General features: G+C 47.4%; 56 protein-coding genes and 11 tRNA genes (1 of these 67 only partly in view). 40 read left to right on the forward strand and 27 right to left on the reverse strand.

Features of this window, described 5'->3' with window-relative positions; all coding sequences use genetic code 11:
- The first annotated feature begins 108 nt into the window (after window positions 1-108).
- The 13 genes from AC5JLB_RS19440 (at window position 109) to AC5JLB_RS19500 (ending at window position 3,222) form a co-directional block, all read left to right on the forward strand.
- Window positions 109-184 (forward strand) — tRNA-Lys (locus AC5JLB_RS19440).
- Window positions 185-216: 32 nt separating this feature from the next.
- A tRNA-Leu gene (locus AC5JLB_RS19445) sits at window positions 217-290 on the forward strand.
- 2 nt (window positions 291-292) lie between these two features.
- Window positions 293-370 (forward strand) — tRNA-Met (locus AC5JLB_RS19450).
- Window positions 371-373: 3 nt separating this feature from the next.
- Window positions 374-448, forward strand: a tRNA-Thr gene (locus tag AC5JLB_RS19455).
- 4 nt (window positions 449-452) lie between these two features.
- Window positions 453-526 (forward strand) — tRNA-Gly (locus tag AC5JLB_RS19460).
- Between the two features lie 3 nt (window positions 527-529).
- Window positions 530-601, forward strand: a tRNA-Gly gene (locus tag AC5JLB_RS19465).
- Between the two features lie 5 nt (window positions 602-606).
- Window positions 607-678, forward strand: a tRNA-Val gene (locus tag AC5JLB_RS19470).
- An 82-nt stretch (window positions 679-760) separates the two neighbouring features.
- Window positions 761-836, forward strand: a tRNA-Arg gene (locus tag AC5JLB_RS19475).
- Between the two features lie 26 nt (window positions 837-862).
- Window positions 863-939 (forward strand) — tRNA-Ala (locus AC5JLB_RS19480).
- A gap of 171 nt (window positions 940-1,110) precedes the next feature.
- A tRNA-His gene (locus AC5JLB_RS19485) sits at window positions 1,111-1,187 on the forward strand.
- Between the two features lie 33 nt (window positions 1,188-1,220).
- A complete protein-coding gene (locus tag AC5JLB_RS19490) occupies window positions 1,221-1,421 on the forward strand; it encodes a hypothetical protein (RefSeq protein WP_495875476.1) in 201 nt (66 codons plus the stop codon).
- A gap of 35 nt (window positions 1,422-1,456) precedes the next feature.
- Window positions 1,457-1,527 (forward strand) — tRNA-Ser (locus AC5JLB_RS19495).
- A 261-nt stretch (window positions 1,528-1,788) separates the two neighbouring features.
- Entirely contained in the window at window positions 1,789-3,222 is a 1,434-nt protein-coding gene (locus tag AC5JLB_RS19500; protein WP_495875477.1) for a vWA domain-containing protein, read from the forward strand.
- Between the two features lie 127 nt (window positions 3,223-3,349).
- Here the strand turns inward: AC5JLB_RS19500 and AC5JLB_RS19505 are convergent, their stop codons facing one another.
- Window positions 3,350-3,826 (reverse strand): DUF3598 family protein, encoded by a 477-nt coding sequence (locus AC5JLB_RS19505; protein WP_495875478.1) that lies wholly within the window; start codon window positions 3,824-3,826, stop codon window positions 3,350-3,352.
- A 192-nt stretch (window positions 3,827-4,018) separates the two neighbouring features.
- On the opposite strand from AC5JLB_RS19505, the gene AC5JLB_RS19510 reads away from it, so the two are divergent.
- From AC5JLB_RS19510 to AC5JLB_RS19525, 4 genes are all read left to right on the forward strand, one after another.
- Complete coding sequence (locus AC5JLB_RS19510) at window positions 4,019-4,261, forward strand: hypothetical protein (protein WP_495875479.1); 243 nt, start codon at window positions 4,019-4,021, stop codon at window positions 4,259-4,261.
- A 79-nt stretch (window positions 4,262-4,340) separates the two neighbouring features.
- Window positions 4,341-5,174 carry a hypothetical protein gene (locus AC5JLB_RS19515; RefSeq protein ID WP_495875480.1) on the forward strand — a complete coding sequence of 278 codons (834 nt, stop codon included), beginning with the start codon at window positions 4,341-4,343 and terminating at the stop codon, window positions 5,172-5,174.
- A gap of 4 nt (window positions 5,175-5,178) precedes the next feature.
- Window positions 5,179-5,817, forward strand: a complete 639-nt coding sequence (locus tag AC5JLB_RS19520) for a ThiF family adenylyltransferase (protein WP_495875481.1) — start codon at window positions 5,179-5,181, stop codon at window positions 5,815-5,817.
- Between the two features lie 101 nt (window positions 5,818-5,918).
- Window positions 5,919-6,599 carry an SDR family oxidoreductase gene (locus tag AC5JLB_RS19525; RefSeq protein ID WP_495875482.1) on the forward strand — a complete coding sequence of 227 codons (681 nt, stop codon included), beginning with the start codon at window positions 5,919-5,921 and terminating at the stop codon, window positions 6,597-6,599.
- Between the two features lie 614 nt (window positions 6,600-7,213).
- Here AC5JLB_RS19525 and AC5JLB_RS19530 read toward each other — a convergent pair.
- Window positions 7,214-7,477 (reverse strand): hypothetical protein, encoded by a 264-nt coding sequence (locus AC5JLB_RS19530; protein ID WP_495875483.1) that lies wholly within the window; start codon window positions 7,475-7,477, stop codon window positions 7,214-7,216.
- 159 nt (window positions 7,478-7,636) lie between these two features.
- On the opposite strand from AC5JLB_RS19530, the gene AC5JLB_RS19535 reads away from it, so the two are divergent.
- From AC5JLB_RS19535 to AC5JLB_RS19550, 4 genes are all read left to right on the forward strand, one after another.
- Window positions 7,637-8,620: a helix-turn-helix transcriptional regulator gene (locus AC5JLB_RS19535; protein WP_495875484.1), complete on the forward strand. Its 984-nt coding sequence runs from the start codon at window positions 7,637-7,639 to the stop codon at window positions 8,618-8,620.
- Between the two features lie 220 nt (window positions 8,621-8,840).
- Window positions 8,841-11,381 carry a TonB-dependent siderophore receptor gene (locus AC5JLB_RS19540; protein WP_495875485.1) on the forward strand — a complete coding sequence of 847 codons (2,541 nt, stop codon included), beginning with the start codon at window positions 8,841-8,843 and terminating at the stop codon, window positions 11,379-11,381.
- Between the two features lie 318 nt (window positions 11,382-11,699).
- Complete coding sequence (locus AC5JLB_RS19545; RefSeq protein WP_495875486.1) at window positions 11,700-12,488, forward strand: iron-siderophore ABC transporter substrate-binding protein; 789 nt, start codon at window positions 11,700-11,702, stop codon at window positions 12,486-12,488.
- 55 nt (window positions 12,489-12,543) lie between these two features.
- On the forward strand, window positions 12,544-12,738 hold the full coding sequence (locus AC5JLB_RS19550; RefSeq protein WP_495875487.1) for a hypothetical protein: 195 nt from the start codon (window positions 12,544-12,546) through the stop codon (window positions 12,736-12,738).
- Here AC5JLB_RS19550 and AC5JLB_RS19555 read toward each other — a convergent pair.
- Window positions 12,725-13,039 (reverse strand): hypothetical protein, encoded by a 315-nt coding sequence (locus AC5JLB_RS19555; protein ID WP_495875488.1) that lies wholly within the window; start codon window positions 13,037-13,039, stop codon window positions 12,725-12,727. The two genes, AC5JLB_RS19550 and AC5JLB_RS19555, sit on opposite strands and share 14 nt — an antisense overlap.
- Window positions 13,040-13,377: 338 nt before the next feature.
- Entirely contained in the window at window positions 13,378-14,730 is a 1,353-nt protein-coding gene (locus AC5JLB_RS19560) for an FAD-dependent oxidoreductase (protein WP_495875489.1), read from the reverse strand.
- A gap of 415 nt (window positions 14,731-15,145) precedes the next feature.
- Here AC5JLB_RS19560 and AC5JLB_RS19565 point away from each other — a divergent pair, with 415 nt between their 5' ends.
- On the forward strand, window positions 15,146-15,904 hold the full coding sequence (locus AC5JLB_RS19565) for a lipase family protein (protein WP_495875490.1): 759 nt from the start codon (window positions 15,146-15,148) through the stop codon (window positions 15,902-15,904).
- Window positions 15,905-16,376: 472 nt separating this feature from the next.
- Here AC5JLB_RS19565 and AC5JLB_RS19570 read toward each other — a convergent pair whose 3' ends face one another.
- On the reverse strand, window positions 16,377-16,655 hold the full coding sequence (locus tag AC5JLB_RS19570; protein ID WP_495875491.1) for a hypothetical protein: 279 nt from the start codon (window positions 16,653-16,655) through the stop codon (window positions 16,377-16,379).
- A gap of 100 nt (window positions 16,656-16,755) precedes the next feature.
- Between AC5JLB_RS19570 and AC5JLB_RS19575 the strand changes: the two genes are divergently transcribed.
- Genes AC5JLB_RS19575 through AC5JLB_RS19595 form a run of 5 tightly spaced genes read left to right on the forward strand, consistent with a single transcriptional unit; the run spans window position 16,756 to window position 22,111 of the window.
- Window positions 16,756-17,868: an aromatic ring-hydroxylating dioxygenase subunit alpha gene (locus AC5JLB_RS19575; protein WP_495875492.1), complete on the forward strand. Its 1,113-nt coding sequence runs from the start codon at window positions 16,756-16,758 to the stop codon at window positions 17,866-17,868.
- A gap of 10 nt (window positions 17,869-17,878) precedes the next feature.
- Entirely contained in the window at window positions 17,879-18,925 is a 1,047-nt protein-coding gene (locus AC5JLB_RS19580; protein WP_495875493.1) for an aromatic ring-hydroxylating dioxygenase subunit alpha, read from the forward strand.
- Between the two features lie 60 nt (window positions 18,926-18,985).
- Complete coding sequence (locus AC5JLB_RS19585; RefSeq protein WP_495875494.1) at window positions 18,986-20,170, forward strand: HlyD family secretion protein; 1,185 nt, start codon at window positions 18,986-18,988, stop codon at window positions 20,168-20,170.
- A gap of 42 nt (window positions 20,171-20,212) precedes the next feature.
- On the forward strand, window positions 20,213-21,397 hold the full coding sequence (devC, locus tag AC5JLB_RS19590) for an ABC transporter permease DevC (RefSeq protein WP_495875495.1): 1,185 nt from the start codon (window positions 20,213-20,215) through the stop codon (window positions 21,395-21,397).
- 24 nt (window positions 21,398-21,421) lie between these two features.
- Window positions 21,422-22,111 carry a DevA family ABC transporter ATP-binding protein gene (locus AC5JLB_RS19595; RefSeq protein WP_495875496.1) on the forward strand — a complete coding sequence of 230 codons (690 nt, stop codon included), beginning with the start codon at window positions 21,422-21,424 and terminating at the stop codon, window positions 22,109-22,111.
- Window positions 22,112-22,323: 212 nt separating this feature from the next.
- On the opposite strand, the gene AC5JLB_RS19600 is transcribed toward AC5JLB_RS19595, so the two are convergent.
- Genes AC5JLB_RS19600 through AC5JLB_RS19610 form a run of 3 tightly spaced genes read right to left on the reverse strand, consistent with a single transcriptional unit; the run spans window position 22,324 to window position 24,884 of the window.
- Window positions 22,324-23,541 carry an MFS transporter gene (locus AC5JLB_RS19600; protein ID WP_495875497.1) on the reverse strand — a complete coding sequence of 406 codons (1,218 nt, stop codon included), beginning with the start codon at window positions 23,539-23,541 and terminating at the stop codon, window positions 22,324-22,326.
- A 32-nt stretch (window positions 23,542-23,573) separates the two neighbouring features.
- The gene (locus AC5JLB_RS19605; RefSeq protein ID WP_495875498.1) at window positions 23,574-24,503 is read right to left on the reverse strand and encodes an alpha/beta fold hydrolase; all 930 of its coding nucleotides are present in this window, start codon (window positions 24,501-24,503) and stop codon (window positions 23,574-23,576) included.
- 36 nt (window positions 24,504-24,539) lie between these two features.
- Entirely contained in the window at window positions 24,540-24,884 is a 345-nt protein-coding gene (locus AC5JLB_RS19610; protein ID WP_495875499.1) for a hypothetical protein, read from the reverse strand.
- A gap of 100 nt (window positions 24,885-24,984) precedes the next feature.
- On the opposite strand from AC5JLB_RS19610, the gene AC5JLB_RS19615 reads away from it, so the two are divergent.
- Complete coding sequence (locus AC5JLB_RS19615) at window positions 24,985-25,497, forward strand: cyclic nucleotide-binding domain-containing protein (RefSeq protein WP_495875500.1); 513 nt, start codon at window positions 24,985-24,987, stop codon at window positions 25,495-25,497.
- Window positions 25,498-25,565: 68 nt separating this feature from the next.
- Here AC5JLB_RS19615 and AC5JLB_RS19620 read toward each other — a convergent pair whose 3' ends face one another.
- From AC5JLB_RS19620 to AC5JLB_RS19630, 3 genes are read right to left on the reverse strand one after another with little or no spacing between them, the layout of a single operon-like run.
- Window positions 25,566-25,943 (reverse strand): response regulator transcription factor, encoded by a 378-nt coding sequence (locus AC5JLB_RS19620; protein ID WP_495875501.1) that lies wholly within the window; start codon window positions 25,941-25,943, stop codon window positions 25,566-25,568.
- A gap of 50 nt (window positions 25,944-25,993) precedes the next feature.
- The gene (locus AC5JLB_RS19625) at window positions 25,994-28,942 is read right to left on the reverse strand and encodes a response regulator (protein ID WP_495875502.1); all 2,949 of its coding nucleotides are present in this window, start codon (window positions 28,940-28,942) and stop codon (window positions 25,994-25,996) included.
- A gap of 8 nt (window positions 28,943-28,950) precedes the next feature.
- Window positions 28,951-30,480, reverse strand: a complete 1,530-nt coding sequence (locus AC5JLB_RS19630) for an AEC family transporter (RefSeq protein WP_495875503.1) — start codon at window positions 30,478-30,480, stop codon at window positions 28,951-28,953.
- Window positions 30,481-30,656: 176 nt separating this feature from the next.
- Between AC5JLB_RS19630 and AC5JLB_RS19635 the strand changes: the two genes are divergently transcribed.
- Window positions 30,657-31,577, forward strand: a complete 921-nt coding sequence (locus AC5JLB_RS19635) for a GAF domain-containing protein (RefSeq protein ID WP_495875504.1) — start codon at window positions 30,657-30,659, stop codon at window positions 31,575-31,577.
- 174 nt (window positions 31,578-31,751) lie between these two features.
- A complete protein-coding gene (locus tag AC5JLB_RS19640; RefSeq protein WP_495875505.1) occupies window positions 31,752-32,558 on the forward strand; it encodes a MinD/ParA family ATP-binding protein in 807 nt (268 codons plus the stop codon).
- A 12-nt stretch (window positions 32,559-32,570) separates the two neighbouring features.
- Here AC5JLB_RS19640 and ureC read toward each other — a convergent pair whose 3' ends face one another.
- The 13 genes from ureC to AC5JLB_RS19705 form a co-directional block, all read right to left on the reverse strand.
- Entirely contained in the window at window positions 32,571-34,280 is a 1,710-nt protein-coding gene (gene ureC / locus AC5JLB_RS19645) for an urease subunit alpha (protein ID WP_495875506.1), read from the reverse strand.
- Window positions 34,281-34,483: 203 nt separating this feature from the next.
- Window positions 34,484-35,413, reverse strand: a complete 930-nt coding sequence (locus AC5JLB_RS19650; protein WP_495875507.1) for an alpha/beta hydrolase — start codon at window positions 35,411-35,413, stop codon at window positions 34,484-34,486.
- A 76-nt stretch (window positions 35,414-35,489) separates the two neighbouring features.
- Window positions 35,490-36,092 carry a glutathione S-transferase family protein gene (locus AC5JLB_RS19655; protein ID WP_495875508.1) on the reverse strand — a complete coding sequence of 201 codons (603 nt, stop codon included), beginning with the start codon at window positions 36,090-36,092 and terminating at the stop codon, window positions 35,490-35,492.
- Between the two features lie 20 nt (window positions 36,093-36,112).
- A complete protein-coding gene (locus tag AC5JLB_RS19660; RefSeq protein ID WP_495875509.1) occupies window positions 36,113-36,793 on the reverse strand; it encodes a Coq4 family protein in 681 nt (226 codons plus the stop codon).
- Between the two features lie 24 nt (window positions 36,794-36,817).
- Complete coding sequence (locus AC5JLB_RS19665; RefSeq protein WP_495875510.1) at window positions 36,818-37,162, reverse strand: urease subunit beta; 345 nt, start codon at window positions 37,160-37,162, stop codon at window positions 36,818-36,820.
- A gap of 24 nt (window positions 37,163-37,186) precedes the next feature.
- Window positions 37,187-37,489, reverse strand: a complete 303-nt coding sequence (gene ureA, locus AC5JLB_RS19670) for an urease subunit gamma (protein ID WP_495875511.1) — start codon at window positions 37,487-37,489, stop codon at window positions 37,187-37,189.
- Between the two features lie 2 nt (window positions 37,490-37,491).
- A complete protein-coding gene (locus AC5JLB_RS19675; protein ID WP_495875512.1) occupies window positions 37,492-37,839 on the reverse strand; it encodes a HepT-like ribonuclease domain-containing protein in 348 nt (115 codons plus the stop codon).
- Window positions 37,829-38,158 carry a nucleotidyltransferase family protein gene (locus AC5JLB_RS19680; RefSeq protein ID WP_495875513.1) on the reverse strand — a complete coding sequence of 110 codons (330 nt, stop codon included), beginning with the start codon at window positions 38,156-38,158 and terminating at the stop codon, window positions 37,829-37,831. Before AC5JLB_RS19680 ends, AC5JLB_RS19675 begins: the two co-directional genes overlap by 11 nt.
- On the reverse strand, window positions 38,146-39,003 hold the full coding sequence (locus tag AC5JLB_RS19685) for an urease accessory protein UreD (protein WP_495875514.1): 858 nt from the start codon (window positions 39,001-39,003) through the stop codon (window positions 38,146-38,148). Before AC5JLB_RS19685 ends, AC5JLB_RS19680 begins: the two co-directional genes overlap by 13 nt.
- 176 nt (window positions 39,004-39,179) lie before the next feature.
- On the reverse strand, window positions 39,180-39,566 hold the full coding sequence (locus AC5JLB_RS19690; RefSeq protein WP_495875515.1) for a hypothetical protein: 387 nt from the start codon (window positions 39,564-39,566) through the stop codon (window positions 39,180-39,182).
- 387 nt (window positions 39,567-39,953) lie between these two features.
- Entirely contained in the window at window positions 39,954-40,514 is a 561-nt protein-coding gene (locus AC5JLB_RS19695; protein ID WP_495875516.1) for a GrpB family protein, read from the reverse strand.
- A gap of 12 nt (window positions 40,515-40,526) precedes the next feature.
- Window positions 40,527-40,889, reverse strand: a complete 363-nt coding sequence (locus AC5JLB_RS19700) for a cupin domain-containing protein (protein ID WP_495875517.1) — start codon at window positions 40,887-40,889, stop codon at window positions 40,527-40,529.
- A 43-nt stretch (window positions 40,890-40,932) separates the two neighbouring features.
- Window positions 40,933-41,220 carry a hypothetical protein gene (locus AC5JLB_RS19705; protein ID WP_495875518.1) on the reverse strand — a complete coding sequence of 96 codons (288 nt, stop codon included), beginning with the start codon at window positions 41,218-41,220 and terminating at the stop codon, window positions 40,933-40,935.
- Window positions 41,221-41,346: 126 nt separating this feature from the next.
- Here AC5JLB_RS19705 and AC5JLB_RS19710 point away from each other — a divergent pair, with 126 nt between their 5' ends.
- A complete protein-coding gene (locus tag AC5JLB_RS19710; protein WP_495875519.1) occupies window positions 41,347-42,819 on the forward strand; it encodes a beta-barrel domain-containing protein in 1,473 nt (490 codons plus the stop codon).
- 32 nt (window positions 42,820-42,851) lie between these two features.
- Here AC5JLB_RS19710 and AC5JLB_RS19715 read toward each other — a convergent pair whose 3' ends face one another.
- The gene (locus AC5JLB_RS19715) at window positions 42,852-43,070 is read right to left on the reverse strand and encodes a hypothetical protein (protein WP_495875520.1); all 219 of its coding nucleotides are present in this window, start codon (window positions 43,068-43,070) and stop codon (window positions 42,852-42,854) included.
- 459 nt (window positions 43,071-43,529) lie between these two features.
- Between AC5JLB_RS19715 and rimO the strand changes: the two genes are divergently transcribed.
- The 3 genes from rimO (at window position 43,530) to AC5JLB_RS19730 (ending at window position 47,516) form a co-directional block, all read left to right on the forward strand.
- Window positions 43,530-44,885, forward strand: a complete 1,356-nt coding sequence (rimO, locus tag AC5JLB_RS19720; RefSeq protein ID WP_495875521.1) for a 30S ribosomal protein S12 methylthiotransferase RimO — start codon at window positions 43,530-43,532, stop codon at window positions 44,883-44,885.
- A 321-nt stretch (window positions 44,886-45,206) separates the two neighbouring features.
- Entirely contained in the window at window positions 45,207-46,640 is a 1,434-nt protein-coding gene (locus tag AC5JLB_RS19725; protein WP_495875522.1) for a DEAD/DEAH box helicase, read from the forward strand.
- A gap of 90 nt (window positions 46,641-46,730) precedes the next feature.
- Complete coding sequence (locus AC5JLB_RS19730; protein WP_495875523.1) at window positions 46,731-47,516, forward strand: 3'-5' exonuclease; 786 nt, start codon at window positions 46,731-46,733, stop codon at window positions 47,514-47,516.
- Window positions 47,517-47,799: 283 nt separating this feature from the next.
- Here AC5JLB_RS19730 and mgtE read toward each other — a convergent pair whose 3' ends face one another.
- Window positions 47,800-49,155, reverse strand: coding sequence for a magnesium transporter (gene mgtE / locus AC5JLB_RS19735; RefSeq protein WP_495875524.1), 1,356 nt, complete (start codon window positions 49,153-49,155; stop codon window positions 47,800-47,802).
- A 410-nt stretch (window positions 49,156-49,565) separates the two neighbouring features.
- Between mgtE and AC5JLB_RS19740 the strand changes: the two genes are divergently transcribed.
- The 5 genes from AC5JLB_RS19740 (at window position 49,566) to folB (ending at window position 54,241) form a co-directional block, all read left to right on the forward strand.
- Window positions 49,566-50,087, forward strand: a complete 522-nt coding sequence (locus AC5JLB_RS19740; protein WP_495875525.1) for a hypothetical protein — start codon at window positions 49,566-49,568, stop codon at window positions 50,085-50,087.
- Window positions 50,088-50,249: 162 nt separating this feature from the next.
- A complete protein-coding gene (locus AC5JLB_RS19745; RefSeq protein ID WP_495694610.1) occupies window positions 50,250-50,372 on the forward strand; it encodes a DUF8629 family protein in 123 nt (40 codons plus the stop codon).
- Between the two features lie 221 nt (window positions 50,373-50,593).
- Window positions 50,594-52,222, forward strand: coding sequence for an MBL fold metallo-hydrolase (locus AC5JLB_RS19750; RefSeq protein WP_495875526.1), 1,629 nt, complete (start codon window positions 50,594-50,596; stop codon window positions 52,220-52,222).
- Window positions 52,223-52,427: 205 nt separating this feature from the next.
- Entirely contained in the window at window positions 52,428-53,885 is a 1,458-nt protein-coding gene (locus tag AC5JLB_RS19755; protein ID WP_495875527.1) for an ArnT family glycosyltransferase, read from the forward strand.
- Complete coding sequence (gene folB, locus AC5JLB_RS19760) at window positions 53,882-54,241, forward strand: dihydroneopterin aldolase (RefSeq protein ID WP_495875528.1); 360 nt, start codon at window positions 53,882-53,884, stop codon at window positions 54,239-54,241. The genes AC5JLB_RS19755 and folB overlap by 4 nt, the downstream gene beginning before the upstream one ends.
- Window positions 54,242-54,407: 166 nt before the next feature.
- Here the strand turns inward: folB and nfi are convergent, their stop codons facing one another.
- Window positions 54,408-55,067, reverse strand: coding sequence for a deoxyribonuclease V (gene nfi, locus AC5JLB_RS19765; RefSeq protein ID WP_495875529.1), 660 nt, complete (start codon window positions 55,065-55,067; stop codon window positions 54,408-54,410).
- Between the two features lie 96 nt (window positions 55,068-55,163).
- Here nfi and AC5JLB_RS19770 point away from each other — a divergent pair, with 96 nt between their 5' ends.
- Window positions 55,164-57,282 carry the 5' portion of a bifunctional serine/threonine-protein kinase/ABC transporter substrate-binding protein gene (locus tag AC5JLB_RS19770; protein ID WP_495875530.1) on the forward strand. 203 nt of this gene lie beyond the right edge of the window, so the window shows 2,119 of its 2,322 coding nt (coding positions 1-2,119); it begins with the start codon at window positions 55,164-55,166; its stop codon lies off the right edge, out of view.

Consider the following 57,282-nt stretch of genomic DNA (forward strand, 5'->3'; position numbering starts at 1 on the left):
TTCGCCAATCAGTTGGACAAGGTTTTTCCCCTACTACAATGAAACAGCCCTGGGTTCAACCCCTGGGCGACCCACCAAGTTCAACCTCTGGTCGACCAACAAACAAATGGGCTGTTAGCTCAGTTGGCAGAGCAGCCGCCTCTTAAGCGGAAGCGCGTAGGTTCAAATCCTACACAGCCCACCAACTTGCTCCTTTATGAGCAGCAGCTAAATTTTGCCCCTGTGATGCAATGGGTAGACATCGCTTGCTTAAAACAAGTGTGTTGCAGGTTCAAACCCTGTCAAGGGTACTCGCGGAGATAGAGCTATGGTGCGCTCTGGGGTCTCATAAGCCTTTACGTACCGGGTTCAAATCCCGGCTCCGCTACCAAATGCTGGTGTGGCTCAACGGTAGAGCGCCTGACTTGTAATCAGGTGGTTGCAGGTTCAAATCCTGTCACCAGCTCCAGAATGTGGACATGGTGTAGTGGTAGCATGCGAGGCTTCCAACCTCCTGGTGTGGGTTCAAATCCCACTGTCCATACCAAACGCGAATGTGGTGTAAGGGCAAACATTAGAGCATGCCAATCTCTAGATGCGAGTTCGAGTCTCGCCATTCGCTCTCGTAGTCCTGTAGCTCAAGGGTGGAGCATCTGTCCTACAAACAGAGGGTTGCGGGTTCAAATCCTGCTAGGACTACTGGAAAGGATGAGAGATGAAGGATAAGGGATGAAATACATTTTTTCTATCCCTCATCCCTCCTAATTCATCCCTTAATTGTGGGAGTGTCGCCTAATGGAAAGGGCATCGATCTTCTAAATCGACCAGTGTAGGTTCGATCCCTACCACTCCTGCCACTCGTTGACCGTCATTTAACCATCGTGGGTCTGTAGCTTAACTGGGAAAGCGTCTGCCTTGCAAGCAGAAAGATGTCGGTTCAAATCTGACCAGAATCCACCAAACTTGGGTCTGTAGCTCTAGTGACAGAGCGCCTAAATTACCTTGTGCCCTAACCTGCAAAGCTTACATACTAACTTCCTGTTAAGAAGCGAAAACAGCTTTGTGAACTTGTACGAGGGATGAGTGCAATTCTCATCGGGAGGCAGTCGGTTCGATCCCGATGAGATCCATGTGACTGAACCCGAAGTGGTGGAGGGGCTGGTTTGTGGCACCAGTGTTAGCGAGTTCGACTCTCGTCGGTCACCCCAAATGAAATATTTACTGGCAAGTAGGTGATAGCAATGGTTCATATTCGATTTGAAGGTCGATCGCTCGACCTGACAGAAACCCAACTGGGGATCACCGCAGCTATGAATGATGTTGCAGTGAAAGAACGAGTTTCAAGACATTTGGATGTCAATGCAAATCGACTTTCTGCTTATGTTATCGATCGCCGTCCGAGTGGTGATTTGATCGTTCGTCCTGAAGCTGTTTACGGTTAAACATTTCCACTTCGTGCCCTAACCAAAAAAGCTTACATACTAGCCAAATGGAAAAGGTGCTTGACTTGAGATCAGGTTACTACAGGTTCGATTCCTGTGTATGACACAACCGCTTTTTTAACTTGCACGAAGTGATCTTTATCTAAATTTTGGCAGTTGTTGCCGCGCCCCAATCTTGGAAGCTTACATACTCTCCGCCAGACCAACGGTGCATATCTGGAGGGATACGCTGCAAGCCTGAGACCGATAGCGGGCAAACCTGGAGGCAGTCATACCTTCAGCCGAGCTTTTGCAACTTGCGCGGTGACTCATCACCGTTGCGTGCAACATCTGCCTCCTCATTTACTGACATCAAGAGGAGGTTCCCATGAACAACACTGAACGGGATTTGCGTTTAGAAATGCTTAACAGCTTGCTCACCACTCCCCACCGCAAGCTGGAGCAGGTGGCAGAAATTCACCAATTGATTGTTGAACTTGACCCAATCTTTTACGGACATCTGGCAATTTGGTATCAGCGCAACGGCGATGTGCGCGACCACAAGGAAGTGTTCGTCGCCCATCTACTGACCAGTGAATTGGTTGAGCACCGAGATGCTGGATTCGTCATGCTGCAGGAGTTTCCGCCTTATCAGGTGGCACGGGTTGTTGACTTCATGAAGCAACACCGGAACAAGTTGCCTCGTTCAGCCCGAACTGCTGTACAGCGATATCTGAAGGTGCGGGAAAGCAATCCTGTGCTGTTCGATCGTGCGGCTCTACGGGGACGCAAGGCAATGAAGCACCTGTATGCGTCGCTGCACATTAAGCCTTGTGAGCGGGCAAATGCAATTCTGTTTCGTGACCAGCCTCCGGTGGGTTCGTTGGCTGACGTGCTGAAGCAACTTGCTAAGACAGAAAGTGCCGCAGAACAGGCACGGCTCATTGTGGAGTTTAAGCTGCCCTATACGATCGCCATTGGTGCAGTCAAGCAACTCACTCCCACGGTTCTGGTGGCACTGATCAATAGCATGTCACCCCAGGAAGTGATCAACAACCTCAAGTCCCTCAAGGCAAAAGGTACAATGGATCACCCAGAGGTGAAGGCATTGATTGATGCCAAGCTGGATGAAGCAACCAAGAGTGGGCGGGTAGCCGCATTCAAGGCGCAGGTTGCTGCTGATGCAGCGGATCTGGATTCAGACACTGTTGCTCGGTTGGAGAAGGTGACGAATGAGCAGGTGAAGCGGCGTGGTGTGATTAGCCGTCCGACTGCTCTGTTGGTAGACAAGTCGGGTTCGATGGAGAACGCGATCGCGCTTGGTAAGCAACTTGCGGCTCTGATCTCTGGCATTACTCAGGCAAACCTGTTTGTTTATGCTTTCGACACCATCCCCTATCCTGTGACCGCACAGGGTAAAGAGTTGACCGACTGGGAGCGGGCATTTCAGCACATTAAGGCAAGCGGTGGAACCAGCATCGGCTGTGCGCTGGAGACAATGCGAAAGAAGCGTCAGGTGGTTGACCAAATCATCATTGTGACGGACGAGGGTGAGAATGCGGCTCCTTACTTTGGTGAGGTCTACAAGACCTATTGCCGGGAGTTGGCGATTATGCCGAATGTGGTGATTGTCCGCGTGGGCGGTCACTATGACTGGTTGGAGAGCCAACTGAAGGGACAGCAGGCACCTGTAGAAACGTTCACCTTTGCGGGGGATTACTACAGCTTGCCGAACCTCGTGCCGCTTCTGACACGCCCCTCCCGTCTGGATCTGCTGATGGAAATTCTGGATATGCCGCTTCCGGCGAGATCGGATAAGTAGGAAGTCTACGTAATCGGCACTGCTCGATATCGAGTAGTGCTGACTTTCGCTACATGAATTGGCCTTAGTTATAGAATGGACAGCTACTAACGTAACTTTTATTTGTCATAAAAATGACAGATAAAAGTTACAAAGCAATTCGATGTTCTGTAATCACCATGAAACTTTTCAACGTTCTATCGGGAGCAAAGCCTTGAGAAGTCCGGACACAATAATCAGGACGCACCAAATTAATCATTTCGGTACCAATTAACGCCCCAGATTCCTTATTCGACACGTTGAATATAATCAGGTTTTCGCCATGCTCTTCCGCGATCGCTTTGAAATTGCTAAATGAAGTGTCACCACCTGTAATATCCACAACCCCTTCTTCCAGAGCAGTTCCAACAAAGTGATGCGTCGTCGTTGAGCCATCGGCATAGTGGTAAGCGTTCGTTTGAATCCACTGGTTGTCCACAATTCTCTTAGTCACCGTTGCCGTAAATCGAGCAATTTCCTGACCGTTCGCATCTAAGCGAAGCCAGTCACCTTGCCACACCCCAACATGCTTGGGAAAAACCTGAAAGTTCTGGATATTAATCTTGGTCTTTGGTTCTTGACTCATAGCATTTTCGTCAATAACTTTTCATCAGGCAGTGAATGTTTAAGGTAATACAGCAACATCAGGAGACGATATACGCTGAACCAGTTAACGATCATGCTACGGCTTTTAACTGATCAATTAGCATCACTACTTACAATTATTTGGAATTTCTTTGTAACATTTGTAGTATAAGAAGAACGGTTGGAATCTCCAGTGGTTGTCAAAGTACTCAAATGCCATCTTTGGTTCCTGGGAGACTGCGCGCTGCTTCGCAGATACCGCAAGGGTCGCAATCAACTCAAGCAAGACAGCAAGTTTCACACCGTTCCCATTGCCTATCCTCACGTCAATCTAAAACAGTTGTTCAGTGATAGGCAAGGCTTACCTGAACAATATGGCACGGTAGAAGCCTTGCAACTGGCAGGAATTGAAAGGAACACATCACCGGGGCATTGACGATGCCAGAAATATCGCCAAACTGCTGCCGTTTATTCTGGGCAGACAACAGCTAAATCAGCCTTCGCTTAGTCTAACTATGACTGATATCCGCAAGCTACTGAACCAGATTGCCAGTGCCGAAGCACAACTACAATCCATGCAATTCCTTGCGCCCTGCGTCAAGGGTGGACGAGTTCGCACGCGAGTAGCAGGCATGGTCTACACCTTCAGCCCTAAACCTCACCAGTTTGAAGGATGGGGCATCTTTCAGCCTGTGGATGGACAGACTGCAATGCTGGTTAAAGGGGCAGACTTACCCCAAATTGACGCTTACTTGCAGCATTTCCAGACCGTTCGGCTACGGTTAGTCGATCGCTTGCAGAACCAGTCCTGGTTAGCCTATCCAGTCAATGAAGCGGATATGCGCCAACGATTCAAGACAGTTAAACCTGTGCCTGTGCATTTGGTGACAGATGGAGTTGCCTTTGAGCAGATTATCGCTCGTTGGAATGGCGATTCGTGTTGGTTTGAGGAGGTTGATCGTCGTGCTGATCCTGCGATCGCTGAAACTCTGCAATCCGCTCTCAAGCAACAGATTCCAGTTAAGGAGTTGCAGTTTAAGGGGTTTACTCCAGAAATGCGATCGCTCTATGAATTGGTTGCTCAACGCACAGAGGGATTTGCTCAACCGCAACGGGATGAAAAGCGATTACGTCAGGCACTTAAACTGGGCGGTGGTGAACTGGATCAATTTCAAGATCGCGGGGATTACTGGACAGTGGATTGGACAACATCGGATGGAGTTCGTCATACCAGTGCGATCGCCAAAGATGACCTGACCGTTGTGAGTTCTGGAATTTGTTTGAGTGGTCGCGATCGCGACTTTGACTTGCAATCGTTAGTCGGTGTAATGGAACATCAGGAGTGGTGAAAATATGAGTATCTTTTTTCACGAACAGCGTTACCGGACGGATGCTGTTATGGCAAAGCTGAGAGATTATCCTGTGACTCTTTGCGGTGCGGGTGCGTTGGGCGCAAACCTAGCTGAGAATCTAACTCGTGTTGGTTTTGGCAAGCTCAAGGTGATCGATCGCGATCGTATTGAGGAGCGGAATCTATCCACTCAGCCCTATTACCGTTCTGATGTGGGCGCATTCAAAGCTAAGATTTTGGCGAATAACTTGTACCGGGCGATTGGGGCAAGAGTAGAAGCCGAAACCAAAGAACTGACTGTGGTGAATGCCGCTCAACTGCTCAAAGAGGGTGGGCTAATTGTTGATGCATTCGACAACAGTATCTCCCGCCGAGTGGTGAAAGATTACGCAGACCAAACCGGGATTTCCTGCCTTCATGCCGGACTCTCTGCTGACTACGCAGAAGTGATCTGGAATGATGTTTATCGAGTTCCTTCTGATGTCAATGATGATGTCTGTGATTATCCACTGGCACGTAATTTGGTGATGCTAACCGTTGCTGTAGCATGTGAAGCGATCATCTCTTTTATTGCAACAAGCGAACAACGTAACTTCACGATTACGCTGAAAGATCTGAGTGTTCAATCTCTCTATTTATAGGATTTGATGGTGGCTGAACTACTGCCCGATGATAGGCAATGATTTCAGCTAGCCTATGATTGGTTTCTGAGAATGCTCAAATCAAGCTATTGGAGTTTTACATGGCAACTTATCTGATTACGGGTGCGAATCGAGGAATTGGTTACGAATACTGCCGTCAACTGCAAGCACGGAACGACATTGTTATTGCGGTTTGTCGCACTGCCTCTGAGGAATTGAAGCAGCTTGGGATACAGGTTGAGGAGGGAATTGACATTACCTCAGATGCTTCGGTGGCCGATTTGCAAACTCGCTTGGGGAATAGGGCGATCGATGCCCTGATTAACAATGCGGGCATCGTCAAGCGCGTAACATTGGAAAACTTAGACTTCGACAGCATTCGGGAACAGTTTGAGGTGAATGCCCTTGGTGCTTTGCGGGTGACTCATGCGCTCCTGCCCAATCTCAAGGCAGGCTCTAAGAAAGCAGGCTCTAAGATTGTGTTGATGACCAGCCGAATGGGGTCGATCGCGGACAATACTTCTGGGAGTTCGTATGGCTACCGCATGTCGAAAGTAGCGTTATCGATGGCAGGAAAATCCTTAGCTCATGACCTTAAACCGCATGGGATTGCTGTGGCAATTCTGCATCCCGGTTTGGTACAGACGCGCATGACGAACTTCACATCAGGTGGCATTACAACGGAAGAGTCTGTGAAGGGGTTATTGGCTCGGATTGATGAGTTGACACTGGGGAATACAGGCACGTTTTGGCACGCCAATGGAGAGGTTTTGCCTTGGTAAATTCATGCCCTGATTCAAGGCTGTTAATAGGTGAGATAAGACTAATAGGTGGGGCAAGACAAAGGTTTGCCCCAAAAATCGGAAGGCGAAGAGCCAAGAGGAAACGGTCAAGAGTGGAGGCTCAACAGTTTAATAAAAAGTTCGATAATTTGACTTTTGAAGCTAACATTTTAGGCTCAGAGCTTGAAAATTAGAGCAATTTGTTCCATGTTTCGGGTTCTGAGCTTCATTCTTGCAGTAAAAGGGTCAAAGCTTCAAGTTCAGAGATCAGAGCTTCAGGATGGGAGGTTGAAGGGCGAGGGTTAAAGAACGATCGCTCCCAACTGGTTTTCTAAATTTTCCCAGAAAGCTATTGCGCTAAATACTTTGCGTCAATGAATCGTTCCTTATACTTTGACTTTAGAAGGCAGCACCCAGACTCGAACTCGGATGAAGGTTTTGCAGACTTCTGTAGCATGTCTAGAAGTTTACTCAGTAAGGCTATAAGATTCAAACATACTTGGTGTAACCGAAAATTTTGCCGCTTCTGAAAGAGAGATACCTTACCATTGACTAGTTTTTGCGACACAGCCCACAAACTGCAGATATTACTGATAAGCGATTTGTATCAAATTCTACGATCGCATATTACTCCTTGCTTTCTGACTGATCGGAACGCACATTGGCATTCCCGTGACTGGATCTTGAAAGATTTGAGAATCTAGGCCAAACACAGCCCGCACATTCTCTTGTGTCATGACAGATTGAGGATCTCCTGCTGCGAAAATTCGACCTTCTTTGATTGCCACCAAGTAGCCTGCATAGCGCCAAGCTTGATTGAGATCGTGCAACACCATTGCGATCGTTCTTCCCTGCTGCTGGTTCAGGTCATACAGCAAGTCCAAAATCTCAATTTGGTGCGCTGTTCTTCAAAAGCACATGCACTACGAATGTTTTCCCGCTTCCAAAACTCAACGTCTAAGAGTGATCAGAATCTATTGCCACTAATTCTCATTTGTGATAACGTACATCGTGATACTTGCAGCAAAACTTACGACATGGGGAGTGTACTGTCTGATCCAGCTTGTGATGACCTCTGGCAGATTAGCCGTCAACAGGCACATTATGCTGATCCACAGGATGCAACCGATCGCATTGCTGTGTGTCCATCTGTGCTAGGCGAAGGCTACAAGCGGGATATTGAACTCCGAAATGGTATTGATTTGACCTTTCATCAGTATCAACTTAAAGACAATCTGGTTGTAGATCGCATATTACCCGGAGAAGTTGATTATCTAGAATGGATGTTTACCCTCTCATCAGCGTTTCGATTACCGAATGGGGTGCAGATGAGCCAAGGTCAGCATCTTCTTGCCGGACTGGTTTCACTGGGCGGCACTGTTGAAGGGTTAGCTCACACACCTACTGTTCAAATCGATATTCATTTGGAACCAGAGCGCTTTCAGACACTCATTGGTGGTCAGGTTGATATCTTGCCGACTGAGTTGCAGCGGATGCTAGCACGAGATGAAGCAGTTCCTTTTTCGTCAGTTCGTACGATTACACCGACAATGCAACTTGCCTTACAGCAAATGTTGAATTGTCCCTATCAAGGCGTGCTCAAGCAGATGTATCTGGAAAGTAAATCTGTTGAAGTACTGGCTCTGTGGTTAGATCAAGCTTGTTCGAGTGGTACCTTACCCCAGCGAGCAACTACTCCACGAGCAACGGATGTTGAGCGGATTTATCAAGCAAAAGACATTCTATTGCGGCAAATCGATAATCCTCCGTCGTTGCTCACTTTAGCACGACAAGTTGGTCTAAACGACTGTTCGCTGAAACGTGGGTTTAAGCAGGTATTTGGCACCACAGTATTTGGCTATTTGCACCAGCACCGGATGGAACAAGCGCGATCGCTGCTTCTAGAGCATCAGTGCAGTGTCACAGAAGTTGCTCATAAGGTCGGTTACAAAAATCTTTGTGCCTTCAGTACTGCCTTTCGCAAAGCGTTTGGCGTTAGTCCGAGAGTACTGCAACAGTAAGGATCGTCATAAAAAATTCCCTTTCAACAAACAAAAATTCCCTTTCAACAAAGTTGTGTAATGTCAATTCAGCATACTATCTAATACATCGTAGTTGAGAAGAGTTCCTAACTAAGAGATCAAACATCAGAGGCTAGCTCTGTAGAATGATTACCCCAAGGGGAAACTGCTTCACAGCGCAATAGAAGCTTCTCAAGATTTAGGTGTAGAGGATAAGTAGATGGATTGGAAACTGGCTCTTTGGCTATTAGGCTTGACATCGGTATTCGCAGCTCAGGCGAGTTGGGCAACGGAATCTCAGCAACAAGAGAAACCTCAGATATCTGATCGTCGTAGCCTTGATCCCTTTGGAAGCTTGCGGAGCAGTCGTCCTGCAACCAGCGTGAAAGAGTGGATTGCACAAGTTGAGGCGGAGGCAATTAAGGTCACTGGTGTAAGCGTTGATCGAACTGCCACAGGACTAGAAATCACGCTCACCACAGCAGACGGCAAACCTTTATCGATCGATACCACTCAATTCCGCACAGAGAGAAACAGTCTGATTGCAGAAATTCCCAACACTGTATTAGCATTGCCCAATACACCAGCATTTACAGCAGAGAATCCGACTGAGGAAATCGCGATTGTTCAGGTTGTGCAGCAAGATGTTAACCGCATTCGGGTGAGTGTGAGTGGAAATAATGCCTTGCCAACACAAGAGGTGACACTGAGAACGGGAGATCTTATTTATAGCCTCAACTCAGAAGCAGAAGAACCGGAAGAGGAAATTGTCGTCAGGGGAGAGCAGCAGCGGGGCTATCGCCTACCCAACACTACGACTGGAAGTAGAACCGATACTCCCATCCGAGATCTGCCGTTTTCAGTTCAAGTTATTCCTCAAGAACTGCTGCAAGACCGTCAGGTTCAAAGCGTTAATGAAGCTCTCCAAACCGTTGCCGGAGTTGCACCAGACAATCCATCCTACTCCGCGTTTGAAGGAGTCACGATTCGAGGTTTTACAGGACGTAACATCATTCGGAACGGGTTGCGGGATGACACCAACATTACCAATCGCGTTGCGGTTCCTAGTATTGAACAAATTGATGTTTTAAAGGGTCCGGCAGGTGCGCTGTTTAGTCAGGGCGGTGCAGGGGGCACGGTGAACATCGTAACGAAAAAGCCGTTATCCATTCCGCGTTATACCGTTGAGGCAACGATCGGTAACTTTGATACCTACAGCGGTTTTCTGGATTTTACAGGACCACTGAATGATTCTAAAACCGTGCTTTATCGCTTCATCGCGGGTGGTTCTACGACTGGCACATTTATTGACTTCTTCGATCGCCGCAATTTTGTGCTCGCGCCTAGCTTCACCTGGCAAATTAGTCCAACGACCAAACTCACCTTTGAGGGCGAATACACAATTTCTGAACAGCCAAATGCGCGAGGATTGCCTGCCAAAGGCACTGCCCTTTCTAATATCAATGGGCGGCTACCTCGAAACCGATTTATTGGCGAGCCAGATGATGAACTGGATAAAAACAATCGCTATAGCCTGCGCTTAGGTTACACACTCGAACATCAACTGAGTGCTAATTGGCAATTGCGGAATGCCTTTCGAGCTACATTTCAACAAGTCCCTCAAAACTCTCTGTTTCCATCAGCGCTACTTGATGATGAACGCACGCTAGAGCGGGGTTTATTTGTCGCAAAAGACCAGTCTCAGAACAACTATATCCTCGATACCAATGTCGTTGGAACTTTTAGAACAGGTAGTGTTGCTCATAAGTTATTGTTTGGCGTTGATCTCAACCGGGACGTGTATGGATCAGGCGGTCAAGAATTTGTCTTAGCTCCAATCGATATCTTCAATCCGGTGTACGGACGACCACGAGGAGAGCTGCTTGGAGAATTTCCTAAAGAACCTATCACCACAGACTCGCTCGGCATTTATTTGCAAGATCAGGTTGATCTGTTGCCCAATTTGAAACTATTGCTCGGTGGACGGTTTGACATTGCCAGCCAAAAGATCGATCTTGCTGATGGGTCTGAATCTTTTCAACAGGACGAAGCTTTCAGCCCACGCATCGGCTTGGTGTATCAACCCACTGATTCGCTCTCGTTGTACGCCAGCTATAGCCGCTCTTTTCTGCAAAGTGTTGGCACTGCCTTTGATAATGCACTCTTCCAACCAGAGCGAGGTACTCAATACGAAGTGGGGATTAAAGCAGACTGGCTCGATCGACGATTGGCAACGACTCTCGCACTTTACCAAATCACTCGTTCCAATGTGCTGACCAATGATCTCGCTAACCCAAACTTCTCAATCCAGACGGGCGAACAGAAAAGCCGTGGTGTTGAACTCGATATTGCAGGTGAAATTTTGCCAGGCTGGAAAATTGCGGCTGGATATGCCTACACAGATGCCCGGATCACGGATGACAATACTTTTGCGATCGGGAATCGCATTAATAATGTTCCAGAACATGCCGTGAGTTTATGGACAACCTATGAAATTCAAACAGGCTCTCTCAGGGGGCTAGGCTTTGGGCTTGGCATCTTTTACGTGGGTCAGCGCCAAGGCGATTTAGACAATTCTTTTCAGGTTCCCAGCTACACGCGCACTGATGCTTCCCTGTTCTATCGTCGAGATAATTATCGGATTGGATTAAACATTGAGAATTTGTTTGACGTTAGCTATTTCGAGACGGCGGAAAGTTCCCTGCGGGTTTATTATGGTGCTCCCTTTACGGTAAGGGGCACAGTTTCTTGGACATTTTAATTTCTTGAACATTTGGGAGTTTATTTGGGTGCATCCTAATTTTGTACAAAGGGCAAACGGCAGTTATACACATTCGGAATACTCTTGTTTATTTGAAAGCTGTAAAGATGTGAAATGATAATGATCTGTAAATCCTGGTGGCACCGCATCAAACTGTTCTTGGTAGGAACTCTGATTGTGGTTTTGATTCAGAGTTGTAATGGCATGTTGAGCCAACAATCGCAGTCCCAAAAATCTGGGGCCGCATCAGCGAACTGTCGAACCGTCCAACATGAATTAGGAAAAAGTTGCATTCCACTTAATCCACAACGAGTGATCGTGACGGATCAAGAAAGTTTAGAAATTTTAATCGCGTTGGGCTTAAAGCCGATCGCTGCTGCAAGCTCAAGTCGAGTAGGTGATAAGTCATCTATTCTGAATGGCAAAATTGATGCAATTACCAATTTAGGAAAGGAGGGACAACCTAACATTGAGAAAATGGTGCAACTAAAACCCGATTTGATCATCGGGACATACATCGTGCCTCAGAACTATGAATTATTTTCACGAATAGCACCAACTATTTCAATAGAACCGATTCACGCTGAGTGGAAAAAAACGTTGCGACAGTTTGCGGAGATGTTAAATAGAAGCCAAGAAGCTGAAAAAATGCTAGATGATTATCACCAAAGAATTGAAGACTTAAGATCCATTTTTAAGCAAAAGCTTGGTGATACTAAAGTTTCCGTAATGCGGTTTTACACAACTCTCGAATTCACACAATTTATGAATCACATATCGTTTCCCGGAAGCGTTATTGAAGAACTACAATATGTCTCTATTCCTAACGTTCAGCGGCAATTAGGAGGGTCGGACTATACCTATGTGCAGGTCAGTTTGGAGCGGGTAGACTTGCTCGATGCAGATGCAATTTTTGTAGTAGTTGATCCTGGAGCTAATAACAACTTTAAAGTCTATGAAACTAGCCCCTTATGGCAAACATTAAATGCAGTAAAAAATCAGCGGGTCTACCTTGTAGATTCAAGCTATTGGGTCTTTGGAAATATTCTTTCAGCAAATGCAATTCTGAATGATGTATCTAACCATCTCATAAAGGGAAATCGTTAATATCAAAAACCGTTGTTCCAATTGCAACAAATGAAAGATAAATCATGAATTTTCTGTGCGTACATTTACTATCATTTGGTTCGGTCGGCTTGTTTCAACGATCGACAGCTATGTGACCGAATTTGCTTCAATTTACTGCATTTGCTTTGCCCCGAATGCGCCAGAGCAGAATCCGATTGAGGATGTCTGGTTGCAAGCAAAAAACTATCTCCGCCAACGCTACATTTATGGACTGGCTACCCTCCTTTGATCTTTCTCAGCTCACCAATTGGATGATTGTGCGAACCCCACACGATCAATCGACGAGTTGACGCGATCGCTCCATGAGTTGGCGCGATCTCTCCACGAGTTGCCGCGATCAATTCACAAGTTGCCGCGATCACTCCACAAGTTGCCGCGATCAATCCATGAGTTGACGCGATCGCTCCACGAGTTGATGCGATTAATCCACGAGTTGATGCGATTAATCCACGAGTTGGATTGATCACTCCACGAGTTGACGCGATCAATCCACAAGTTGCCGCGATCAATCCGCAAGTTGACGCGATCAATCCACAAGTTGGCGCGTCAAACCGTCAAACTAAGAAAACAAGATTTCATTGCAATCAGCAAAATTCTTCTATGAATTCAAACTAATCTTGCCCGAAGTCCTGCCGCTCCGCCCCTCGTAGTAACCCTAACTCTTGAGCACTGATCAGATGCCCTGTTGAAGCAACAAAGCACCCGCAAGACTCAGATGATTGGTCATGGTTCTCATCAGCCATACATCTTCCGTGGCTTAATAACGTGTTGCTTGCCTCACTCAGAAAGAACACTCCATGCTTTCTCACGGGTCTGCTCGCACCTAAACGCAAAAGATCTTCATCTTGCTCAACTTTGCGCCAAAAGCTCAGAACAATGCTTTCAGCAGCAACCGAGGATGGAGCAAGGTACTGGGAGGCTTCAGCATATGAGCCATTTCTAGGAATTGTAGATGAACCTCAACATCCTTTTGGGCGCGATCGGTGAGCCGATCCGCATACCCCTGAAACAGATTTCCTGCCCAACTTTGCGCGACGGCTCCCTTCGTAGTGGGGAACTTTGAATCGAATCCCGTTGCCAGTGACCAGGGAAAAGCATTGCTTCGAGCAAGTTGTTTTTGAAAACTTGCACCGTTGAAGGTCAGAGATCGACGCTGTTGGGGTTGACTTAGCCAGCGTCGAAGAATGAGTGATGATATTGCACTTACGGTCATCCCCTGTCCATACACCGGACAGAGCGCACACACCGCATCTCCGATCGCAATTAAGCCATCTGGCAGTTCAATGTCTTCATAGTGATAGAGTCGGTTTGCTGTCGCCCGATGCGCTCGAACTTCAGAGAGAGGTTCTGCTTGAGCGATCGCTTGATAAAAGGCGGGATCAGAGAGACTCCGAGCGAATTGCAGAAAGCCTTGCTCCTGAAGCGGCGGATAGTCTCGTCCATAACCACCTAAAGTGGCAATCCATTCCTGATTTTCCACTTCAGCTAAATATCCCAAGCGCGGCTGATGCGGAGGTTCGTGGCTAATCAATAGAATCTTGCAATCCGGTTGAAACTGAGGGGGAATGCGGTAACGACGAGTAGCATAACCTAATCCAGGATCAATCACGGTAGCAGGGGGTGAAATCAACCCTAAGTCTTGCAGCCACTGAGGGGTTTGAGTACTTCGACCACTCGCATCGACCACGAGTTGTGCTGAACATTCTTGCAAGGTGTCACCTTGCTGTAGTTTAATCCCCTGAATTGAGCCGCGATTGGCTTTGCCAAGCTCCGAAGGAGCGCTACAAAGTCCCACAACTCGTTGTTCTTGTAAAAACTCAACGTTGCGCAGTTGACTTACCCGTTGCCGAAGCGTACTTTCTAGCAAAGGACGAGTGCAAGTGTAAGACCCCATTCCTGATGCCGCTTCAGTCGTTGGAGCCCAGTTGCCGCGCTGGAAACAAAGAAAATCTTTGCCCCAGTCCAACGAAACAGCTCCGGCAGCATGAAGGGCTTCCCCAATGCCTGGGAATAATTCTTCTAGAATCCTGTAGCCTCTAGTAAGTAGAACATGGGGCTGAACGGACTGAGGCACTCCGCGGCGAGGCTCAGCCGTGAGAGGAAGACGATCTCGATCCACGATCGTCACGCGATCGAACTGCTCAGATAAAACACGAGCCGCGAGCAATCCAGCAATGCTGCCGCCGATGACGATCGCATGGTGATTTCGTTGAGTAGGCATGGCTTGAACCAGGGGAAAGAGCATCGTAACGGGCTGTTAAGCATATCTTTTTAGATATCCATGAATTCTAAGAGGTGCTCCCGTCGCTTTTGCACTAAAAGCAACTTTAAGGAATCTAAGCAGGAGAATTCACGAGCTTGGCTTAAGTGCATTTTCGCCCATACTACAAGTCCAGTGCTATTTTTGCGGGTCGTGGACGGCAGGTGAGCTTATCCGTTAGGCCGCATCCTGATTTCAATCAAAATCTATCAGGAGAAATTTATGCCAACTCAAAGTATTTCTACGCTGTTTCTTCCAGATTGTTGCTTGAGCAGTTTCTTAGTCAAAGTAGAGATTTAAGAAGACTTTCTGGAGATCGCTTAGTCTTCATGGTAATCAGTATTGACCAACAACTGAATTGCTACAGGGGGTTACTATGTCCATCGATTATGCAAAAGCCTTAAAATACGCCGTTTTTTGCCAAAAAGTTTATGAGAAATTTGACCCTCTCCTCAAGTTCGATGGCATCACCGTCAAACCGCTCCTGATTAATGACCCGAAGACGGATACTCAGTGCGCCATTTTATCAGAAGGGACAGCTGCGACCATTGTCTTTCGAGGCAGTGAATCGTCCGAGGATTGGGAAACTGATTTTAACACCACCCTGGAGCGTGGCCAGTTTGACCAAAAGGTCATCCGTGACTTGATTGTTGAGCCTAAGGAAAAAACGTATCCCTATGCTGGCTCTAACAGCTCAGGAGCACTCATACACAGGGGGTTTGTCGCTGCTTACTTTGCCGTGCGAGGCCAAATTCACGATTACATTAAAAGCAGTGGGGTATCGAGTGTGGTTGCAACCGGACACAGTTTAGGCGGTGCATTGGCAACCTTATGTGCTGTGGATATTCAATACAATTTTTCCGATCAGGTCACCATCGAAGCGTACACCTATGGCGCACCAAAAGTGGGGAATGATGGATTCCAAGAGTCCTATAACCAACGGGTTTCCAACAGCTACCGAGTGGTTCACGGTATGGATCTGGTACCAGAGTTACCGCGATGGTGGCAGGGATATCGTGCTGTAGACAAGGAAATCCGGATCGGGCGACGGTTCAGTCCCAACTTCATCAGTCAACGGTTTAAGGATCACTACATTGATCGCTATATTGCCGTTCTCGGACAACTAGCAAAGTAGCGGATTGGCTTGCAAAAGTTGTGCGATCGCGCTCAGAGGACGTCTGAGAAGCAGTAAATATGACTCATTTGTTAAATGAAAGATTGAACCATTCATTCCAGCCGCTCAATCGGATGGCTCAACTCATGAGGTGCAATGGGCAAGCGAATTTAGCTTGACCATGGCCAGCTGGTCGGGAAATATCAAGGGTGAAAGGCGGTGGTGGAGTGAACTGCCTTTCTGCTTAAACGCCTCCTGTAGCCCAACCTTCAAGACAGTGGCGTTGCTCGAATAGGAGCGGTTGGTCGGATGGCTCAATTCTGTGTGGGTTACCCTTCTGTACTAGTAATAGAAAGACAGGTCAGCTTGAAGAAGTTTAGGCACGATCAAAAAATCCTTCTAGATTTCTCTAACAGCACTTAATTCCGGCCTTCTTGTTGTTTTAGTTGAAAGGGTCGAATCAGGAGAATGACAATGACTATGCGAACAGAACTCAATTAAGGAAGGGAAGCGGAAACTTGACCGCAAGATAGATTACACCCGCAAACGCGAAGAGTGTCGCAAACCCAATATAAACCATCTTGAATTCGTGATGTTCGATCGCATCTTCAAGCTTTTGATTCAGCTCTTGGCGAAATTCATTGATCTTCTCTTTATCTGCTTGATCGACTGGCGGACGTTGAGCCTTTCTAACCATACCGCTCCGTTCTTCCAACGTGACATCTTGCTTTAAGACAGATTGCCCAATCTCGATCGCAGAATCACGCCTCACATATCTGACGGATTCCGCCCTAAAAAACGCTATTCCTCGTATCAACGTGGGAACTGTAAGCCCATCTCTAAACTTTGCAAAATGAGTGGGGCGATCGCACGTGCTAAAAAACTTTTGGTATGCAGTTGAATTCAGTACTGCTGTAACAGCCAAACCAAAACAAGTCACGCTCATGGGACAGCACTATGTCCTGTACCGAGATGCGAATCGTCAGGTCGTAGCCCTCGACGATCGATGTGCCCATCGTGGGGCAGCCTTATCTGGGGGTTGGGTCGAGGAAGGCTGTCTACGCTGCCCCTACCACGGTTGGAAATATCAATCAGACGGCGCTTGTATTCAAGTTCCGGCAAACGAAGCAGACGTGTCTATTCCGAAGCGGGCGCGAGTTGGAACTTACCCAGTGCAAGAAAAGTACGGTTTTGTTTGGGTATTTGTCGGTGATTTGCCAGAGCCAGAGCGTCCACCGATTCCACCTTTTCCAGAATTTGACGATCCAGCTTGGCGACAAGTTCAGGGCGAATACGTTTGGAATGCTCACTATACTCGCGTCATTGAGAGCGGCTTAGATACCTCCCATGCGCCTTTTGTTCACGCTGCTTTCTTCAACAACCGGGACGATGCAGAGGTGTGGGATTACGAGGTTCATAGTGAAGAGTGGAGCACAAGTGCTACCGTTCGCACCAAGCCACCCAAACGAGTAGGATTGCTGAAATACATTGTGAAACGCGATCGCCCTTTCTCCAGCGCTACCTTGACCGTTCACATGCCTAACATCAACCGCATTGCACTAGATTTCAACTTTCGCGGTTACCAATATATTTACTTTGCCACTAACATTCCGGTTGACGAAACTACAACCTTAACGAAATGGATTGGAGTCCGGAACTTCCTCACTCAACCTTGGGCAGACTACAACTCCATCAAAAACACTGTCGATACCTATCTAGAAGACAAAGCAGTGATCGAGGCACAGGAACCTCGCGTTGTGCCCTATGGAGTCACGGAAGAGGTTTTAGTTGCCTCAGATAATTTGCTGGTCGCCTACCGCAAGCTGCTTCGCAAATTTCTGGATAAAGGCTGGGGAATTGGAGATTACTTGACTAAAGCAGGGCACAAGCAAACACTGCTGGAGAATGCTGAATATAACCAATTGTCCTTTGAACATGTGGCTACTCCACTAGTTGAGCAGCCTGTAGAAGCTGCCAAGGTTTAAGGAGACTCTAATGATGTTCAAGAATTTTTGGTACGCCGTTGAGTTTAGCAATGCGATCACAAAGCGTTCTACCCTCATCACGCTGATGGGTAAAAAAATGGTTGTGTACCGCGACAGCCAGGGTAGGGTGGTGGCGCTCGATAATCGTTGTGCTCATCGAGGCGCATCTTTAGCGGGTGGTTGGGTTGAAGGAGACTGTATCCGCTGTCCCTATCATGGTTGGCGATATCAGGCAGATGGTTCCTGTAGTGAGATTCCGGCAAATCCAGCCGCAATTCCCATTCCTAAGCGAGCTAGGGTTGAGGCTTATCCTGTCCAGGAGAAATACGGGTTTATCTGGATATTTATCGGCGATCTACCAGAGCGCGATCTCTTCGAGATATCTGCTTCAGCAGATCGCCCACCGCTGCCCTCGTTCCCTCAGTTTGAGAATCCTACTCGTGAACCCTCTCAGAGTGTCTATACCTTTGACGCCCATTTCACTCGCACCATGGAGAACACCCTGGATGTCTCTCATGCGCCATTCATGCATCGAGGTTCGGTAGGAAAAAGCAAAACTCCTGAGAACACCGTGATTGAGGATTATGACCTGGAAGTTACGGAATGGGGATTATCGGCAACGCTAGGGATCAAGATTAACCGCATTAACGGACCCATGCGATTTTTCTTGAGAGAGGATGATCAAGACCCTTGGAAACAATATATTTTTGCACCACCTAATATTACCTATTCCGGTGTTAATTTTGGTCGGTTCAAGATTGAAAGTATTCTGGCTCACATTCCCGTCGACGAAAATACTACGATCGTGAAGTCAGTCAGTATTCGCAGTTTCCTAAACCATACCCCTTTGATTAGCAACTGGCTAGACCACAACACCGCTCAGGTCGGAACCCGCATTTGTATGGAAGATAACGTGGTTGTTCAAACTCAACTTCCCCGACTTGCGCCCCTTCATAACAGCACTGAACTGATGGTTGCATCAGATGCCACGTTGATTGCTTATCGAAAACTACTGAAGAAGTTTTCGGAGATGGAATGGATGATGGAAGCTTCCTGATCTGCTCCTCACCTGCGACATTGATTTCATTGCCCTATATTGTGCTTGTGTGCTTGGTTTATGGTGCAAAAACAAATTACTTTAAGGACAGTTGGCTACTGGCTAATTGGGGCAATCTCAATTACGTCGTTGGGTTTAAGCGCAGTGTATTTGTCCCAGTCTAAAGCCAAGCAAAATGCTGATGCCGGTTCATCCATTCAACCTGCCTCGGTGCGAACTGTTGCTGCTTTAGGTCGAATTGAACCCAAAGGATCGATCATCAAGCTGTCTGTTGTGAATGCGAAAGATAGCCGGGTTGATAAGCTGTTGGTCAAGGAAGGCGATCAGGTGCGGGCAAGGCAATTAATTGCCATTTTGCAGGGATTAGATAAGAAACAGGCCGCGGTTGAAGAAGCGAAACAAAATGTCGCTGTCATGCAAGCAAAGCTAGCACAAACCAGAGTCGGGAATGCAACCATAGGCGGGCTTTCTGCACAAAAGGCAGCTATCACGCGCTTAAAAGCGCAATCTAGCACTGAAATCAGCGCAAGGCAAGCTGTCATTGCTCGCGCTGAAGCGGAGTTTCGGAATACTCAAACAACCTACGAGCGATCGCAGCAACTCCGCAAAGACGGGGCAATTAGTGCCTCTGCTTTAGATAACGATCGTAAGAGTTTTGAAACAGCAAGCGCTTCATTGAACGAAGCAAAAGCGCAACTGGAAAATACAAAGCTGACCTTATCTGCACAAATTGAGCAAGAAACTGCCAAACTGCAAGAGTTGAGTGAAGTCCGTCCAGCCGATTTACGAGTTCCGCAAGCTGAGGTAGATTACGCGCTGACCCAACAAAAAGGAGCTGAAACTGAACTGGAAGATTTCTATGTGCGATCGCCAGTTTCAGGTCAGATCTTGAGAATCAATACCCAGATTGGGGAACAGGTTAGTGCGGAACAGGGCATTGTGGATCTGGGACAAACCGACCAAATGTATGCCGTTGCCGAGGTCTACGAAACCGACGTTCCGAAGGTCAAACTTGGACAACGAGCTTTGATCACGAGCGAGAATGGCGGTTTTAATGAGAAATTACAAGGCACTGTTGATCAAATCGGACTACAAATCAAAAAAACTGATGAGTTGAGTACAGATCCAGCAGCAGACAAAAATGCCCGAGTTGTGGAAGTCAAGATTCGGCTTGATCCAGAGGATAGCAAAAAGGTTGCAGAACTGACTTACATGCAAGTGCGAGTTCAAATTCGCTTGGACTAGTGCATCAAATTCGCGAAAAAAATCATTGATTGAACATCGACCATGTACTTTCTCTTTCCTAAAAAACTGGTCAGTCGCTTTGCACAGGAACCTCCGCTTGCCTGGTCCCAGCTTTCCCATCAGAAGGTTCGTTTGATAGTCGGGCTAGCGGGAATTTCCTTCGCCAACATTCTCATCTTCATGCAGGTGGGCTTTCGAGCAGCTATGTTCGATGGAGTGTCTCGTATTCAAGAGCACTTACAAGGGGACCTATTCCTTGTCAACAAAACAGGTCAGTTTCTTGGGAATAAAACATTTTCCAAAGCACAGCTCTATCGAGCCAATGCGATCGCAGGAATTGCATCTGTTGACCCGCTTTACTACAGCCGCAGTTCCTGGGTGAACCCGAAGACCAAAGAACTGGCGGATGTGAATATCATTGCCTTTAATCCAGCCCGATCGGTGATGGATTTACCGGAAATTCAGGGGCAACTCAGCACGATCGTGCAACAAGATACGGTTCTCTTTGATAGCAAGTCCCTTGCTTCCCTTGGTCCTGTGAGTGAGCTGTTCAACACAGGAGAAAGCATTAATACCGCAGTCAGTGGGCGCAAAATGTGGGTTGGTGGACTCTATAGTCTGGGAAGTAGCCTGTTTAAGCAGGGGCATATCGTTATGAGCGATACAAACTACTTGCGGGTCGTTGGTCAAGCCGGAGCAGACGAAGTTCACCTTGGTATTATCACCCTGGAGCCTGGAACCAATCCTGATGCTGTGATCCAAGGCTTGCAGAGACTGTTGCCGCAAGACATCAAGGTTTTGAATCGGCAAGAGTTCATCGCTTTAGAGCAAGGCTACTGGGCAAAACAACCGCCTGGTATTATTTTCAACTTTGGCACCGTGATGGGTTTTATTGTAGGTATCGTGATCGTTTACCAGGTCTTGTATACCGATGTGAATGATCATTTACCCGAATATGCAACGTTGAAGGCGATTGGCTACGCTGATTTGCAACTGCTAGGCATTATCTTTCAAGAAGCGTTGATTTTAGGGGTGCTAGGTTTTTTACCTGGATTTGCCTGTTCCGTTGGTATGTATGGCTTGCTAGGAAACTTAACTCGTGTTGCAATTGTGATGCGTTTCGATGTTGCGCTACAAGTGTTTATTCTGACGCTGTTGATGTGTTTGATATCAGCCGCGCTCGCGGTGCGAAAATTGCAATCTGCTGATCCAGCCGATGTATTTTAGAGTCATTATAAGCGATTGATAGATATGTCTCAAATGCCTGTCATTACAGCAAAGAAGCTTAATCACACCTTTGGTAAAGGTACGCTGCGAAAACCTGTTCTTTCAGATATTGATCTGGAGATCTATCCAGGAGAGATTGTAATTCTGACAGGTCCTTCTGGCAGTGGAAAAACGACGCTGCTGAGCTTAATGGGAGGGTTGAGATCGGTTCAGGAGGGTAGTTTAAAGGTTTTGGATCAGGAACTGTGCGAAGCCAGTAAAAAACAACTGGTTCAGGTGCGGAGCCGAATTGGATATATTTTTCAGGCTCACAATCTACTGGAATGTTTAACTGCCCAACAAAATGTGGGAATGTCTCTGCGTTTGCACAAGGATCTTTCGTTGGTTGAGCGGATCAATCGTTCAGTGGCCATACTCCATGCCGTCGGTTTAGGGCATCGGATCAACTATTACCCGGATGATCTCTCTGGTGGACAGAAACAACGGGTCGCGATCGCTCGTGCCTTGGTGAGCCAACCCAAAATGGTTCTGGCAGATGAACCCACAGCGGCATTGGATAGTAAATCGGGACGAGATGTTGTGGAAATTATGCAGCAATTGGCAAAAGAGCAGGGATGCACCATTCTACTTGTCACTCATGACAACCGTATTTTAGACGTCGCCGATCGTATTATCCATATGGAAGATGGACGACTGGCAACGAATGCCGCATAGATGGAGGGTTTAATCCTGAAATTTGTGGAATACTGCTCTAGCATCCAAGGAAAGCGATCGTTGTAGTCCCTCTTTAGTGTTGAGTTCTCTGCATCAATTCAACCTACACTTAATCATCCATTCAAATATCGTTTATTCGATTAAAGCCATTTATCAAGGCTGACAGCAACCGACTGTTAGCGATCGATAAATGGCTTTAATTTTGCAATTAACTAAGCAGCTGCTTGGGGAGACATCGATCGTAAATTCATCCACGTTGTTCCAAATGCCAGCAGGATGAAGAGCGACCCCAGCCAAAATGGAGATAACATGCCGAACTGATCGAAACACCAGCTTGCCCACAGAGGACCCAGGATTGAAGCAATACTTTGTAGCCCTTGAGCGCTTCCAAGCGTACGCCCCTGTTCCTGAGCGGAAACGCGATTGGAAATCAACCCTCTGAGACAAGGTAAAATCAGCCCCACACCGAGCGCCAATAGTCCTTGACTTAAATAAAGCAATACATAAATAGTAGGACTGTCTGATGGAATGACCACAATCAGCCCCAAGCCGAGCGCCAACGCAACTAGTCCAGCCAACGTTAGCTTCCCTTCACCAAAGGCAGGAATCAGCTTGCGAATCAGCCCTCCCTGAATCAGGGTAGAAAGAACGCCAATAAATACAAACACAAGAGCAGCTGAGGAGGGACCCCAACCAAAGCGACGGTTGAGAAAGAGGACAAAAATGCTGGAGAACCCAGAAAACGCAAAGTTAAAAATAAAGGTCGTCCACAAAAATCCTTTGATGCGATCGTGCTGAAATAGGTCGCTGATTTGACTGAAGGGATTCAAGTCCTTCCAGCCAGAAACTCGACGATTTTCAGGGGTGAGAGATTCAGGCAGGCTAACCCAGCCCAGAATAAAGTTGAGAAGTGCGACAGTGCCCGCAAAAAAGACTGGTAAATTGATATTAATCCCTGCTAACGACCCGCCGAGTGCCGGTCCCAGCACAAACCCTAGCCCAAAGGCAGCTCCTGTGAGACCAAAGTTTTTGGCGCGATCGGCAGGGGTTGAAATATCAGCAATATACGCTTGAGCCGTTGCCGCTACACCGCCAGTCACACCATCAATCATCCGTGAGACAAACAGAACCCAAAGACTGCCTGCCAAGCCAAACATGTAATAGGAGAGAGAAGTTCCTAAAACGCAGATCAGCAGAACCGGACGGCGACCGTAGCGATCGGACAAGGAGCCAATTATGGGTGTCGCAAAAAACTGCGCCAACGCAAAGGACGCCGTTAGCAACCCAAGCGTCATTGCATCTGTACGAAATCTTTCTAACAAAAAGGGCAGGATTGGAAACAGGATACTCTCCCCTAACTTATCTAACAAGATGGTGATGAAAATGAAAAGTAAGGGGGAAATCTTGCGTCGGAATTTAGTATGTGGCATGAATTGCTGTGTTTGTCTCAAACAGTAGATATCTAGACAGGCGATAGCTGCGCGTGCTTAGCAAGCCATTTTTGCAGCATAGGATTGACTAATTCGGGGGCTTCATCTTGAGGGCAATGCCCAACCCCTTCTAACGGAATGAATTCTTCAACGATCGGAAAATCAGCCAACGCTTTTCCTTTTGCAAATGGCTCAAATGGATCTGCCGTACCCCATGCGATCAAGACAGGACAAGCAATTTGGGGTAATAAATCTTCTGGTAGAGGCCCTTTAGAGTAAGTGATAAAAGAAAGGAAAACATCTGCTGCACCCGGCTCCTGAGTGGGCTGTAGCAAAATATCAATTAATTCATCTGTTACCGCTTCTGAACGACCATAAGCTTTCAGCAGTACCTTCCGCATTACTTTTGGCTGTGCCAACTTTGAAAAGAAATAATGTCCGATCGGAGGGTAGGTCAGAATTTTCTGGACGAGGGGAAAGGTGATACGACGATACCAGTTGAGCTTACGCTCGTGTTGTAACCGCAGTGCACAATCTAGCAGCGCGATCGCCCGCACCCTTTGAGGAGCCATGACAGCCGCTTGCAGGGCAACGATACAGCCGATCGAATTTCCTACTAAATACACTGGCTCCCCAATCACTTCTTGGCAGAACGCCGTGATTTGCTCTCCCCAAGTGTCAAACCGATACTCAATCGGATTTTCAGGGGGAGTTCCAGGAGCAGGTTTAGCAGATTGACCAAAACCAATCAGATCGATCGCATAAACTCGATGATGTTCGGCTAAGACTGGAATATTCTTACGCCAATGGTCGCTCGACGCTCCTAATCCATGAATCAAAAGGACAGCAGAACCTTGAGTGCCTGCAGTCTGAAAGCGAATCGGATGACCGCGCCATTGCCAAATCTGTGAGGCAGGCAGCACTGCTGTGGGTTGATTTACGGTAGGCTCATTTGCAATCATGGCAACTCCTTATGAAGAAACTAGAATTGATATCGATTAGGAATCCAGGGCATTCCAAATATTGGAGGGGACTTGACGACCACGCCTTGAAGCGAGACAAGGCTGATAACAGATTTGTCCCTCGGATTCCGTTGCCTGCAAAAAACCTTCCGCCGCTAATTTCTCTAACAGCGATCGCGCGGGTCCTTCGGGGTTGTACCCTACGTCAATCGCTTCACCTTCCAAATAGTTAGTAACCTCAATGAAACTTACAGAGCGCTGACGTAGCAGCCAGTTCATTAAACCGCGCTCAAGATCGGGAAGGAACAGTAGATCTGCCATCGTCTTTGTACCGGGCTGTCCCCGATCAGACGACGAGGGTTGGCGTATACCCATCGTCATTCATGCTCCTATTGTCGTTATCGTTTTTTGTAGCGATAGACCTGTATACAGTATGGGAACAATAGCCGCGAAACTATCGCTCCTGTGAAAATTCAGCATTATGGAAAAGCGCACCTATTCGTCGGGCGAAACGATTTATGGCGAAGGAGACGAAAGCCAGACGGTTTATCTGATTAAAACTGGCAAAATTGAAATTATTGATACCTATCCCGAAACGGGAAGTGTTGTCTCGAAGTCTTTGAACGCAGGTAAGGTGTTTGGAGAGGTTGAAGTGATTGATGGTAAGCCTCGATCGTCTACTGCCAAGGCAGTAGAACCCTCAAAGCTGTTAGTCTTCGGTCATACAGAGATTCTAGATATTTTATTTCGTCGTCCTGAAGACAGTTTAGTCCTAGCGCGTGACACGTTTGATCGCTTGCGGCAACTCTACAGCACAGATAGCCTAGAATCGGAAATGGTTAAATTGCGCGAAGAGATGCACGAGACGATTAAAAAAGCGGTGGTTAGCCATGAATCTCGTGTGGTAAAAAGTCATAACGGAATGGCAGCGATCGCGGTTCCAATTGTAGTATTAGTCGCGATCGTAGTTGGTATTCAAATCTATTTGCATTAATAGAGCAATTGCTAGAAAATTCCGGCTTCTGAAGGCCCCTTAACCCAGAGGGGCTTTTTTTGATTGCATCACAAACCTAAAATCTGAATTGACTTCTCAAGCACTTCATCCGGATCGAAGGGTTTAGTCATGTATAAATCTGCCCCTACTTCCGCACCTTTCTGCTTGTCCAACTCTTGCCCTTTTGCAGTCAACATAATGATGTAAATATCTTGAACATTCAACTCATTTTTGACGGTAGAACAAACATCAAAACCGTTCAGATGAGGCATCATCACATCGAGAAAGACTAATTGAGGATGCTCAGCTTTAATGATTTCTAGCGCTTCATGTCCGTTTGTAGCGGTGATCAGTTCGACCCCTTGGTCCTCTAATTCTTCGAGTGTTTGTTCTAGAAGAAGACGAATGTGAAATTCATCATCAACGATCAAGATTTTTTGTGACATAGCGTTTGTGTCCCCGAATAAGAGATTTTAAGAACTTCGCCAACTGTTGCTTAAGGCAAGGTTGAATCAGATTTGTGATCTGCAATTAAGAGAAGGAAAACGTTTTCGAGTCCTTTTTCAAACTTTAAAGTTTTCACTGCCGTTGAATGTTCCCAAAACTTTGCATTAGCAATCACCGTATCAGGTTGAGTGGAGAGTGTTTTTTCGATCAATTCTGCATCGTTTGAGGCTTCGCTCGTGCTAAAGCCTTGCGCTTGTAGAATTCCAACTAGAGTTTTAGTTGCTAATTCATCTTCATCAACGACTAAAACTTTACGTCGAGAGCTTCCTTGAGCAATCAGCAAATCTACTTCATGTAACAACAATTCAGCGTTAATTGGCTTTGTTAAATAGCGATCGACACCAACTTGTAACCCGCGTTCTTTGTCATCCACGATCGACAAAATGATAATGGGAATGCCCATCGTTTGCGGATCATGTTTCAGTACCGCCGCGACATCAAATCCTGTCATATCTGGCATCATCACATCAAGAATAATCAGATGGGGCTTTTGCTGTTTAACGATCGCAACGGCTTCCCTACCATCTTTGGCTTCTAAGATCTGATAGCCTTCTGCTTCTAGGTTTTGCCGCAAGAGTTCTCGAATTGGGGCTTCATCATCAACGATAAGAATCGTTTTTTGCGATCGATTTGTCTCAGAATCCTGGTGAATCACTTGCTCTCGAAGTTGCTGCACCAAGGTACTGAAATCAATTTTTTGGACTAGATTCGTCTCGACTTTGATTGGAAGCGTAAACGAAAATGTGCTGCCCTTTCCAAGTTCGCTCTCAACCCAAATCTTGCCGTTATGATGCTCGACGATTTGTTGGCAAATCGGCAATCCTAACCCAGTTCCTTTTGGCTTATCGGTTAAGGTGTCTCCCACTTGCTTAAATTTTTCAAACACTTTCTGATGATCGTCCGCCGCAATTCCAGCGCCCGAATCAATCACACTCATGCAGACATGATCTCCAATGCGAATTGCTTTACACGTGACAGAGCCATGATCAGTGAATTTAACCGCATTGGAAATCAGATTGATCACAACTTGAACAATCCGATCATGATCGCCTATTACGTTTGGTAATTCTGGTTCGATTTGCTGAATCAGTTCGAGATGTTCGGCTTGAAAGAGCGCAGAGGTCGACGCGATCGCGTGTTCAATTACTTTACTCACATTCAGCACTTCCATCTTCCAATCAACTTTGCCCGCTTCCATTTTGGCAATGTCTAACACATCATTGATCAGTGAGGTCAAGCGCATTCCTTCCGATACGATGATGTCAATATTGTCTTCAACTTGCCGGATTGTTCGCAACACCTTCTTTTCTTCGCTGGCAACTGCTGGAAAGACGACTTCATCGAGTTTCTTTTTAATAATTTTGGCAAAGCCCAATACCGAAGTTAAGGGCGTTCTTAGTTCATGAGAAACTGTCGAAATGAAATCGGTCTTCATTTGATCCACTTCTTTCTCTGAGGTGATGTCGCGAATCAGAATTACAGAACCGATCGCGGAGCGGTCTAACGTTCCTTCGCTCTCAGATTGAGCGGTCTTCAGAATCACGGTTGCAACAGCTTTACCGATACCACCGTCGTTCAAGGCAATCTCAGCCGTAAAAACCTGATGGGGATGCTGTTGAGTTTGAGCAATTAAATCAGTGATCTCGTGGCTAAACACGATCGCGGCATCTTGCTGTGCTAAATCAGTAGATTCGATGCCAAACATTTTAGACAGAGCAGGATTACAGCGCGTGATTTTGCCATTAATGTCAGTGACTAACAATCCATCGACCAACGTATCCATAATGGCTCCCAGATAAGCCAGAGCGTCTTGAAGCTGAGTGCTAGTCTGCGCGAGTTGTTTGTTTAGACGTGATTCCTGAATGGCGCGATCACGGGTTTCTTCTAGTTGACGCAGTTGTTGTAAGGCAATGAGAATTGCCAATGCCAACAGTGTTCCGACGACGATGGCAAGCAAATGTAGAGCATCTAATTGCTGCTCTACATTCTCCCGTGGAATCACCAACGCTACTGACCAATCTGTCTTTTGAATTGGGGCATAAGCCACATAAACCCATTGATCATCGAGCCGCATCAAATTAACGCTGTGCTGCCGATCAATCATCGCCCGCGCGATTTTGGCTAATGCTGGATTCGCGCTATCTAAAAAGCTTTGAGTGCCTTCGGTGAGTTTGGAATTGGGATGAGCGATCGGAACACCTTTAGAATCAAGTGCAAAAGCATAGCTGCCTTTTCCGAGTTGAGTGTCGGCAACGACTTGGGAAACATGGGCGGTGGGAATATTACCTGCTAAGTTGCCAATCACTTTTGGTTGTTGTGATAGATCGTTAGGAAGGTTATAGGACGATAGACTTTTGGAGCGAATATCAGCTCTATCATCAGGAATTTGAGCGTAGTTTGCGCGGGGAAACGACCACACAGGAACGGAAATATTGATCTGACGCTTGCCCGTTGTTCGAGAGATGATCATATCCGATACATTCGGCTCACCTTTCATCGCGCGTTGAAAATATTCGCGATCGCTGAGATTTTGCCCTTTAGCAAGTCCAACACGTGTCGTGTAATATGTTCCATCCGGATTGACGAGAATAAACATCCAAAAGTCAGCCAACCGATCCTGCTCCAATTGCAAAAAAGGTTCTGCAATGTCCCAATTCATCGATCGTACTTCATAGCTACTCGCTAACGTTTCAACTCCACCCAGCTGTTTTGCTAACCAAGTATCGATCTCGCTTCCTGCTTTTTCCACTTTCAGAAGCGCATTGTGTTTCAGTGTATTGAGAATCAAACCTCGGACGACCCAATAGCTAGTGAAGGCGACGATTCCAACAGCCGCAATTGAACCACCAACTAAGAGCACAGAGACGATTCTATTGCGATTTAAGGGTTCATCGTTGGGTTGACGTTTTTTGCGTTTAAGCCAGGATAGAGGGATCATGTTTGGTTTTAAGCCTTAGCAATGCAGGAGTTGTTAGAGTTAGAATTCGGGATGAAGAAATAACACGTATAGGGTTCTTTCTGTTCCACGACTCTGAAGTAAAGCCGAATTCGATCAATAAGATTTAGTTCTAGCGATTCAATTTCTTTTTTAAAACGTTGAGATATGATTTCTAAATCTATAAAACTACCGTTCTTATGTTCACCTAATATAATCAGCAACCGTCCTTTGACACGATATTGAATTTGTAGAGCAACATTGGGATCACTAATTTCTGAGTGCAAGTATCGAGTGATTACTTGATCAAGATCTTTTAATTGATAGTTCTGTTGAGTATAAGACCGTAAAAATTGAACATCTTGTCTTAAATCGCGCGAGGGTAACTTGTCTTCAGTGAGTTCTTGAGCCGTTGGTTTGGGTGCGTCTGGATTTTTTAGCGCAACGCTAACCGCCGTTGAATTCTGCAATGCGATCGGCAACTGCTTCAATATCAGCAACATGCTAAATACACCTAGAAAAGTACTTCCTACAAAGGTGAGATGCATAGACGAATTAAAGAAGCAACCGCTAGAGAAAACAACTAACAGCACAAAAATTGAAAACGGAAAAGACATCGCTAGCAAGGCTGTAGCAAATTCGGTATCAAAGAACAGTTGATGGTTTTCCTCTGAATTTTGCTGATTAATTCGAGTAGCATGAATCAGGGGCCACAAACTGCAAGACGCCTGCGGTAAAGCAACCAAGAGCATCGTGACCTCCGCAGCAGGACGAAGCAACGCGATCGCAGCCCCGCTGAATAAAAACCCCACTCCTGCCCTTGCCAGGAGCACCATTAGAATTGTGCCAAACTGCAAAGACTCCAATTTGAGCGAAATTCCGACATAAAATAGAATGAGAGGTGTTGCACAAAGCGCGAGTTTCTGAATCGTGTCTAACAAGGCAAGCGGAAGAGAAGTAGAGTTAAGATGAAAAGCAGCAAAAGCAACACCAAATACAATGGCAATATTAACAGGCTCATTCAGCAAAAACATTCCAATCTGCTGCCACTGTGGCTTAAGTTTAGAATTAAAATGTTGAGCAGTTTTCTGATACCAAATAATTGCTAATACATACAAGCCAATCAATACAAAAACTTTGTTACCCATGTCAGCTAAAGCTGCCCAAGCAAGTCCTTGGCTTCCTAGAAATTGCTCAACAAACGGATACACCGTTAATCCGGGTGCGAGTGAAGGAAACAATAGAATTAGAGCGCGCCTTTTAGATTTGTCAGTGTTAGGAAGTAGCAGATACGCTAGACCGCACCCGATGATCATCAAGTAGAGATTGACCGCCAAAGCAAAGGAAGGCAACAGCACTAAATCTAGGTTGGTATCAATCTCGATCGTAGATAAAAAAATAGTTGCAGGGAGTGCAGCATTGAGAATAAAGGCTCTAATCGCTCCAACTGACGCATCGGTGTTAAATTTGTGTTTGAGCAAATAACCCACCACAATCAGAAGAAGAAGTGCGATCGCTTTCTGAATGACTGAATCTGTCATGAGTTTTCTGCATTCCCAATCGATCGAGGTTTGAGCAATCCGCTTTCAGAATGCCCACTGCACTACAGGAAGCCCCAAATTTGTTTGAATTCGTAGAAATTCAGTTTTAGAGAATTATTACTTCTTGCAATAGATGGGCACACTAGCTCAATTCAGTCACTTAAACTGATCAGCAAATGGTGCAAGTTAACTTAAAGCGTGTTCTCAAAAAATCAGGAGCAACGATCGGGACGTTGCTTAATGGGCTTAGTGCGCCTGTGCAAATTTATGACGCATCTGGAACGCTGCTTGCAGGACAGCCAAATTCAGCTCAAACTGAGAAGTATCCGGTGCTGGTGGGCGAAAGGCAGATTGGCTGGACTATAGGCAGTGGAGATTCAGAGATCGTTGCAACTGTTTTGAGCGCCTTATGCGATCGAGAATTAGAACTCAAAACCTTAGCAGATGAAGTCTTAGACCAGTACCGCGAAATCAACTTGCTCTATAACCTTTCTGAAAAGCTAACGGCAAGTTTAGACATTACGATTGTTTGCCAAACCGTTCTCACCGAAGTCCACAAGTTAATTCCTGCCACGGATGCTGCTATTTTGCTCACTGATTCAGCAACCAAAGATGCTGGTAGCATCTTCAGCCTTAATAACGTTAATCACACTGCCATCAAGCACTTTGCCGCAACCGTTTTAGCAACCGCAAAAGGCGAAATTGTTAACGAAGTTGCCACCGATGCAAACAATCCGTCATCCTCAGAGTTGCAGACCATCAAAGCATTCATCACCGTTCCGCTTAAAACTGAGCAAGGCATAATTGGAGTCATGAACGTTATCCATTGCCAAACCATCCATTACACGGCGCAACATTTCAAACTTTTGTCTACCGTTGCTTCTCAGGCCGCGCAAGCGATCGCAAATGCCCAATTCTACCGACAGCAAGTGCGAGAAGCAAAAGCCCGTGAAGAAAAACTGCAACAACAATTACAGGAACTACGCCTTGAAGTCGATGTTGCCAAGCGATCGCGGCAGGTCGCGGAGATTACTGAAACTGAATACTTCCAACAGCTACAGCAACGGGCAGGACAACTGCGAAGAAATCGACAGTAAATTCTTTTGACGAATCATCTCTAAAATTGCAGAATGCACTCCTACTGTTGCCTCTGCTTTTCAACAGTTGATTTACCAGTTAATCTACTAGTTGATCTATCAATTAAATTTGATTAACTAAAGCCTGATTAACTAAAGTTCTCTGATAGTTTCATCACAAGTTTTCCCATACTAATGGCAACCGATTCGGACAAAGAAGTTGCCATGTCTCAAATCATTTCTATTCATTCTTTTCGGGGCGGTACGGGCAAATCTAACCTCACTGCAAATATTGCTACTGCTGTCGCCAGCCAAGGAAAACGCGTCTGCATTGTTGATACCGATATTCAATCGCCCGGAATTCATGTCATTTTTGGTTTAAGCGAAGAGAAGATTACTCACTCGTTGAATGATTATCTTTGGGGAAATTGCGCCCTTGAGCAAACCGCCTACGATGTGACTCCTCACTTAAAGGATGCTAATGGGGAGGCGGCTGCGATCGCTGGCAAAATCTTTCTGGTTCCTTCAAGTTTAAAGGCAGGCGAAATTGCTAAAGTTCTACGCGAAGGATTTGATGTTGGGCTTTTGAATGATGGTTTTCAAGAACTTTTAGATCGGTTAAACCTGGATTTTCTGTTCATTGATACGCATCCTGGTCTCAACGAAGAAACTCTATTGTCGATCGCAATTTCTGACGCGATGATCGTTATTCTCCGTCCCGATCGTCAAGATTATTTAGGAACAGCAGTAACGCTAGAGGTTGCTCGAAAGTTGGACGTTCCCAGCCTCATGCTGCTCGTCAATAAAATGCCCAAAGCTTTTGATCGTGACACCATTCGGCAGCAGGTAGAAGCGAACTACGAAGCATTGGTAGCAGGACTCTTCCAAGAAAACGAGGAGATGCTACAACTTGCTAGTAGTGGTGTGTTTTGCTTGCAGTACCCTAGCCATCCTTTCACGCAAGAAGTTTACGCTGTAGCAGAAAAATTGGTGGTGTCATAAAAAAGGAACGACTTAAAACAAAAAGTATCGCTGCGCCATTGGCAGCACAGTTGCAGGTTCGCAGGTGAGTAGTTCTCCGTCAGCGCGGACTTCGTAGGTTTCAGGATCGACTTCCATTTGAGGCATAGCGTCGTTGAGTTTCATATCGCGCTTGCTCAGTGTGCGAATGCCAGACACCGCAAGGGCTGTTTTTTGCAAATTGAGTTTGTCAGGGATGCCTTTTTTAAGCGCGGTTTGGGAGATGAAGGTGAAGGACGTAGCTGCGATCGCGCCTCCAAAACTGCCAAACATCGGTCTCATATGAATGGGTTGTGGTGTTGGAATACTTGCATTTGCGTCTCCCATTTGTGACCACGCAATCATTCCCCCTTTGATCACCATTTCTGGTTTAACGCCAAACATTGCCGGACGCCACAAACATAAATCTGCAATTTTGCCAGGTTCAACCGAACCGACATGCTGAGCGATGCCATGGGTGATCGCAGGATTGATCGTATATTTTGCGATGTAGCGCTTCGCTCTGTGATTGTCGTGGCGTGTTGTATCTCCTGCTAACGCGCCACGTTGAACTTTCATTTTGTGTCCCGTTTGCCACGTGCGGATGATGACTTCTCCAATACGTCCCATTGCTTGGGAGTCGGACGATATCATACTAAACGCGCCCATATCGTGCAGAATATCTTCTGCTGCGATCGTTTCTCGTCTGATCCGAGATTCTGCAAAGGCAACGTCTTCAGGAATGCTGGGATCGAGATGGTGACACACCATCAGCATGTCAAGGTGTTCGTCTAATGTGTTGAGGGTGTAAGGACGGGTGGGATTCGTTGAGGAGGGTAAAACATTAGATTCACCGCACACTTTGATGATGTCGGGCGCGTGTCCACCGCCCGCGCCTTCAGTGTGATAAGTGTGAATGACGCGATGCTTGAATGCCGCGATCGTATCTTCCACAAATCCGGCTTCATTTAAGGTATCGGTGTGAATTGCAACTTGCACATCATACTCATCGGCGACGGTTAAACAGGTATCGATCGCAGCGGGCGTCGTGCCCCAATCTTCATGCAGCTTTAAGCCCATTGCGCCTGCTTTAATTTGTTCTTCGAGAGCGGCGGGTTGGCTTGTGTTGCCTTTGCCCAGAAATCCAATGTTCATCGGGAAGGCGTCGGCGGCTTGCAGCATTCGATAGATGTTCCAAGGTCCGGGAGTGCAGGTTGTGGCGTTTGTGCCTGCGGCAGGCCCAGTTCCGCCGCCAATCATCGTCGTGATCCCCGATGCGATCGCAACTTCGATCTGCTGCGGACAAATAAAGTGAATGTGAGTATCGATGCCGCCTGCGGTGAGGATCATGCCTTCGCCTGCGATCGCCTCAGTTCCAGGCCCAATAATAATGGTGATATTATCTTGAATGTAAGGATTTCCAGCTTTGCCGATCGCCGCAATCTTACCGTCTTTAATGCCGATATCTGCTTTGACCACGCCCCACCAATCAAGGATTAGCGCATTGGTAATCACAGCATCGACGGCTCCATCTTCGTTTGTAATGGGAGATTGTCCCATGCCATCACGAATCACCTTACCGCCGCCAAACTTGACTTCTTCACCATAGGTTGTGTAGTCCTGTTCGACTTCGATGATCAGTTCCGTGTCGGCTAATCGGACGCGATCGCCCACAGTCGGACCAAACGTTTCAGCGTAAGCGCGGCGATTCATGCGGTAGCTCATGGGGAGTCCTCTGGAGACTAAGCTCTGATTTTTAATCCGAATTTACCATACGTGTCCCAAAGGCACGATTTTAGAGACGCGCTGATCGCGAATCGGTTTTCTACTGTGTGATGGTGATGTGATTGAGTTTAGGTGAAACGAGGCCCCATGAAGTTGCGATCGGCGCTTAGCGCGCTACTGTGTGTTCGCTGGATGACGCTACTTTACTGCGTGTTCGATTCTATATCGTATTCAGTGTTGGCTTGAATGAAGTTAAAAATCTGTGTTTGAAGTTTTTGTTTTTCTTTCCAAAGCATATTGGCGTGATTGGCAGACTGGATTGCATAAAACATTTTAGGCTCAGGTGCAGAACGGTAGAGCGATTGCCCATCTTCAAAAAGAATGTAGTCGTCTGCGGTTCCGTGAGTGATGAGGATAGGACAGGTTATTTTTTGCACGTTAGCGATCGCAGATACGTCTTTGATCCGAAACTGCCCCATTTGTTCTGCGTTCGCTTTGGCGCGATCGCGCCAAAGTGCTGGCAACCAGGGCGATCGTCGGGTAATCATTTGGTCGAGATCGGCAAATGCACCAATGGTGACAAGAGAGTGAATGCGGGTGTCATGAGCCGCAGCAGATATGCCAACTACTCCGCCTGCCGAGATACCAAGCACAGCCATACGTTTGGCTCCTCGCTGCTGTAAATTGTCAATCAGTCCACTGACTTCTTTCCATTCGTTAAAGCCGTAGGTGAAAAATTCACCGCTACTGTTTCCATGTCCTCGCAAGTCGATTGCGGCTAAGTTTATTCCTTTTTTCCAGAGCGGAAGCGCAAATTCTAATAAGTCTTGCCGAGTGCCACCGAGTCCGTGAAGCAAGATCAGCGTAATAGGAGGTTTTGAAGATCTGGTTTTTGCTGGAATCCACCATCCAGAAACTTGAGTTCCATCTGCAACAGAGAACTGAATGGTTTCCGCAATTGCACCATATTGCCTCAGAATTTGAGGCTGAGAATTAACTGGGCATTTGTAATGGCTGAGGAGTGAGTAGGGCAGCCAATTGTCGATCGCGACTAATATTGCAATAATGACTATCCCCAAGGCAGTGAGCTTTTGAGATGTTTTTTTGCGGAAGCCGAATTTTTTAGCGTTCACAATAATCTCTTTGGATGCACGTTGTGATCACTCACATTGATAGTTCCCCAACAGTTTTACTACAAATACTGAACCGTTATGGATGAATGGAAATGTAATTGGGTTGAGATGAGACGCGATCGCACCAGTGCGCGATCGCCGGATATTGGCTCATGTCGTAGCCACCTTGATTTGCAACATGAGTGTACGCATAGTTCGCAATATCAGCGATCGTATAGCGCTCTCCAACCAAAAACGGATGTTGCGTTAAATGTTCATTCATTACCTTAAGAGCAGCATTACCTAACCGCTGATGATAAGCAATCAGGGATGCGAACTGTTCGGCTTGCTTGGCAACTGAAATCCAAAAGCGAGGACGAGACAGATTTGCACCGAGGCTAGATTGCTCAAAGAACAGCCATTTTAGAATTTCAGTTTGTTCGAGGCGATCGCGTGGAAAGAACGCCGTTCCATCAGCTAAATAGGTCAAAATAGCATTTGATTCGGTCAGAAAGACGCCCGATTCAGTTTCCAAAACAGGAACTTTGCCGTTTGGATTCTTTTGTAGAAAATCGGGCGAATGAGTTTCCTGATCAACAATATTGACGGCAATCTTCTCGAAGGGAAGATTTAGTTGAGTCAGCAGCAGCCGAATTTTATAGCAATTACCGGATAGCGCAAAGTCGTACAGTTTGTACATTATGTATGAATCTGTGTGAATCAAGGAACGTAAACTGGCATTGGTTCAAGGTTCAACTCTTCGCGAATCTCTTCGACTGGTTTTTCCCACTGCTCTTCCCACTTTTGGGCAAGTAACGGCTTTGCTTTTGCACCCATGCGATAGCCTGAAGCAATGCGATCGAGCAATTTATCTAATCCGTCTGGATTGCTGAGCAAGGTTTGCAGGAAGGCTCCTGCAATCAGAACACCAGATAGCGTGCGACGAGTTTGAGCAACCTCAAAGGATTTGAGACCGAGTTCTCCGGGAACATCGACACTGAATCCGGTAGCGACGTGCCAAATGTCATGGGTTTGTCTGAGGCGAAACAGAAGATAGGTTGCATCATCAACCACATCGAGTTTTCGATAGAATCCTGGGTCGAATCCTGACGATGAAATGTAATTGGCAAAGGCGAATCCCAAAGAGTGAGGCGGATACGTTAGGAGCCTTTCAATGTCTGGAGCCGGAGGCAGGTAGCGCTCTTGAGCAAGCTGTGCAACTTGCGGATCAGCCAGCATGTGTTTTACGGATGCGGCGAGCGTTTGCGGATGCGATCGCCGTAATGCATCTTCCACGTCGTAGACCGATTCGGTTTGTTCAGGATCTTTGAGCAGCGTCATGACGCTTTTGATAGTGGCAAGGTATTCTGAGTTTAAACGGCGCAAATCTTTCAAGTTCATTGCCAAACTCCACTGAAGTAGATACTAGGATTTAGACTTCTTTTTACTCTTCTTTGGTTTTGCGTCCAAGGCTCCTTCAATCTTGGCATTAAAGCCATACACCTCACGAGTACCCACTAGGGGAACTAGCGTCACCTCTCGTGTATCTCCTGGCTCAAACCGCACGGCGGTTCCTGCTGGAATATCGAGCCGCCGTCCACGGGCTTGCTCTCGGTCAAACTCTAACGCGGCGTTGACTTCGTAGAAGTGGAAATGAGAGCCGACTTGGATCGGTCGATCGCCGCTATTTGCCACTGATAATGTCAGCGTTTCTCGCCCAGCATTTAGTTCAATTTCGCCGTCTTCGACAAATAGTTCTCCTGGAATCATAGCGGTGCTACTCCTTGCGTGACGTTAGCGAATTGGGTTGTGAACGGTGACTAACTTTGTTCCGTCGGGAAAGGTGGCTTCGACTTGGACTTCGTGAATCATCTCAGAAATGCCGTCCATGACATCCTCCCGACCGAGGAGAGTGGTTCCGTAGTTCATCAGCTCAGCAACGGTCTGTCCGTCTCTTGCGCCTTCTAAAATAGCGGCGGACAGAAACGCGATCGCTTCGGGATAGTTCAGCTTCACTCCTCTCGCTTTGCGCCGTTCTGCCAATAGTGCAGCCGTAAAAATCAGAAGTTTGTCTTTCTCTTGGGGCGTTAATTGCATGGTTACTCCTCACAGTCAGCAGCAATAATAGTCTCAAGTTCAGCGATGAGTTGAGGTAAATTTTGTGTAGTTGTGTCCCATAGAATATCTAAATCAATATTGAAGTAATCGTGAATGATACGATTCCGCATACTAATAACAGTTGACCAAGGAATTTGTGTTAATTCTCTCTGTCGCTCCTTTGTGATTCGTGAAGCCGCTTCTCCAATTATTTCAAAACAGCGACATATAGCAAGTGTCAACATTTTGTTCGTGTCTATCTCAGAACGGCTCTTATTCTCTACAAATTCAACCGCTTCACGGGCTGCGTTCAGCATATGATGCAGACGCGCTTTATCATCAATGAACATAGATAACTTGTGCAGAATCTAGAACTTTTTGACGGAAATAGCGGCTGAGTTCTGCAGGTGTGCGAAGATCGACTTTGCGCTTGAGCATTTCGGTAAGTTCCATTTCCATTCCAATCAGCTCAAAATAACCAATTTTGCTGTTGGGAATGAATTCTACTAGCATATCGATGTCGCTTTCTGAGTGAAAATCCTCCCTCAAAATTGAGCCGAAGAGTGAGAGTTTCTGAATTGGGTTTCGTTGACAAAATTCAGTAATTTGTTCGATGGGAAGCTCGATAGGAAGGGTGATCATGGGCATTACCTCAGCTACAGTTGCCAAACTCTAGGAATGCAGACTGAACGATCGAACATCGTTTCTCGGAGCAGTCGCCAAACGGCAATGAACCACTGGCGCATTTCTATTGTAGAAGCACCGCGATATCGGCACAGTAATCCCGATTGCAAGCGAGTGACACCTGTTTCTCCAGCAGTGCCTGACCAAAGCAATCGCATGTCTTGCACAAGATCAGGGTTCACAGGTTGACCAAGGTACGCAAAACTGCCCACCACGGGGCATCCTGCCAGTCCGTGCGGGCTGTTAAGTATAGCTTCATGGCCAGGAAGCCATTGTCTGTCAATCCACAGCGGGCGACCTTGCTGCCAAACTTCGGTGTGCGATCGCCACATGCCACTGGTAAATCGCTCTCCTCTGGCGGTGCGTCCAAATCGAGTCATGTCCCAGCCGATCCAGTGGGCGTTGGGTGCAAGATTAATGCGTAGATCTTGGCGATAGAGAGCGCCGTCAAATACGATCGTATCTTGCGGCAACCATTCTAAAACTGCGCCTTCGTCTACGTTAATCTCAATAGTCTGACGGGCTTCTCTGCCGTTCGTGCGGTAAATTCTGGCGGCGGCAGGGGTGGTGATGAGAGCGCGGCTGTTGGGGTGGAGGCGGAGATCGAGGGATAAGCGATCGCCGCCCACGATTCCGCCTGCGGTATGCATGATGACGCCGTGACAAACTTCATCACCCTCTGGGTAGAAGGGGCGCTGTACCTTGAGAGGAGCCTGTCCCAAGTTCTCAGTTAGCACCGTTGCACCGTTGCGGTTGGCAAACTTCAGAAATAGAGTGCCGTGCCAATCGGGAGAGACAAATTTGGGGGAGGAAGAATGAAGTTGGTTCACCGAACGAAGTCTTTGGCTAAGCGGTGTTAGCTTGCTGTTAAGCGTAGCGCGTTTTAATTCGTTTTTGCAGAAATTAACAGCAGATTCGAGATGTGTTGCGCTTTGCTTCCCTTTTCGCTCACCGCAAAGAAGAGAGATTAGAGATTGCAAACCTGCTCTACAGACGTTCTAGAATTCTAGAGAGCCGTCGCAGAAACCTCCTCTGCTTTGGCTTTAAGGCGACTAGCGGTGCTGCGACGAATGCGATCGCTCTTCTTCACTCCCCCGGCCATCTCATATTCACTACTGTCTTTGCCGTATTTGAACGCCACGCCAATCAGCATTTTTTCGGCAAGATCGTTCAGCGTGGTTTCTAAGGTGTGAATCTCAGCTTTAGAGGAATCGATCACGGATAGCGCGGTGTTGTAGGCACTAATTTTGTTGCGTAACTGCTCGATCAGTTGAGCGATGTTTTTTAAATCGCGATCGTCGCCAAAGGTCATGAGCGGATCGATGGCTTGCAGTCCGGCAACGCGCAGTTCAATGCGCTCTAACATGCGGGATGTCTTTTTAGGGCGAGTCATAAGTAGGGTTCCCTGAGTCAGGTGTATAGCGCTAGTTTGACCTACTCGCCCTGCTTTTCGGGTCAGCAGAAGACACAAGAAATCATATTTTTTTCAAGAAGATTTTGAGGCAGTCTCAGAAATGCTTCGGAAGCAGGAATTTTAACTTCACAGAATTTGGATGAGCTTTACCAAAGCTTGTTTGTGGCTGCTGTAGCAGTTCCGTAAATCTAATTAATTTCTTGTGTCGTTACCAGAGGGATTGTGTTGTCAACCACGAGGTTGAGATTGCCAACCAGAGGGGTTGGTTTGCTAACGAGAAGGTTTAGGTTGGTTAGCAGGAGGTTGGGGCTGGTAACGAACGCGATCGCATTCACTATGAGAGGATTTGCATTGGTTGCAAGACAACTATCTCTGGTCTTGCCGTACTCCACAATCGTGCTGCAACCGTCTCCACTCGATTGCTCGCTTCTCCATCTCCTTGATAAACTCGTCCTTACCGTCCATGTAGCCTTCGATATCGCTCGGATCAAGTTGCTTCACTAACTCGCGCTTGAGGTTACTGTAGTGCTGAGCGAGGTCAGGATGGGCAGTCATGTAGTCTCGAAACGCTAAGTGTCGCTCTATGTTAGGAGAAGCCGCCCTAAAGGTATGCACATGATATGTCCTCACTCCCTCTTTGTTATCTTTGCGAAAGTAGCGACGACCAAGAATCCCCATCTCACCCATAATTTCATAGCCCAATTCCTCCATCGCTGAGCTACGCTGATCGACCCCAGTCAGTTCATTTACCTCAACCAATAAATCAATAATGGGCTTAGCGTAAATATTTGGAATAGCTGTGCTGCCGATGTGATGAACTGCCACCACATTCTCTCCTAACGCTAAAGCAACCTGTTTTGATTCAATTTCAAAGTCACGTTGCCACTTCACATCATGAGGAAGAACTTCAAATCGTCTTGGCATCATCTCCACCTCTGCTTAACTGAAGATTGTTTCATCTTCCTTACGCCACGCGGGATCAACAATGCAAATAAATACCAACGCCTCATCACCACTATTGTGAATACACTGTCTCGCATTGGGCGGAATATAAATCGTATCCCCAGGCTTTACGCTCTGAGTTTCATCGTCGATGTACATTACGCCTGTGCCACTGAGAATGTAGTACACCTCTGACGTGGTGAGCGCGTGAGGAATTGAGGTTTCTCCGATCTCTACGATCGCATGAGCTAAACTGTAGCGCAACTCGATCGCCTGCTTATCAGGATGCAGCAGCTCGCGCAACCTCGTGCGATCGCCTGCAATGAATTCTGGGCAGTCATTTAACGGTCGAACAAGCATAACACCAGCAGAAAACTGGTTTTATCCTACCGTGTTCTGCTAGTTAAGACGTTGGGTTGGGAGAATAATCAGGACATGAGATGGCGTCTTCCGATAAAGCATCTGTCGGACGCACCGTACATTTGAGATTATAATCACCTGTGAAAAACTGACAGTTCGCGCAGGGAATTTGATGCAATCGCTTCACGGTTTGGGTAGTCTCCCGAACCGAGGAATAGACATTCCACACCGTCAGAAAAATGAAGCCCCAAGTGAAAGCAAAGCAGATAGGAACCAAAAATGGGTGAAGTGTGTGGAGGATCACCCGCAGAAGAGCAAATACGTAGTCCATAATGAATGTCGTGAAAAAGTAATTCAACTCGGGAAATCTGAGTCTTAATAGTAATAACGGCGTCCGAATCCTGCTCCCCACTCAAGCATTATCTAACAGTCCCTCACCGCTCTACCTAAGATAGACATGAAGATTTCCTTATCCTCCAACCCCGCTCACTCACAGCAAGTCAAACAACGTCTTGCCAATCCAGAGGAGTCTTTATCTTTTGAGTTAGGTAAAGCTGTTCAAGAATTGCCGCCCTTTTACACGCGGTTTCTAGCCGGAACCATTAGTGTGTTGGTGGTCGGCACGATCGCTTGGGCACATTTTAGCGAAGTGGATGAAGTCGCCAACGCCAACGGAAAGCTAGTTCCATCGACCGAAGTTCGTCCGCTGCGAGCCACCAGCGCTGGCGCTATTACAGATATCAAGGTCAAAGCGGGCGATACGATTAAGAAAGGCGATCTGTTGATTACGATTGATCCAGGAGCCGCCGAAACTAGTATTGACAGCCTGACCCAAGAGGCAAAGAAGATTGAGGAAGATATTGCCCGATTAGAGTCAGAAAACCGAGGGCAAGCCAACGTCGGCAACACCGAACAAAATCAATTGCAGGCGGCGCGTCAGCAAGAGTTTCTAGATAAGCAGGCGGCAGCCGTGGCAGAGGCTAATCGTCAAGTCGCCACTGTGAGTGAGGCCCAAACCCGTCTAGAGCGGTTTCAGGAGAGCTTAGCGGGTGCTTATGCAACCTTGAAGAACGCTAAATCGAACAAGGTGGATGCCGAGAGCAGTCTAGCGATCGCACGGGAACGCGAAAAGCGGCTCAGTAGCCTCGAAAATAGCGGAGCCGTGCCTCACCTAGAGCTACTTAACTCGAGACAGCAAGTTGCCCAGGCCTCGCAGCAAGTCACGACGGCAGCCACTCAAATTACTGATGCTGAAACTCAGATCGTGTCGCTCGACAAAGAAATCGATGCCCAGCGCGATCGCATTCAACAGGCGCAGCAAGCCTACCAAGGTGCAAAAAGCACAGCGAGAGGGTTAGCGCCTCAGCGACAAGGTGAAATCCTGACGCAACTGAATCAGCGTCGTGAAGAATTGACGAAAAAGCGGGGCGAAATTGAAGTCACCAAGAAACAACGCAGCGATCGTGAAACCATTAAAGCCCCATTCGATGGCACAATCTACAACGTCAAAGCGACTCAAGGTTCGATTCAGCAGGGCGAAGAACTGTTATCTGTATCCCCGCGCGATCAGAATCTAGTTTTAGAAGTTAAAGTGCTGAACCGAGACATTGGCTTTATTCATGCTGGACAAAAAGCCAAAGTGAAATTAGCCACCTTTCCCTATCAAGAGTTTGGTGTAATTGAGGGCGAAGTAGTAGATGTTAGTCCAAACGCCGTGGTGGAGAAAGACGAAAACGGGCGCGATATGGGTCCGGTGTTTCCCGCCAAAGTCCTGTTGAGTAAAAAGATGATCCCCGTGCGAGGGCGAGATGTTGAACTTACGCCAGGAATGGCAGCGACGGCTGATATTGTGACTCGCAAGAAATCAATTCTATCCTTCATTATTGAGCCTGTGACCCGTCGATTCAGCGAAGCCTTCTCGGTGCGCTAGTTCACAGCTCACTCATTTGGTGGATTTGATCTTCAGATAATTCTGTGGTCTGCGAAACTTGTGCGATCGTTATGTCCGACTGCGACGGATTCAGAGCAACTTGTGCTAGGCACTTCGGTACGATCGGCGCGTTCTTGTTCCCCCTCTAAGCGCTCCGTGTCGGTCAGACTCCAATTGCCGCTCCCATCGATCAGCGCAGCACGGACGAGCGATCCCCTCAAACTTACCGTGCCATAGGCCCAGTCCGACACTGAGTTCTTCAATCTAGAGGCGGGAATAATTGGGATCAACGGGGAACCCAGGTTCCTCTAGGTCTTCAATTGGCAACTCATCCATTATCGGCAGCGTCTCTTCAGCAGGACGGATCGGTTTAAGGAATTGAAGGAGATGATTACATCGTCAGCATCACCAAAAAAACGTCTTTATTGCTATTATGAATAGCCATGCCTAAACCCCAAATGATTCTCTGTTCTACTTCCATCGCAGAAAAGAATTTAACAGAACGTAATAATTGCAAATCTGCGCTATGATGTAGATTCAGCACGACAGCGATTGCATCTGTCTGTATCCATTGACGCGAGTTTGCAGAAGTGGGTCGTAAAGCGGGGGGTAAACCGTCGCAACAAGCAATTCCTAGCAGGAGCTTGCACTGTAATCGCCGCGGTTTTAGATTTTGATTGACCTTCCTTTACTTCCTCAGTTCTAACTACATGGGCAAAAAGCCAACGATCGCGATCGCTCACTTGGGTTGCGAAAAAAACCGAATTGACACAGAGCATATGCTCGGCTTGCTTGCACAAGCAGGCTACACCGTAGACACAGATGAAGAAATCGCAGATTTTGTCATCGTCAATACGTGTAGCTTTATTCAAGCTGCGCGAGAAGAATCAGTTCGCACTTTAGTCGAGCTAGCAGAAGCTGACAAGAAGATTGTGATTACAGGTTGCATGGCACAGCACTTCCAGGAGCAGCTGCTCGACGAACTTCCGGAAGCGGTTGCATTGGTCGGGACAGGCGACTACCATAAGATCGTTAACGTACTTGAGCGGGCGGAAGCCGGAGAGCGAGTGAGCGAAGTTTCGCTTGAGCCGACTTACATCGCCGATGAGACGACACCCCGGTATCGCACGACCACTGAGGGAGTCGCCTACTTAAGAATTGCTGAAGGCTGCGACTATCGATGTGCATTTTGCATCATTCCCCACTTGCGAGGGAACCAGCGATCGCGCTCGATCGAATCGATCGTGGCAGAAGCCAATCAGCTTGCTGCTGAAGGAGTCAAGGAGATTATTCTAATCTCCCAAATTACAACCAACTATGGTCTTGACCTTTATGGTGAGCCGAAGTTAGCCGAACTCCTGCACGCACTGGGCAACGTGGATGTTCCTTGGATTCGGATGCATTACGCCTATCCGACTGGACTCACCCCAAAAGTGATGGAGGCCATCCAAAACACTCCAAACGTGTTGCCCTATTTAGACTTGCCGCTTCAACATTCTCATCCTGAAATTCTTAGAATGATGAATCGCCCTTGGCAAGGGCGGGTCAATGATGGGATCATTGAGCGGATTAAGACCGCGATTCCGAATGCAGTCCTGCGAACTACGCTGATTGTCGGATTTCCCGGTGAGACTGACGCGCACTTTGACCACTTACGGCAGTTTGTGCAGCGTCACGAGTTTGATCATGTCGGGGTGTTCACGTTTTCTGCGGAAGAAGGAACCCCTGCCTATGATCTTTCTGATCAACTGCCCCAGTCTGTCATGGATGCGCGTCGGGATGCCCTGATGCAGATCCAGCAGCCGATCTCGCTTAAGCGAAATCGAGCAGAGATTGGTAAGGTAGTGGATGTGTTGATTGAGCAAGAAAATCCGGCAACAGGTGAGCTAGTCGGGCGCTCTGCCCGCTCTTCTCCGGATGTAGATGGACTTGTTTACGTCCAAGGAGAAGCGTCGTTAGGCTCCCTAGTTCCGGTTGCGATCGCAGATGCCGACATCTACGATCTCTACGGTCGCGTTGCCACCGCCGCCGATCTGATGCAGCCCCCGCTGCTAACGGCCCGATAAGATTTCAAACAGAATTGAGACCGGCCCTTCTTGATTCATTTGATCGTCTCAAATTTCGATTTTCCTCACACTGTTCGTACAGCGTTCATTCAGTACACAGTTCACCTTTCACGCGCCCTGAGTGGCAATTTCAGCAGAACTACTTGGGTCTGATACGAAGTCAGTCCTAATTCAATCCTGCTGGTTGGACGATAGATTCACGGCAGCCTTGCCACGACCGAACGGAGGGTCTACCCTTCAAAGGTTATTTTCCCGCAGTCTATGTCTGACATCCCCCGATTGCCCTGTTTGGCGCATGTCTTTGACCTTATAGGAGATGTAATGACCCTTTCATTCCAAAGCCTCGGATTATCTGAAACCCGCATTCAACAGCTAGAGCAGCTTGGTTTTACTGCTCCGACTGAAATTCAAGCGCAAGCCATCCCTCACCTATTAGCAGGGCGGGATGTCGTTGGACAGGCGCAAACGGGAACAGGCAAGACGGCGGCATTTGCGCTTCCCATTTTGGAGCAAATTGATTCGGCAGCTCCAGTCACGCAAGCTTTGATTTTGACCCCGACTCGCGAACTGGCAATGCAAGTTTGCCAAGCCATTCGTGGGTTTAATGAAGATCGTCGAGTGAAGACAGTGGCGATCTACGGCGGACAGTCGATTGAGCAGCAAATTTCTGCTCTCCGTCGCGGCGCTCAAATTGTCGTTGGGACTCCGGGACGCGTTATTGATTTGCTCTCTCGCGGAGCGCTCAAACTCGACAAGCTGACCTGGATGGTGCTCGACGAAGCGGATGAAATGCTCAATATGGGCTTCATTCAAGACGTAGAGAAGATTTTGAATCAGGCTCCAACAGAGCGTCAAACCGCCTTTTTCTCGGCAACTATGGAGCCGTCAGTTCGCAAACTGGTATCAAAGTTTCTGCGATCGCCCATTACGGTCACTGTTGAACAACCTAAAGCCGCTCCAAATCGGATTAATCAAGTTGCCTACTCCGTTCCGCGTGGATGGACGAAAGCACGGGCAATCTTGCCGATCCTTGAACTTGAAGATCCCGAATCTGCGCTGATTTTTGTGCGCACCCGGCGAGCGGCGGCTGAATTAACTAGCCAGCTGCAAGAAGCAGGGCACAGCGTGGATGAGTACCACGGTGATTTGAGCCAAAGTCAGCGTGAGCGGCTGCTGCTTCGGTTCCGTCAGCAGCAGATTAAGTGGGTAGTTGCCACCGACATTGCGGCTCGCGGTATTCACGTGGATGATTTGACCCACGTAATCAACTACGACTTGCCCGATAGCGTCGAAAACTATGTCCACCGCATTGGCCGGACAGGACGCGCGGGCAAGGAAGGAACCGCAATCTCGCTGGTTCACTCGATGGATCGTCGTAAGCTGCGTGACATTGAGCATCACGTGCGGCAGCGCTTGGAGTTCAAGCCGATCCCGACTCGTGCTGAAATCGAAGGCCGCTACTTAGAGAAACTGCAAGGTCAAGTCAAAGAAGCGCTCTCGGGTGAACGGATGGCATCATTCTTGCCAATCGTGTCTCAACTTGCCGAAGAGTATGAACCGCATACGATCGCGGCGGCAGCGTTGCAGATGATCTACGATAAGACCCGTCCCGCGTGGCTGACAATGGGTAGCGATCCTGTTGAGGACGAGTACACTCGTTCAGGCGTGCCGAAGCCGAAGCCCGCGAAGCGGAACAGACCGTCGAATCCGAGTGGCAAGCGATCGCCATCGAGAACACCCGCACCGTCGAAGTAATTCGCAAGCTGTGGCTTAATTCGTGACGTGAGATCGGAAGCTGTTCTAATCTCACGTCACGAATTGTGGTTTCTGGTGGAAATTGAGGGTATGCCTATTTTATCGACCGACTTGCTTGCATATTATCGAAGCATGACGACGCGATCGCTGACCGTGGTCGATCTTGAGACAACCGGGCACAAACCGCCGCGATCGCGGGCGATCGAAGTTTCGGTGCTTCATGCAAGTTTGAAAGATGGCATTCTGCACCAACAGACGAGCTTGATCAATCCTCAAGTTGAAGTGCCATCGATGATTACGAAATTTACAGGCATTTATCAGGAAATGGTGGATATGGCTCCACCGTCAGCAGAAGTTTGGGAGCAGTTTTTACCGTTGCTGAGTGAGGGCGTGATCACAGCGCACAATATTGCATTTGACTATCCCTTTATTCAGGGCGAATACGAGCGATTAGGAATTCCCTATGATCGTCCTGAATCTGATCGGTTGTGTACAGTCAAGCTTTCTCGGATCATGTTGTCTGAGCTGCCCTCGCGCAAGTTGCCGGATTTAGTTCAACATTTTCAGTTTCCGGTCGGAGAATCGCACCGGGCTGAGGCAGATACGATCGCATGCTGGCTGCTTGCAGAACGGTTGTTAAAAGAGATTCATAACGAAGATGATGAGACGGTTTTAGCTCGATTTGGTGAGCAATTATTACCGCTTAGCGAGGCGTCTAAGTTTTTGGGATGTTCACAGAAAGCCGCAAGTTCTCGGTTGATGGCTGCTGGATTTGAACCTTACATTTCCCGTCGGAGCGGTGCATATTTGTTTCGTCGCAGCGCGATCGAGCAGCTTTACTGGCAGAGCCATCAGCTTTCGTTACCATCTTCTTAGTTACCTTCCCCGCTAAAACTTCAGCAATTATTTTGAAGTGGAAGTCATTCAACTTGATCCCTCTGAAAATGAAATTGAGCAAATTGCTCAAACGCTCAAGTATTTCGTAGTGTCCAGATTGTTTCTCGGGGTCGTATAGTGGCATCAAACTTAGTCAAAGCAGGTTTGATACACAACCACTGGATTCAAGCAGTTGCGTCGCATTGCTAGGCACTGTAACAATTTTGGCAACGTGGAACCATTGCTGCTGCTCCGCTTTGGCTTTGAGGGTTTAAAGCACACTCTAGGGGGTGACGTTCAGAACGTTAAGACTAATCGTGACCATTGTGAGGAACAGGATAAAGCCAATCGTATCAAGCAGCGTTGTCACGAGTGGACCACTAATCAAAGCTGGATCAATTTTCAGGCGAACAAAACCAATTGGTAGCAACGTTCCCAACGTGACTGCGACTAAGGTATTGGTTGCCATTACTAGCCCCGCCATGATCGAGACCCAGCGTTCTTCCGGCTTGGTCCAAATCAGGGAGATCAGCACCATGGCCAAACCCAGCGCGATCGCAGTTCCTAATCCTGCCGTTATCTCCTTTCGCAGGATTTTAAGCGTGTCTTGCAGCGTCACTTCCCCAACGCTGAGCGACCGGATGGTCACGGTTAAGGCTTGAATGCCCACAGTTCCGCCAGTGTTTGAGAACAATGGCATTACCACTGCTAGAACAGGGACAGCCGCGATCGTCGTTTGAAACGGCGCGATCGCGCTAGATGCACCAATGTATAAAGCCATAATGGCAAGCAGCCAGGGCAAACGGCTTTTGATTTTTGAGATTGGAGACGATAGAGACGATTCGCCGCCATCTGCCACACCTGCCAAGCGTTGAATATCTTCCGTGGCTTCTTGTTCGAGAATATCGACCACATCATCTACGGTGATGATCCCGACCAGGCGATCTTCCCGATCGACCACAGGGACGGCCAACAAGTCATAGCGCTTCATCAGTTGTGCTACTTCTTCTTGCAGCATTTCGGTTCGTGCTTTGATCACGCGATCGCTAGCAATGTCCTCAATCCGGGCATCAGGAATCGAGAACACCAACTGTCGTAACGACACAACCTGTTTTAATTTGCGGTTATTATCGGTGATGTAAGCGTAGTAGACCGTTTCTTTATCGCGGTCAGCCAAGCGAATTTTGCTGAGAGCTTCCCCCACGGTTAAGCCCTGCCGCAACCGGACATACTCTGTGGTCATCACCCGCCCGGCTGTGCCTTCGTCATATCCTAAAATGGTTGCCGTGGCTTGACGTTCTTCGGGACTCAGTTGCTGAACAAGCCGTTTGACGATGCCAGCAGGCAACTCATCAAACAGTTCCGCTCGGTCATCGGGGCGCATTGCCTCAATAACGTGGAACATTTGGGCATTGTGCAGCGAGCCAATCAACTCTTCGCGGACATCGGGAGGTAAATACTCAAATACGTCTGTTGCCTGGGTTTTGTTGAGTAACCGGAACGCGATCGCGCGGCGCTCTTCAGGCAGTCCTTTGATGTAGTCGCCCACATCGATCGCGGGCATTTCGTTAAGCTCGATTTTGAGCCGATTTAAATTATCAATTTCAGACAGAGACGTCCGAGCTTCCTGGGTAAGCATGTACTATGATCTCCTCAAATCATCCCCCGCGCTGGGAGACTGAGGCTGCCAGGCTAAGGGAGCTATCTAATGTTGGCTAAATGGACGTCGTCCATGAACTTTACAAAATTCAACATCAATATCTGTTGCAGATATCGCTACAGATATGCTAACCCTGATGCAGCAATTCCACAATGTCATAAAGCGCACTCTATAAGAAAGTCCCTCTTTTGGTAAAGATTTCCCTTAAAACGCTCAGTCTTGCTAAGCGTTACTCCTCTTTCCTCAGATTGATGACCAAAACAGGAAAGGTCTCTAGAAGTACTTAAAGAAAATTAGCATTGATGAATTTATTCCTACACAGTAATTTCCTACACAGTAAAAAAACAGCGGATCTGCTCTTTCAAAGAGTTCTTGTTGGCTCCTCTCAGGTGTCTCAGCGATGTAAAGGTATTTGCCTTCTCGTTTCTCTAATCTTGCTTTCAGGATGTCAATCGACGCCTAGTGACGCTCCGCGTCCTTCCGTTTCAGCCGTTTCTCCAGTTCCAAGCCCTACGGTTCAAAGCGCTAAAAAAGCTGTTAACAAGCCAAAACCTCCTGATAAGAACACCCTTCCAGTGACGCTTTATCAGCTTGATAATCAATGTAATAAGTTTGTGTCGCAGAAAGTAAGAGTATCTAAAACGAAGACGTTAGAAAAAACGATTGGTCGGGTTTTAGAAGATTTAGATAGCGATGATTTTAGTTTGTCGGGATACCGAGTCAACGTTAAAAAAGGCGTTGCAACAATCGATTTCCGAATCGCTTCAGGCGCGAAGCGGCAATTGAAGTCGCTCTCAAATTGTGAACAGTTAGCCTTGTATGGCAGTCTGAGGAAAACGTTGACGGGCAATAAAGTGTTAAAAATTAAGTCGGTGCAGTTTACCGATCGCGGACAAAAGCTTAAACCCTGAAGCGGAGAATCCGCTTTAGCAAGCTTGCTCAGGGAAAATCTTAGGGTTTGCTAAAGTTTCTACACGTTCGGTTTACGTTACTTTAGAATTAGCAAACTGGCTTGAGGGTGCGCCAATTCCTCTTGTACACTCTAAGCAATCTTTTTACTAGGTAGGTTCATTATGGATGTCAAACTTGTTTTAGTCGTCTTAACCGGGCTTTTTACGATCGCCTGTCTATTTTTTGGGACGCGCAACGGATTCTACGATACCGACAACTACCACGGTAACGGCTCGGCTCACTAAAGCATCGACCCTAACTCCGATCGCAGGCTTCAGTTGTTCTGACCTAGCGTTCATAATTTAGGGACGAATCTTGCAAGGGTGCGGTTTATGGCATTGCCTAACGAACTGCGCTTAGTTTTACGCCACCTAAACGCGATTAACACAGAACGCATTCCAGAAGATCGCACTTCATCCTAAACTAGAGATAGCTCCTACCCTCCACTCAGAAGACGGATGACTACGTGACTCAACTGGAATGCTTTCCCTATAGTGTCGGTCATGCAGACGAAGGAATATGTCTCCTTGTGCGGATGGGGCCTTATCGAATTTTGCTGGACTGTGGTTTGTGGGATACGGCTCTTTTGCCATCCGATGTGCCGCCAGCCGATCTAGTGCTATGCAGCCATGCTCACGCCGATCACGCGAGGGGATTGCTATCGCTGCATCAAACCTTTCCTCAGTTGCCTATTTATGCCAGTGAGGTGACAACGCAACTGTTAGGGCTCAATTGGATCACAGAGCGATCGCAAGTTCCTCTGTTTGCCCAAGCGTTGCCGTGGCGGTCGCCCGTTGAGTTTTTAGACGGATTGACGGCAGAACTGTTTCCGGCAGGGCATTTGCCGGGAGCCGCCGTAATCTTGATCACCTATACGCCACGGGATACTAATGCTCGCCCGTACACAGTGCTGTACACCGGAGATTTCTTTCTGTCCAACTCGCGCCTAGTTGAAGGCTTGCGGCTAGAAGAACTGCGCGGACTAGAGCCAGATGTTTTGATCGTTGAGGGCAGTTACGGCACAGCACGCTATCCTCACCGTCGGCAACAAGAAAATTATTTAGCAGAGCGCATCAGTAATGCGCTAACAGATGGACAATCGGTGCTGATGCCTGTGCCAACCTTGGGTTTGGGACAAGAGTTGCTGATGCTGCTACGGAGCCATCATTTATTTACAGGGCGCGATTTAGATATTTGGGTCGATGGCACGATCGCAACCGGATGCGATGCGTATTTGGATTTGTTGCCGCATTTTCCTGCCTCTGTTCAAAATTTTGCGCGTCACCAATCTCTCTTTTGGGACGATCGCATCCGTCCACGAGTGCGACGGCTCTCTCCTGATCAGCGCCAAGCTGTTGGCAAATCTCCCTGTATTGTCCTGAGCGATCTCACTTCAGACTGGAATGCATTTTTTCAGACTGAGCCTTGGTTGGTGCTGTTACCTCAACATTTAGCCGACCCGTTTTTGATCCCCAATTCCGACCGTCTGGAGATGGAAACGTATCTTTTGGCGCAGCATGGTGATGGTCCTAGCACAACGCAGCTAATTCACAATTTGCGCCCGCAGCACGTGATCTTTGTTCACGGCAATCCCAATTATTTATCTGATCTGACTGGGCTAGAAGAGTTACACAATCGCTATCATCTCCACTCGCCTTCGGCGGGAAGTTTGGTGGAGCTACCGATTGGAGAAACCTTCTTGCAGCCTGCTCCCCCGGAGACGACCTATGAGGGGGAGCTTTCAGAGTTTGGAACGATGGTAACGTTTACGCTACCCGATGCGATTACGGCTGATTCACGCTGGCGGGGTTTAGCCGATACGGGGCTTGTAGAAGCGCGATGGCAAGGACAGGAGCTTGTGTTGCGCGGTTTGACGGAGCGGGAGTTGCTCAATCAAAATAGCGATCGCATCTCTCCATCCATCGATGGAACGCTAAAAGACTCCTGTTCTATCTGTCGTCACTATCGAGGACAGCGCTGTTGGAATCCAGCGTCTCCGTTGTTTAACTTTAAGGTGACGCCTGAAGGCTACTGTCCTGCCTTTGAGTCAAACCAAACTGACACCGAGCCGTTTGACCGGACAAAGGGAGAGTAGTGCTTTAATCAAAGCCGCTGCGCAATATGAGTTTAATGCGATCGCATCAAATTCAGGCACGATGATTGCAGGCAACGCAAATATTACGAATTAATAGGAGATCTTAAGGGTGGGTCTAAAGTGGTATCCTTGCAATCCGAAACTGGTTTTAATTCACCGATTATTAATTCAGTGATTATTTGTTGTTCCTGAACCTCTAGATCTCGTGCGCCCAATCTCTCCTAGTTGGTTTGTGTTTCTCATCGCGTTCATTGCGCTGCGATTTGTCTTTTGGTTGAAAGCATTTCCAAATTCTGATGAGGCGTACTATTGGCTTTGGGGTCAGCATCTCCAATGGTCGTACTACGATCATCCGCCATTGCAAGCGTGGGTGCAGGGGGCCTTTACCGCCTTGTTTGGACGATCGGAATTTGTGCTGCGGCTCCCCAATGTACTCAGTAGTGCTGTTTTCCTTTATACGTATTATCGCATTGTAGCCTATTTGTATCCAAAGCAAACCCCACAACGATTTTGGTTTAATGTTCTGCTAGTATTCGCATCACCGTTGTATTTTGTATTTCTAGGATTAGCGTGGCATGATCATCTTCTGATCACCTTCTCATTAGTGTCTGCGTATCAGTTTGTTCGATTTGCGGATGGATTTATTGCCAACGGTCGAGGGGAGACAGGACGGTTGTATCTTGCCGCAGCCGCGATCGCACTCGCAGGGCTCTCGAAATACAATGCCGTGTTTGTGGGTTTAGGATTCCTCGCCACTATCCTAGCGGTTCCCCAACTGCGCCGTTTGTTACTCGATCGACGATTCTACATTGCAGCAGTCATTGCGCTCAGCGCTCTCATTCCAATTGTGCTGTGGAATTACTCGAATGATTTTCAGTCGGTGCAATATTATCTCAATCGCAGCGTAAATCCAGTTACGAGCGGACTTAAGATTGGTGCATTCATTGGATTTTTGGGAGCGTCCTATTTTCTAGTATCTCCATTTTATTGGAGAGGGTTCTTTCGAGTTTTAAAAAATCGGACTCAGCCTAAAGATGTCACCTCTGTCTATCCGATTCTTGCGTTCTGGGTTTTTCTAATTTCTTCTGTTGTTCTGACTATTATTTCTCTCATTTCTGCGGCATTGTATTACTGGAACATCACCGCCTATATTCTATTATTTCCATTGCTTCCGTTAGCATTTCCCAAACGTCCACCTCGACTATCGTTTTTGTATGGCTTACTGATCTCAACGCTGGTCGTCGTTCACTACACTGTGCTTCCCCTATCTGCGTTTATGGATCAAACCGTTGATCCCGATTCGCGTATGTTGTTTGGGTGGCGTGAGGTTGCAAGTGAAGTCAGCCGTCAAACAAAAGAACTGGGAGCGCCTTTATTGATGACGACTGATTATCGCTCGGCATCTGCTTTAGCTTACGAATTGAACAATAAAAATGTGATTGCAGTGAGCGATCGCGTCGATCAATTTGACTTTTGGCATTCAGATCGAGGCGAGCTACAGGGCAAAAATGCCGTGATTGTTTGGGATGATTGGTACCCAGCAACGGGGAAACTACTGCCAAAGTTCGATCGCGTTTCTGAGCCAGTCACAGTTCCGGTCACCCGATTTGGAATTTTGATCAAAAATTACTACATACAGAAAGGATACTGGTACAAACCGTGACAGATTGTATTCATTTAACTGAGATTCGATGCTACGGCTACACGGGCGTATTGCCAGAAGAACAGGTGTTAGGGCAATGGTTTGAGGTGGATTTAACGCTGTGGATCGATTTAGAAAAAGCCGGACAGAGCGATCGCTTAGAAGACACCCTCGACTACCGCGAGATTATTTCGAGCGTCCAGCAATTGGTGAAAACCTGTCGATTTGCATTGATAGAACGATTGGCAGCCGCGATCGCCCAATCTGCCCTATCGTTTGAGCTTGTCAAACAGGTACAAGTGAAATTAACTAAGCCTGCCGCACCAATTCCTGACTTTGGCGGCAAGATTATAATTGACATTACGCGCCTCAAATAACGGCATATTGGGTCTTCCATTTCTTCGAGAGATCGAGCCTTTATTTAGCAAAAAGCCCCGTTTGGGCTTCAATAGCTCAACGGGGCACTAGACGCAGTTAGGAGGTAACTATGCGCATTTAATTTACCGGAGAAAATCAAAAGATAAAGCAGACTTAAGAACGTCTTTATCCTGAGGCCAATTTATGAGCATGGCGCGTTGTTTCGGGCAGGCGATACTTCGTCGTGCAGCCCATCACATAGGATAAAGCCGTCTCTAAACTGATGCGATGTCCTAATGAAATAAACAGAGGTTTGGTTTTAGGACGAGTTCGCAACACTGCCCCAATCGTCTCTCCTTTGTGCTGCAACTCCACCCAAGCACCTCGCTCCTCAGGAACCTCACCATACTTGCCAACTAACAGCGATTTTGCCACGCCGATCGTGGGCATATTCGTCAGCACGCCCAAGTGACATGCAATGCCAAGCCGCCTCGGATGTGCCAATCCTTGACCATCACAGAGCAGCAGATCGGGGACAGTTTGCACCGTCTCAAGCGCATCTAGCACCGCAGGCACTTCTCGAAACGATAGAAAGCCCGGAATATAAGGAAACGTGGTTGGACGCCGCGCGATCGCATGATCGCAAAACTGCAACTCTGGGTAGGTCAGCACTGCTACCGCCGCCCGCGTGATCTTGCCGTCCTCTTCAAACCCAACATCGATTCCTGCAACATGGTTCACCACACCAAACTGATCGTGCGTCACCACCTCTTGACGCAATTCTTGCTGAATCGCAACAGCAGCTTCTGCGGTTAATGTCCACTCGTGTCTCTGTTGAATCTTCATTCTCTAACGGTTTTGGTTTACAAATCATGAATCTATCTCTATGTTCGATTCAACCGAATCAACCTAAAATGCGATATATCACTTCAGACGGGTGCGATGTTAGGACGACTGCTTGATGGACGCTACAAAATCGTAAAAGGACTCGGTTCAGGCGGCTTTGGGCACACCTACATTGCCGAAGACACTAAACGACCCGGTAATCCTGTTTGTGTGCTAAAGCATTTAAGTTTTACAACTCCTGATCCCAGCATTCTGAAGCAAGCGCGACGCATGTTTTTTGCGGAGGCAGAAACGCTAGAGAAACTGGGAAGACATGATCAAATTCCGCAACTGCTGGCTTATTTTGAAGAAGATCACGAGTTTTATCTTGTTCAAGAATTTGTGCAGGGACATCCACTCAGCGATGAGCTAGTCGCAGGTCAGAAACGATCGGAAGACTGGGTAATTGATTGTTTAGAAGATGTTTTGAAAACTCTAGAATTTGTTCACCGTCATGGCGTGATTCATCGCGATCTCAAACCAGACAATCTGATTCGGCGCGATCGCGAGCAAAAACTCGTCCTGATCGATTTTGGGGCCGTTAAGAGTATCGAAACGTCGATCACAGAATCGCAATCTGAAACGGCTCCTAGCCTCCCGGTTTATACCTCTGGCTATGCTTCTAGCGAACAGTGTCTTGGAAAGCCACATATCACTAGCGATCTGTATTCATTGGGCATGATCGCGATTCAAGCCTTGACAGGTGTCCGTCCTGCCCAATTGCCTCACGATTCCAAGACGTATGAATTACTATGGCGCAACCAAGCTTCGGTACGCGAAGAGTTAGCGATCGTCATCGAAACCATGACGAAATTTCATTTTGCCAATCGCTATCAGTCGGCTGCCCAAGTTTTAGAAGCTCTGGCCCACGTTAAAGAAGAGTCGCTGCTCACGCAAGCCCCGCTTTCTCTCATTGATGAACATCGCTTTTTCGCTCCGTCTAACATTTCCGCTAACATTCAGGACTCATCTCCAAACAAACCGAGCCAATCTACAAAACTAAAGATTGCCGCGATCGGGGCGGGCGCGATCGCGGTGTTGGGTGCGTCGGCGTGGGCACTGTCTCGGCAATCTGATTCACCTCAACCTGTTCTCCCTCAAATCGCCACTCCGCTCAGTTCAGACCAAAACAAAATTAGTTATGGTGAACGGGTTTTGGGAGTGGGAGTGGGAGCAAACCTTCCGCTCAAACAAGAGGCGGCGGATCAGGTGGCGGCAGGCAATTTTGACGTGGCGATCGCGGCGTTAAAAAAAGCTCGCGCTGTAGATCGATCTGACCCAGAAACGCTGATTTATCTCAACAATGCTGCAATTGCAACCGAAAAAGCCTATACGATCGCAGTTGCTGTGCCGCTTAAAACCCAACCTCAACCTGCAAACGAACTTTTGCGAGGCGTAGCCCAGGCACAAGAGCGGGTCAACACCTCTGGCGGAATTAACGGAACAAAATTGAAAGTTGCGATCGCCAGTGATGACAATAATCCTGATACAGCTCAACGCGTCGCCAAAACGCTGGTGAATACTCCAGCCGTTCTCGGCGTGGTCGGGCATGGCATTAGTGACACAACGTTTGCGGCGGGGGAAGTGTATCAGGCAGGAGAACTCGTGGCGATCGCCCCCATTAGTTCTGCCACAGAATTATCTAGGCTGAGCCACTATGTGTTTCGGGCCATGCCGAGTGATAAACGTCCGGCAAAACGACTGGCAGACTATATGGTGAATCAGCTTAAAAAGCGAAAAGTTGCCATTTTCTACAATTCCACTAGCCAATACAGCACATCGCTGAAAAATGCGTTTAAGGATGCGTTGTTCTTTGGTAATCAAGGCAGCACTGCTGAGATTGATTTTAATGCGCCCGACTTTGAGCAAACGGCAGCCGTTGATCTGGCCATTCGCAAAGGGGCAGAGGTACTGATGCTGGTTCCAGACAACAAATATGTTGATCGCGCCCTGTTAGTGATTGCGGCCAACCAAAAACGGTTGCCAATGCTGGCAGGAGATGTGATGTTTTCTCCTCGAATTCTCAGGAGTGGCGATGCGAGTACTGGGCTAACGATCGCAGTTCCTTACTACCAATTAGAGGTCGATAACTCTCTGTTTCAAAAGCAAGCAACCAAGCTTTGGAATAACGCTGTCAACTGGAGAACTGTGCTTGCTTACGACGCAACACAAGCCC

Source organism: Myxacorys chilensis (assembly GCF_059505265.1).

What these genes read in the sequence shown, in the direction of transcription:
- AC5JLB_RS19490 (WP_495875476.1), top strand. Translation starts at nt 1,221, where the DNA reads ATGGTTCATATTCGATTTGAAGGTCGATCGCTCGACCTGACAGAAACC.
- AC5JLB_RS19500 (WP_495875477.1), top strand. Translation starts at nt 1,789, where the DNA reads ATGAACAACACTGAACGGGATTTGCGTTTAGAAATGCTTAACAGCTTG.
- AC5JLB_RS19505 (WP_495875478.1), bottom strand. Translation starts at nt 3,826, where the DNA reads ATGAGTCAAGAACCAAAGACCAAGATTAATATCCAGAACTTTCAGGTT.
- AC5JLB_RS19515 (WP_495875480.1), top strand. Translation starts at nt 4,341, where the DNA reads ATGACTGATATCCGCAAGCTACTGAACCAGATTGCCAGTGCCGAAGCA.
- AC5JLB_RS19520 (WP_495875481.1), top strand. Translation starts at nt 5,179, where the DNA reads ATGAGTATCTTTTTTCACGAACAGCGTTACCGGACGGATGCTGTTATG.
- AC5JLB_RS19525 (WP_495875482.1), top strand. Translation starts at nt 5,919, where the DNA reads ATGGCAACTTATCTGATTACGGGTGCGAATCGAGGAATTGGTTACGAA.
- AC5JLB_RS19535 (WP_495875484.1), top strand. Translation starts at nt 7,637, where the DNA reads ATGGGGAGTGTACTGTCTGATCCAGCTTGTGATGACCTCTGGCAGATT.
- AC5JLB_RS19540 (WP_495875485.1), top strand. Translation starts at nt 8,841, where the DNA reads ATGGATTGGAAACTGGCTCTTTGGCTATTAGGCTTGACATCGGTATTC.
- AC5JLB_RS19560 (WP_495875489.1), bottom strand. Translation starts at nt 14,730, where the DNA reads ATGCCTACTCAACGAAATCACCATGCGATCGTCATCGGCGGCAGCATT.
- AC5JLB_RS19565 (WP_495875490.1), top strand. Translation starts at nt 15,146, where the DNA reads ATGTCCATCGATTATGCAAAAGCCTTAAAATACGCCGTTTTTTGCCAA.
- AC5JLB_RS19580 (WP_495875493.1), top strand. Translation starts at nt 17,879, where the DNA reads ATGATGTTCAAGAATTTTTGGTACGCCGTTGAGTTTAGCAATGCGATC.
- AC5JLB_RS19585 (WP_495875494.1), top strand. Translation starts at nt 18,986, where the DNA reads ATGGTGCAAAAACAAATTACTTTAAGGACAGTTGGCTACTGGCTAATT.
- devC (WP_495875495.1), top strand. Translation starts at nt 20,213, where the DNA reads ATGTACTTTCTCTTTCCTAAAAAACTGGTCAGTCGCTTTGCACAGGAA.
- AC5JLB_RS19595 (WP_495875496.1), top strand. Translation starts at nt 21,422, where the DNA reads ATGTCTCAAATGCCTGTCATTACAGCAAAGAAGCTTAATCACACCTTT.
- AC5JLB_RS19600 (WP_495875497.1), bottom strand. Translation starts at nt 23,541, where the DNA reads ATGCCACATACTAAATTCCGACGCAAGATTTCCCCCTTACTTTTCATT.
- AC5JLB_RS19605 (WP_495875498.1), bottom strand. Translation starts at nt 24,503, where the DNA reads ATGATTGCAAATGAGCCTACCGTAAATCAACCCACAGCAGTGCTGCCT.
- AC5JLB_RS19610 (WP_495875499.1), bottom strand. Translation starts at nt 24,884, where the DNA reads ATGACGATGGGTATACGCCAACCCTCGTCGTCTGATCGGGGACAGCCC.
- AC5JLB_RS19615 (WP_495875500.1), top strand. Translation starts at nt 24,985, where the DNA reads ATGGAAAAGCGCACCTATTCGTCGGGCGAAACGATTTATGGCGAAGGA.
- AC5JLB_RS19620 (WP_495875501.1), bottom strand. Translation starts at nt 25,943, where the DNA reads ATGTCACAAAAAATCTTGATCGTTGATGATGAATTTCACATTCGTCTT.
- AC5JLB_RS19625 (WP_495875502.1), bottom strand. Translation starts at nt 28,942, where the DNA reads ATGATCCCTCTATCCTGGCTTAAACGCAAAAAACGTCAACCCAACGAT.
- AC5JLB_RS19630 (WP_495875503.1), bottom strand. Translation starts at nt 30,480, where the DNA reads ATGACAGATTCAGTCATTCAGAAAGCGATCGCACTTCTTCTTCTGATT.
- AC5JLB_RS19635 (WP_495875504.1), top strand. Translation starts at nt 30,657, where the DNA reads ATGGTGCAAGTTAACTTAAAGCGTGTTCTCAAAAAATCAGGAGCAACG.
- AC5JLB_RS19640 (WP_495875505.1), top strand. Translation starts at nt 31,752, where the DNA reads ATGGCAACCGATTCGGACAAAGAAGTTGCCATGTCTCAAATCATTTCT.
- ureC (WP_495875506.1), bottom strand. Translation starts at nt 34,280, where the DNA reads ATGAGCTACCGCATGAATCGCCGCGCTTACGCTGAAACGTTTGGTCCG.
- AC5JLB_RS19655 (WP_495875508.1), bottom strand. Translation starts at nt 36,092, where the DNA reads ATGTACAAACTGTACGACTTTGCGCTATCCGGTAATTGCTATAAAATT.
- AC5JLB_RS19660 (WP_495875509.1), bottom strand. Translation starts at nt 36,793, where the DNA reads ATGAACTTGAAAGATTTGCGCCGTTTAAACTCAGAATACCTTGCCACT.
- AC5JLB_RS19665 (WP_495875510.1), bottom strand. Translation starts at nt 37,162, where the DNA reads ATGATTCCAGGAGAACTATTTGTCGAAGACGGCGAAATTGAACTAAAT.
- ureA (WP_495875511.1), bottom strand. Translation starts at nt 37,489, where the DNA reads ATGCAATTAACGCCCCAAGAGAAAGACAAACTTCTGATTTTTACGGCT.
- AC5JLB_RS19675 (WP_495875512.1), bottom strand. Translation starts at nt 37,839, where the DNA reads ATGTTCATTGATGATAAAGCGCGTCTGCATCATATGCTGAACGCAGCC.
- AC5JLB_RS19690 (WP_495875515.1), bottom strand. Translation starts at nt 39,566, where the DNA reads ATGACTCGCCCTAAAAAGACATCCCGCATGTTAGAGCGCATTGAACTG.
- AC5JLB_RS19695 (WP_495875516.1), bottom strand. Translation starts at nt 40,514, where the DNA reads ATGATGCCAAGACGATTTGAAGTTCTTCCTCATGATGTGAAGTGGCAA.
- AC5JLB_RS19700 (WP_495875517.1), bottom strand. Translation starts at nt 40,889, where the DNA reads ATGCTTGTTCGACCGTTAAATGACTGCCCAGAATTCATTGCAGGCGAT.
- AC5JLB_RS19705 (WP_495875518.1), bottom strand. Translation starts at nt 41,220, where the DNA reads ATGGACTACGTATTTGCTCTTCTGCGGGTGATCCTCCACACACTTCAC.
- AC5JLB_RS19710 (WP_495875519.1), top strand. Translation starts at nt 41,347, where the DNA reads ATGAAGATTTCCTTATCCTCCAACCCCGCTCACTCACAGCAAGTCAAA.
- rimO (WP_495875521.1), top strand. Translation starts at nt 43,530, where the DNA reads ATGGGCAAAAAGCCAACGATCGCGATCGCTCACTTGGGTTGCGAAAAA.
- AC5JLB_RS19725 (WP_495875522.1), top strand. Translation starts at nt 45,207, where the DNA reads ATGACCCTTTCATTCCAAAGCCTCGGATTATCTGAAACCCGCATTCAA.
- AC5JLB_RS19730 (WP_495875523.1), top strand. Translation starts at nt 46,731, where the DNA reads ATGCCTATTTTATCGACCGACTTGCTTGCATATTATCGAAGCATGACG.
- mgtE (WP_495875524.1), bottom strand. Translation starts at nt 49,155, where the DNA reads ATGCTTACCCAGGAAGCTCGGACGTCTCTGTCTGAAATTGATAATTTA.
- AC5JLB_RS19745 (WP_495694610.1), top strand. Translation starts at nt 50,250, where the DNA reads ATGGATGTCAAACTTGTTTTAGTCGTCTTAACCGGGCTTTTTACGATC.
- nfi (WP_495875529.1), bottom strand. Translation starts at nt 55,067, where the DNA reads ATGAAGATTCAACAGAGACACGAGTGGACATTAACCGCAGAAGCTGCT.